Below are 54,401 nucleotides of genomic sequence, written 5' to 3'. Positions count from 1 at the left end.
GCGATGCATGCGCACCCGCTGCGCAGCAAGGGCGTCGTCGTGGGGATCCCCGTCGCAGCAGCCGTGGCGTTCGGGGCGCACACCGTCCTCGGCGTCACCCCGCTCTCGGACCAGCACGGCACGCAGACGTCCTCGGCGACGCCGCAGGTCGGCACGTCGACGGCGAGCGGAGGTGCCCCGGTGCAGTCCTACGGCCTTGCCACGGCCCCGCCGCCCACGACGCTGGGCCTGCTGTCCGCGCCAGCCACCGCGCACGGGTCGGCCCCGGCCTCGTCGGGGTCGTCCACGTCCTCCCCGGTCACCGGGCACCACGCGGAGGCGGCGACGCAGACCGTGCCCGTCCCCCAGCCCGCTCCCGCTCCGTCGATCATGTCCTTCACCCCCGCCGCCCCGCCGGGGGCCGCCCCCGCGGCCGCGGCCCCGGTGCGGGAGGTCGCCGCGCCGGCGTCGCACACCGAGACGCCGGGGGCGGCGGCGGAGGCCGGCCCGGCCCCGGCCGCGGCGCACGACGACGCGCAGTCCTCGGACAGCGGGTCGACGGGCGGCTCCCTCCTCGGGCTGGACCTGGCCGGCACGAAGGTCTCGGTGCTCTCGTTCGGCGAGTGATCACGCCCTGATCGACAGGGCGGGCGCCGGACGAGAAGATGCCGCGCCATGAGCAAGGCGCTCGACGAGCTGGTCGACGACGTGCTGGACCTCGAGGACATCGAGCGCGACATCTTCCGGGGGCGCAGCCCCCAGGAGTCGCTGCTGCGGGTCTTCGGCGGGCAGGTCGCGGCCCAGGCGATGGTGGCCGCGGGCCGGACGGTCGCTGACGACCGCGCGGTGCACTCCCTGCACGGCTACTTCCTGCGCCCGGGGGACCCGCACCGGCCGATCGTCTACGAGGTCGACCGGACCCGGGACGGCCGCTCATTCACCACGCGGCGCGTCACGGCGGTGCAGCGCGGCGAGGCGATCTTCACGATGTCCGCCTCGTTCCAGGTGCTCGAGGAGGGCGTCACCCACCAGGCGGAGATGCCCGAGACGCCCGGCCCCGACGGCCTCGATCGGCGCGACCGCCCGCCGGTGCCGTCGCCCGAGCCGGCGTACACGACCACCGGGCGGGCGCTCACCTGGCCGCTGGACGTGCGCTACGTCGACCACGCCCCCTGGGACTTCGCCACCGCCCCGGTCGCCCGCAACCGGGTGTGGCTGCGGGCCGACGGCGAGCTACCGCCCCCCTCCGACCCCCGGGGACGGCTGCTGCACGCCTGCGTGCTCACCTACGCCAGCGACCTGACGCTGCTCGAGGCGGCGCTGCTCCCGCACGTCGAGGGCGGGGTCGCCTCGCGGCAGGTCGACGTCGCGAGCCTGGACCACGCGGTGTGGTTCCACCGCCCGTTCCGCGCCGACCACTGGCTGCTCTACGTGCAGGAATCCCCGAACGCGGGCGGCGGGCGCGGGCTCGCGACCGGCCGGCTCTACGCCTCGGACGGGACACTCGTGGCCTCGGTGGTGCAGGAGGGCCTGATCCGGCGGCGGCGCAACCGGTAGGTGCGCTCCGGGCCCCGTCCCCCGCCCCGGGTTCCGCCCCCGTGGCAGCAACGGCACGTTCCTGGCATCTGACGTCAGGACGGCGCCGGTCACTCACCCGGCCTGACCGGCCAGCGCACCCACGGCCGCCGTCACCAGCTCCCGGTCGTCCCCGCGACGCCAGGCGACGGCGAGCTCGCACGGCGCGAGGTCGGGTACCGGCCGGCACACCACGTCCGGCCGGGCGAGCAGGCGCGCGTTCCCCTCGGCGAGCAACGCCACCCCGACCCCGGAGGCCACCGCCTCGATCGCGCCCTCCGCGGTGTCGGCCTCCACCGCCACCCTCGCCGGCGCCGACCGCTCCGCCGAGGCCAGCCAGAACTCCCGCAGCGCCCCCGCCGCCCGCGGCAGCGCGACGAACGGCTCGTCGGCCAGCTCGGCCATCGTCACCTCGGCCCGGGCCGCCAGCGGGTGGTCCGCGGCCAGCGCGACCCACCGCGGCTCCCGAAGCAGCACCCGGGCCTCGACGTCGGGGGCGACCAGCGGCAACCACACGAACGCCACGTCGACGCTGCCGTCGGCGAGTCCGGTGCTCGCGTCCGACCAGCTGATCAACCGCACCTGCATGCTCGCGCCGCGCTCCCGGGTGGCCTCGAGCAGTCGCCGGGTGAGGTCACGCCCGACGGCGGTCTGCAGCCCGACGAGCAGGGTCGGCGCCGCCCCGGCGCGGCGCACCTCGGCCCGCACGGCCGCCCAGTCCTCGACCATCCGCCGCGCATGCGGCAGCAGCGCCTCGCCCTCCGGGGTCAGGGCGAGCCCGGTCGACCCCCGCTCGAGCAGCCGGACCCCGAGCCGCGTCTCCAGCGCGCGGACCTGCTTGGAGAGCGCCGGTTGGGAGACGAAGAGGGCCTCGGCGGCGCGGGTGAAGCTGGCCGCGTCGGCCACCGCGACGAAGTAGCGCAGGTCGCGCAGGTGCACGTCCCCCGAGGGCGACGACGGCGTGCTCATGACCGATGGTTATCACGGCCGGTCTTGGACGTGCGACGGCCGCGGCCCGAGGCTGGGACGCCATGAGCGCACTGCCCAGCCGCACCCTCGGCGATCTGTCCGTCTCGGCCCTCGGCGTCGGGGCGATGGTGCTCTCGCCCGGGATGTACGGCGAGATCGACGACCAGACCGGCGAGGCCGCCCTGCGCGCGGCCGTCGACGCCGGCGCCACCCTCGTCGACACCTCCGACGGCTACGGCGCCGACGGCCACAACGAGCGCCTCGTCGGGCGCGCCCTCGCGCCGGTCCGCGACGAGGTCGTCATCGCCACGAAGTTCGGGATGCGGATTCCCGACGGCGAGCCCGGCCACCGGTTCCGCGTCGGGCTGGAGTTCGGCGAGCTCGCCGTCAACGCCGACCCGCGCCTGGTCCGGGGCTACGCCGAGCAGTCGCTGCGGGCGCTGGGCACCGACCGCATCGACCTCTACTACCCGCACTTCCCCGACCCCGAGATCACCATCGAGGACACCGTCGGCGCCGTCGCCGAACTGATCGAGGACGGCACAGTGCGCCACCTCGGCCTGTCCAACGTCGACGCCGCCACGCTGCGCCGCGCCCACGCCGTGCACCCGGTGAGCGCCGTGCAGACCCAGTGGGCCATGTGGCACCGCCCCGACCCGGCCCTGCTCGAGACCGCCGACGAGCTCGGCGTCGGGATCGTCGCCTGGAGCCCGTTGGGCAGCGGGTTCCTGACGGGGGCGGTGTCCGCTCTGGCCGAGGGCGACTTCCGCAACAACATCGACCGCTTCGCGCACCTGGCCGCCAACAACGACCGCTACGCCCCGGTGCGCTCCATCGCCGAGGAGCTCGGCATCAGCCCGGCCCAGCTCGCGCTCGCCTGGCTGCTCCACCAGCACCAGCACGTCGTCCCGATCCCCGGCAGCCGCACCCCGGCCCACATCGTCGAGAACCTCGACGCCGCCCGCGTCCGCCTCGGCGACGACGAGCTCGCCCGGGTCGACCGCGCGCTGGCGGAGTTCAGCCCGAAGGGCGGGGTCGACGTCTTCGGCGGTTCCTCGTGGTCCCGAAAGCACGAACGGCCGGTTCGTGACCTTCTTCGGTGACGAACCGGCCGTTCGTGCGGTCCGGGGCGGTCCGGGGCGGTCCGGGGCGGTCCGGGGCGGTCAGGGTGCGACCGGCAGCGCCTCCCGCGTGCCGTTCGGGGACCGGACGGGCGGCCCCGTCGTCGGGAGCCCGAAGTCCGACGCGCGGCCGAAGAGCTCGTAGTCCTCGGCCCGGAAGCGGCGGGTCTCGGCCCAGTACCGGACGGTGAAGCCCGGCCAGATGGTCCGGTTCACCCCGGCGGCGTCGAGGTACCAGCTCGTGCAGCCGCCCCGGGTCCAGATGCCCTTGCGCAGCCGGTGCTGGACCGCCGCGTTGGACCGGGTCTGCGCCTCCGAACGCACGTCCAGCCCGCTGCACCCGGCGTCATGCACCGCCGCGATCGCCTGCGCCACGTACCGCGTCTGGCATTCGATCATGAACACGACGGAGTTATGGCCCAGCCCGGTGTTCGGCCCGAGCAGGAAGAACAGGTTCGGGAAGTCGGTCACGGTGATGCCGTAGTGGGTCGCCATCCCGTGCTCGGCCCAGGTCCCGCGCAGTGTGCGCCCGCCGCGGCCGGTGATCGCGATCCCGTCGAAGGCGTCGGTGACGTGGAACCCGGTGCCGTAGACGATCACGTCGGCCGGGTGCTCGACCCCGGCGTGGTCGACGATCCCGGTCTCGGTCACCTCCGCGATGCCGGAGGTGACGACGTCGACGGTCGGGCGCGCGAGGGCGGGGTAGTAGTCGTTGGAGACCAGCACCCGCTTGCACCCCAGCGAGTAGCGCGGCGTGAGCTTCTCGACGAGGTCCGGGTCGGAGACCGCGTGCTCGATGTGCTTGCGCGCGAGCCACTCGGCGGGGCGCAGCAGCTCGGGGCGGCTCATGAAGCCGATCGCCCGGGACTCCAGGGCGGCGTAGAGCGCGGCCCGGTAGGCGCGCTGCAGGGCCGGGACCTTGGCGAAGAGCGCGCGACGCGTCCGGCCGATGGGGTGATCACCCTTGGGCAGCACCCAGGCGGGGGTGCGCTGGAAGAGCGTCACCCCGGCCGCGACCGGCGCGATCTGCGGCACGAACTGGACCGCGCTCGCCCCCGTGCCGACCACGGCGATCCGCTTGCCGCGCAGGTCGACGTCGTGGCGCCACTGCGCGGAGTGGAACGCCTCGCCGCGGAAGCGCTCCGCGCCGGGCAGCGAGGGGATCGAGGGCAGGTGCAGGGCGCCGACCCCGGAGATCAGGAACCGGCACCGGTACTCGCCGTTCGTGGTGTGCACCTCCCACGTCCGGGTCTCCTCGTCCCAGGTGGCGCCGGTCATCTCGGTGGCGAACCGAACCCGGCGGCGCAGGTCGTGGTGGTCGGCCACCCGCTCGAGGTAGGCGCGGATCTCCGGCTGGGGGGAGTAGGAGCGCGACCAGTCCGGGTTGGGGTCGGTGGACAGCGAATACATGTGCGACGGGATGTCGCACGCGCAGCCGGGATAGGTGTTGTCCCGCCAGGTGCCGCCGACGCCGGCGGACGCCGGGGCCTTCTCGAGCAGCACGACGTCGCGGACCCCGGACCGCGCCAGCGCCAGCGCCTGGCCGAGCCCGGCGAACCCGGTCCCGACGACGACGACGTCGTGGAATTCAGCCGGCAACGCGCGTCTCCCTCGACGTGTTGTTGGGCGCCGCGACGGTGGCGGCCTCGAGCAGCCCCTGCAGGTGTGCGGCCACCTCCTGGGAGCGCTCGAAGGTGATCATGTGGCCGGCGCCGGGCAGGACGACGATCTCGGCGTCGGGCAGCGACGCGGCGATGGTGCGGGCGTGGTCGGGCGGGCAGAGCCGGTCGCGGGTGCCGACCAGGACCACCGTCGGGAGCCCGCGCAGCGCCGCGAGCGACGACGTCCGCCGGTGCTCCCCGATGGAGGCGCGGAACGCGGCCACCGCGACCGGGTCCGCGGCGAAGGTCTGCTCGGCGACCGAGAGCACGTCGGCGCGCCGCGGGTGGCGGCCGAAGACCAGCCGGCGCACCACCGGGGCCAGCGCCACGGACCGGCTGTGGACGCCGTCGCCCTCGGGGTCGGCTCGGTGCACCGGTGCACGGTCCCCGACGGAGGCCAGGAACGGCATGATCACCCGCTCGCCGCGGGCGACGAACGCGCCGCGGCGGCCGGGGATCCCCAGGCGCATCTCGGCCATGTCGTCGCTCGCCGTCGCGACGAAGCCCGCCGCGCGCACCCGCTCGCGCACGAGGTCGGGGTGGCGCTCGGCGAGGGCCATCAGCGTCATGCCGCCCATCGAGTGCCCCGCCAGCACGATCGGGCCCTCGACGTGGTCGGTGATGATCGCCGCGAGGTCGTCGGCGGCCCGCCCGATCGTCGCGCCCTCGCGGCCCGGGGACTCCGAGCCGCCGTGCCCGCGGTGGTCGTAGCGCAGCACCGGCGCGCTCACCCCCGCGCGGCGCAGGTCGCCCAGCACCCGGTCCCAGGTCCGCAGGTCCTGCGACCAGCCGTGGGCGAGGACGAGGGTCGGCTCGCCGGGGCTCGGGACGCCCGAGCGGGCGACCCGCAGGCTGATGCCCGTGGCGAGCCCCAGCGGGCCGACGTCTTCGCTCGTCGTCATCACGTCTCCAGCAGGAACGACTTCTTCCACAGCGCCCGCCCCGGCCCGGCGAGCATCCCGGCCTCGTCGAGGAAGGCCATGATCTTCTCGCCGCCGAACCGGATCATCTCGCGGTGGTGCGGGTTCGCGAGCGCGGTGCGGTGTCCCTCACGGGGGTCGATCCCGACGGCGGCGTAGACCTTCGGGTTGATCAGGCTGCGCACGACGAAGAACGAGGTGAGCGCGCACGTGAACCGCTGGTAGGCGAGCTCGGCGCGGTTGAGCTCGGCGATCCCGCGGGTCACCTCGTCGCGGGCGAAGGCGACGTGGCGCGCCTCCTCCACGATGTGGATGCGGTTGACCTGGCGCATGAGCGGCTGGATGGCGTCGTCGTGCGCCTGCTCGCGCTGCAGCCGGTCGAGCACCTCCTCGGCCACGAGGATCGACGCGTAGGCCGCCGGACCCCAGTTGAGCACCGAGAACAGCTTGCCGAGCTGGTGGACGGCCGGGACCGCGCCGTAGGGCTCGACCCCGGCCCGGGCCACGAGCCGCGCGAACATCTGCGAGTGCCGGCACTCGTCGGCGACCTCGGTGAGCGCCCACTGGGCGCGCGGGGTGGTGGGGTCGTCGGCGTAGAAGTCCTTGAGCAGCCGCTGCATGAGCAGCGTCTCGAACCACAGCCCGACGCTCGCGACGCTGCACGCCTCGTGCTTGCCGAGCTCGACGCGCTGCTCGGGGGTCATCCGGTCCCACAGCGCGGTGCCGTAGAGCGACACCCGGTGCTCGGGCATCCAGAGCGCGCCGTCCACCAGGGGCGCGTCCCAGTCGATGTCGACCCCGGGGTCGTAGGACTTCTTCGCCGCCGAACGCAGCAACCGGGCGGCCGTGGCAGCCGGGTCCTTCGTGGCGGCGTCCCCCTCCCCGGCTCGGGAGGTCTTCTGGGGCACGGCGGGCGCCGACATGGGCGATCGTCCTTCCCGGTCCTGCGACGGTGACGGATGGGGATCAGGTGCGGCCGACACCGCGTATCCCCAACGTTGTGTACGTCTTACTGCTGGTAACTGTAACCAGTGGTAGCATCCGCACCATGACGGAGGGTGTCAAGCCGAACCGGGGGAGTGAGCCCCCGTCACGTGACGGGCGTCGCACCCGCTGGACGAAGCACCGCCAGGAGCGCCGGGCGGAGTTCGTCGAGGCGGCGATGTGCGTGCTCGCCGAGATCGGGCCCGAGTTCGGGATCGAGCAGGTGGCGGTCGAGGCCGGCGTCACCAAGCCGGTGCTCTACCGGCACTTCTCCGACAAGGCCGACCTCGTCGAGGCGATGGGCGAGCGGGCGACGGAGATCCTGCTGGACCGCCTGATCCCGGCGCTGAACTCCGAGGAGGCCCCGCTCCCTCGGATCCGCAAGTCGATCGACGCGGTGCTGGGGACGCTCGAGGAGTACCCGAACCTCTACTGGGTGCTCGCCCGGCAGGGGCACGGTGGCGACGCGGTCGTCCGGGCCGACAAGGAGATCATCGCGACGGCGCTGTCCGCGCTGCTGGGCGACTACCTGCGCGCCTTCGGGCTGGACTCCGGTGCCGCCGAGCCGTGGGCCTACGGCGTCGTCGGGCTGGTCCAGAACACCGCGGAGTGGTGGCTCGAGCGCCGGTCGATGAGCCGCGACTCCGTCACCGAGTACCTGACGACGCTGGTGTGGGCGGCCATCGACGGCTTCGCCCGCCAGCGCGACGTCGTCATCGACCCGAACGTGCCGCTCGAGATCAACCGGGTGATCCAGCTGTCGCCCGGCTCCACCTCCGGCGCACGATCCGGGACGCCCGACACCGACCCGACGGGAACCGACGCCGAGCCAGGGAGCGGACAGCGATGACGTCACCGACCGACGAGCACCCCCACGAGGAACACCAGGAGGACGAGGACGGCTACCGCGGTCCCGCCTCGGTGCGCCTGGAGAGCGCCGACGCGGAGCCCTTCGAGGTCGAGGTGACCCTGCGCGGGCACTTCGAGCCGCTGGACGGGCGCTACCACTGGTACGGCCGGGTCGCGGTGCACGCCGGGCTCGAGGCCGCCCTCGGCGGCAAGAAGGCGACCGGGCTGCTGACGACGCCGCACGGCGAGGCCGTGGGGGAGCTCTCCGACGTCGACCCGTGGGGCCGCTACCGCATCGTCGGGACGAGCACCCCGCCGTTCGCGGTCGGCGCCCGCGACGAGCTCGCGGCGGGGACCACGTGATGGCCGACCGGGACGCCGTGGTGGCGGCGATCGCGACGCCGGAGCGGGCGGTCCGGGACATCGGCGGTCTGATCGGCGACCGGGTCTCCTTCGGCCCGGTCACCGCGGGGCCGGGCGGCATGGCGACCGCCCACGCGAACGGGGTCGTCGGCCGGCTGCGGGGCCGGCACGGCACCCGGGCCGGGCGCACCGAGGTCCACGTACCCGTCGATCTCGACGTGCGGGTCGAGATCGGTGCGCGCAACGTGCCGGTCGAGGTGGGGATGACGGTCCGGGTCGGGCTGGACGCATGCCTCGCGCAGGGGGGCGAGCACATCGTGGTCGAGGTCGACGAGATCGGGCCCGGCGACATCGCGCTGGAGACGCACGCGCGCGGGGTCGGCGGGGTGTTCGTGCGCCGGCTCGGCAACCTCGACGCCGAGATCCGCCACCACGTGATCGGCTTCGTCAGCGGCCTGCTCGACACCCCCGAGGCCCGCGAGCTCCGCTACATCCCGCTCGAGGAGGAGGGCGAGGAGACGGCGTAGGTGCGCTTCGCGCACGTGAGCACTTTTCGGTGCTATAGCGCCGAAAAGTGCTCACGTGCGCTCGCGCACCAACGACATGAACTCCGACCGGTCGACGACCTTCACCCGCGGCCGGCCGCCGCCCTCCCCGGCGGCGCGCTCGTGGGCGTCGATCGCCTCCCACCCGTCGAGGTCGACCAGCTCCGGGCAGCGCTCCGAGAGCCACTCCTCGACCTCTTCGGCGGAGGCGATCGTGGCGTCCTCGCGGGCGCCGGAGGCGAGGTCGGCGAGCAGCGCGCGCACCGTCTCGTTGGCGTCCTTGCGGTTGGTGCCGATGATCCCGGTGGGGCCGCGCTTGATCCAGCCGACGACGTACTCGCGCTCGCGCCCCTCGATGCGCCCCTCGGTGTGCGGGATCGTCCCGGAGGCCTCGTCGAACGGGACGCCCGGCAGGGCCACCCCGCGGTAGCCGACCGCGCGCAGCACCAGCCCGCACTCGACGGTCTCCCGCTCCCCGGTGTCCACCGGGCGCACTCGGCCGTCGTCGTCGGTCTCCAGCCGGTTGACCGCGAGCTCGACACCGGTGACGGGCCCGTCCTCGCCCTCACCGAGGATCTCCACCGGGGACCGCAGGAACCGGAACTCCATCGCGCGCCCGGCGTCCGGCGCCGGTCCGGCCTCGGCCCACCGGCGGAAGAGCTCGACGTTGCGCCGCGTCGCCTTGGGGAGGTCCTCGTCGCCCGCCGCGTCCGGCAGCTGCGCGGGGTCGACGTTGATCGCCAGCCCCTCGATGTCGTCGAGCTCGCGCAGCTCGGTGGTGGTGAACGCCGCCTGGACCGGCCCCCGGCGGCCGCAGACGACCACCTCCCGCACGCCGGAGCCGGCCAGCGCCTCGATGGCGTGGTCGGCGGTGTCGGTCGGCCGCAGGTCCTCCTCGGGGAGCAGGAGCATGCGGGCGACGTCGAGCGCCACGTTGCCCGCCCCGATCACCACCGCGCGCTCAGCGCCGAGGTCGGGGGCGAGGCCCACGTAGTCGGGGTGGCCGTTGTACCAGCCGACGAAGTCCACCGAGGCGTGGCTGCCCTCGCGGTCCTCGCCGCCGATCCCGAGCCGGCGCTCGGTCTGCGACCCGACGGCGTAGATCACCGCGTCGTACCGCTCGAGCAGCTCGGAGGCGGTGACGTCCTCCCCGAGGCAGACGTGGCCGAAGAAGCGGAACCCGGGCCGCGCCGCGATCTTGTCGTACTGCCCGCTCACCGACTTGATCTTGGGATGGTCCGGCGCCACCCCGGCGCGCACGAGACCCCACGGCGTTGCGAGCCGGTCGAACATGTCCACGCGGACCGGCGGGTCGGTGGAATCCAGCAGCGACCCGGCGGCGTAGAAGCCGGACGGCCCGGAACCGACGATCGCCACCGCGTGCGTGCGCATGTCCCCGATCCTGTCGGACGACGTGACCCGTCGCACCCCGCGCCGGGCGCCGGGCCCTCCGCGGCGCGCCACGCCGACGATCGGTGGAGCCCTCGAGGACGGCGCGTCGGAAAAGGGTCCTCCATCGAGTCATCACTCCATGCGGCGACCGGGCTGTGGAGCCCGTCCACCTGCGCCGACGATGTCCTTGATGATCGAGATGGGACGCCTCGCCCGTGACGGCGACGACTGCTGGGGCCCGGCCTCGTGGCGTGATGACGCCTGGCGCCGCGGGAGGGACGTCCTCGACGCCTACGACGAGGACCGCGTCCTCTCCGAGGAGCTCGCCGACGACCTCGTCAACGAGCTCGCCGGACGGGCCGTGGGCTCCCGCCGTCGTCCGGACGCCGACCGGGCCTGGCGCCCCGGCATGCTCGCCGGGGCCGGCGTCGAGGGGCGGGGCGGACGTCGTCGCCGGCCGCACCTCACGCTCGTCGCGGGTGGGCGCGACGGCTGAGCGTCACCGCTTCACGGCGGCGAGCACCACGTAGTACAGCTCGGTGCCGGCCATCGAGAGCCGGTGCCGGAAGCGGCGCCGGAGGACGACGCTCGTGTCCTCGAACCCGGCGAGCATGCCCTCGACGTCGGGCACGTCGTGGTCCCCGGTCTCCGGTCCGCCGTCCTTGAGCGTCAGCGCGATCACCGAGTCGGCGGGGAACGCCGACCACAGCTCCGCCAGCGCGTCGACCGGCACGTGCCCCTCGCCGACCGCGCCGGCGGCGACGAGCGCGTTGAGCCGCTCCTCGCGCACCAGCCGGGCCACCTGCTCGCCCTCGAGCCGCTCGCCGACGAGGTAGTGCGCGTAGAGCCCCGGGCGGTCGCGGTGGGCGGCGTCGCGCGCCTCGTCGATGCCGTCCGCGCCCACGACGACGGTGACCCCGCGGGCGGCCAGCTCCTGGCCGACGACGCCGTTGCCGGCTCCGAGGTCGAAGGCGCGCAGGTCCGCCGGGGGCACCCCGATCGACGACCCCGCCTCGACCAGCGCGTCGGCGACGGTGGCGGGCGAGGCGCACTGCAGCCGGTGCTGCACGACCTCCTCGTAGAGCCCGGGCACCGAGTACACCGTGGCGTAGTCGTGCAGGACGACCTCGCGGGTCTGGTCGCCGTGGTGCAGCACGAAGCGTTCCTCGCCCTGGCGGCGGCCGGGGGTGGGGTCGAGGTCGACGGTGAACGGGGCGGTCATCGGGCTCCTCGGTGAGCGGGTGTCTGGGCGCGGCGCGGCCGGAGACTCCCGTCACGGCCGGACCGGTGGCCATCGTCGCGGGCACAACCTCCGAACGGACAGGTGATGTGTCGTTGCTCCCGCGGTCGTTTCCTCCTGGCTCCCGGGCGGTCACCCTGAGTACGTGCGCCAGGGCGTCGCCGAGGCCGCCGCGCATGCAGCTCGGCCGACGGCCACGTGGCGCCCTCATCGGGGCCCGCGGGCCCGACTCCAGGAGGCGCCATGAGTGCTCCCCCGTCCGGTGCCACCACCGACGCTCCCGACCGGCCCGCCGACGACCTCGCGGCGCGCCGTCCCACCGAGGCGGTCGCGGCGCTCATGCGGCCGGCCGCCTCGCCCCGGGCCGCCCAGGTCTCGACCGAGGACCGGGAGCACGCGGCCACCGTCGTCGCCCACCTGCTGCACCGCGAGTGCGCGGAGTGGAGCTGGACGTCCCACCGGTCGGACGCGCACCGCGCGGACGCCCGCCGGATCGTCGGGGCGCTGTGCCGCGAGGGCTGGTCGCCGGCGGCGTAGCCGGGGCGGTGTCGCCAGGCCCGGTGGCAAATGCTGCTGGTTGTCTCGTCCCGAGACGGAACCCGTTAGTCTGATGCGCCGATCGGCGCAAGCTCGGACGTGTTCCGGTGGTGTGCACGGCACCGACCGGCGGAGAGGATTCGTCGTGGGGACGTGGGACGTCGACGGTCGGCAGGTCCGGGAGGTCAGCCGACGGTCGGGCGCGGTGTGGACGTGGCAGTCGGACGCCCCGCAGCCGATCGAGTACGAGATCGAGTGGGTCGAGGAGAAGGACATCTTCCTCTACGGCAGCCGCGTCAAGCCCGGCGGCTGGAGCGTCAGTCGGCTCGACCCCGCCGTCTGGACGAACGACGGGACGCTGGAAGGCGCCCGCGAGGTCGTGGAGCAACGACTCCCGACGATGCCGCGCTGAGGGTCGGCGCCGAGGACCGGCGCTGAGGCCGGCGGCGCGGCCCGGGCCGTGTCGGCCCGGACCGCGGACCACCTCAGGAACCGCCGAGCGCGCCCGCCTGGCTCAACTTCTCCATGACGGCGTTCGGGCCGTCGAACTGATCCTTGTCGAGGCCGCGGAGGGTGTCGACGAGCTGGTCGTCGGCCCCCTTGTCCTTGGCGTGGTCGGCGAGCTGCTCCGGGCTGCCCGGGTACTGGAATCCCCCGAGGGACTTCTGGACCTGCGTGACGTCGTAACCCATGGGCGCGGATTGCCCCCGTCGGCCGCGTGCAACCGCCCCGGCGCGGGTGACGGGATGGGATCCTCGTGACCGTGGACTCGCCCTGGGCGTGTGTGGTGTGGGACCTCGAGGGCACGCTGCTCGAGCGCGGCGGGCTGCGTCCGGTGGCCGGGGTGGCGGCGGTCCTCGCGCGGTGGGCCGGGGCGGGCGTCGAGATGGCCGTGGCGACGTCGGCGTCGACGCCGAGCGCGCGGCGGGTCGTCGACCGGCTCGGGTGGGCCCGGTACTTCGGGCACGTCGCGGGGAGCGCACCCGGCGTCGTCGGGAAGGACGCCGTCCTCACCGAGGCGCTCCTCGGCCTCGGCCGGCTGCTGCCCGACGGCGTCAGCAACGCCGCGATGGTCGGCGACTCGGCGGAGGACGTGTGGGCCGCCCACCGGGCGGGGCTCACCGCCGTCGGGGTCACCTGGAGCGGCACGCCCGCCGCGGTGCTGGCCGAGGCCGACCTGCTCTGGGCCCGGCCCGACGCGACGTGGCACCCGCCGTCGTGAGCGGTGGCGGGGTGGGCCGGGGGCGGTGGGTGGTCCACCTCGACCTCGACTCCTTCTTCGCCTCCGCCGAGCAGCTCACCCGCCCGACGCTGCGGGGGCGCCCGGTCCTCGTCGGCGGGCTGGGGCCGCGCGGGATCGTCGCGGGCGCGTCGGGAGAGGCGAAGGCCCACGGTGCCCGGTCGGCGATGCCCATGGCGCAGGCGCGGCGCCTGGTCCCGCACGCGGTCGCGCTGCCGCCCCGCACGGCGGTGTACCGCACGCTCTCCGAGGCCTTCTTCGGCGTGGTCCGGGCCGCGGCTCCGGTGCTCGAGCAGGTCGCCTACGACGAGACCTTCGCCGAGCCGGAGGCGCTGGCGGGCGCGCCCGAGGAGGAGGTGCGCGCCTGGGCGGAGACGGTGCGGGCGGACGTCCGGGCGGCGACGGGGCTCGCGGTGTCGGTCGGGGCGGGATCCGGCAAGCAGGTCGCGAAGATCGCGTCGGGGCTCGCGAAGCCGGACGGGGTGCACGTCGTCGCGCACGGCGGCGAACGGGGCCTGCTCGACCCGCTACCGGTGCGCGCGCTGTGGGGGATCGGGCCGGTGGCCGAGACGACGCTGGCCCGCGCGGGCGTCACCACGGTGGCCGCGCTGGCCGCGCTCGAGCTCTCGGAGGTGACGGCGCTGCTGGGCTCGGCGGTCGGGACCGGGCTGCACCGGCTCGCGCGCGGGATCGACGACCGCGCGGTCACCGAGCGCGGCGAGGCCAAGCAGGTCAGCGCGGAGACGACGTTCGACACCGACCTCTCCGACGTCGCCGTGGTCCGGCGGGCCGTCGCCGAGCTCGCCGGGTCGGCCCACCGCCGCCTGGTGGCCTCGGGACGGGCGGCGCGGACGGTGACGGTGAAGGTCCGCGGCGGCGACTTCGCGACCCACACCCGCTCCGAGACCACCGCGGTGGCCTCGACCGACCTGCCCGTTCTGGCCGAGACCGCCCAGCGGCTCGCGGTGGCCGCGCTGCCGGACGCGGGGGTGCGGCTGGTCGGGGTGTCCTACGCGGGCCTCACGACGGCGGTGCAGGGCTCGCTGTTCGAGGATGCACCGGGCCGCGTCGCGGGGCCCGGTCCCGTCGAGGACCCGGAGACGGGCGGGACGCGCCGGGCCGCCGTCGTCGGGACGCCTCCCGAGGACCGCCTGGCCGACGACGACCGCCTGCCCGACGACGAGCCCGCGCCCGATCCCGCGCGGGAGTGGCGCACCGGGGACGACGTCACCCACCCCGAGCACGGCCACGGGTGGGTGCAGGGTGCCGGGCACCGGCGTGTGACGGTGCGGTTCGAGACCCGCTCGACCGGACCCGGACGGGCGGTGACGTTCGCGGGCGACGACCCGGAGCTGGCGCGGGCGGACCCGCTGGGATCCCTGACCTGAGCAACGAGACCGAGGAGGAGTCCGATGACGGAGGTGTCGCGGCGTGTCGCGGCGTTCTGCGAGCGGTACGGCCTGGACGTCCCGATCGTCCAGGCGCCGATGGCGGGTGCCTGCCCGCCGGACCTGGCCGTGGCGGTCGCCGAGGCGGGGGGGATGGGCGCCGACGGCGCGGTCCTCGACTCCCCGGAGGCGATCGGGGACTGGGCGCGGCGGTTCCGCGAGGGCTCGTCGCGGGCGTTCCAGATGAACCTCTGGATCCCGGACGAGACCTCGTCCGCGGACTCCGGGGAGGAGCCCGCCCGACGGTTCCTCGAGCGGTTCGGCAGCCCGGGCGAGGTGGGGGGAGCGGCACCCGTGTTCACCGAGCAGTGCGACGCGCTCCTGGCGGCCCGTCCCACGGTCATCTCGTCGATCATGGGCCTGTTCGAGCCGGCGATGGTCGAGCGCATCCACGCCGCGGGAATCGCGTGGTTCGCGTGCGCGACCACGCTCGAGGAGGCCCTCGCCGCCGAGCGGACCGGCGCCGACGTGGTGGTCGCGCAGGGCGTCGAGGCCGGCGGGCACCGCGGCACGTTCGACCCGGACGCGGCCGGGCGGACCGGGGTCGGGCTGCTCGCGCTCGTCCCCCAACTCGTGGACGCGCTGCGCGTGCCGGTGGTGGCGACGGGTGGGATCGCGGACGCACGGGGGGTCGCGGCCGCGCTGATCCTCGGCGCGAGCGCCGTGCAGGTGGGAACGGCGTTCCTCCGGTCACCGGAGGCCGGGATCGCGGCGGCCTGGTCGGAGCAGCTCGCCGCGGCCGCGCCGGAGACCTCGGTCATCACGCGGGCCTACTCGGGGCGCCCGGGGCGGGCCCTGCCGACGCACTACGTCCGGGCGTGGGCGGCCGACGGCGCGCCTCCTCCGGCGGGCTACCCGGTGCAGCGGGCGCTGGTCGGGCAGTGGCGGCGCGGTCAGCCGACGGGGGAGGGCATCGACCGGACCAACCACTGGGCGGGTCAGGCCGCCCGGCTCGCGGCCACCGAGTCCGCCTCGGTGATCACCCGCGAGCTGTGGAGCGGAGCACGTGAGTACTTGTGGTCGTCATAGCCACCAGAACTACTCACGAGCCGAAGGCACCTCTGAGTTCGGCGACGAACAGCTCCGGCTCCTCCAGCGAGGCGAAGTGCCCGCCGCGGTCGAGGACGTTCCAGTGACGCAGGTCGGTGTAGCGCGCCTCGACCCAGGAGCGCGGCATCTTCGCCATCTCCGCCTGGAAGATCGACACGGCCGAGGGCACGGTGACCGGCGCCGACCGGTCCACGCCCCCGAAGCTCTCCCAGTAGATCCGCGCCGACGACGCTCCCGACCCGCCGAACCAGTACACCGCCACATTGTCGAGCAGACGTTTCCGTGGCACCGAGGGGTCCAGCGTCGCGCCGCCGAACGTCCACACCCCGAACTTCTCGGCGATCCACGCGAGCTGGCCGGCCGGCGAGTCGACCAGCCCGTACCCGAGGGTCTGCGGGCGGGTGCGCTGCTGGGCGGAGTAGCCGCTGCCGACCTCGCGGAACTCCCGCGCCTGCGCCAGCCACTGCTGCTCGAGCTCGGGCAGGTCCTCGGTGCGTGCGCCCTCCGGGCGGTCGGCGAGCGGCATCGTCGTGTGGATCGCGGCGACGCGGTCGGGGTGACGGACGCCGAGCGCGGTCGTCACCATCGCGCCCCAGTCGCCCCCCTGGGCGAGGAAGCGGGGGTAGCCCACACGGTCCATCAGCTCGACCCAGGCGTCGGCGATGTGGTCGACGCCCCAGCCCGTCGTGGTCGGCTTGTCCGAGAACCCGAAGCCCGGCAGGGACGGCGCGACCACGTGGAACGCCGGATCCGACGGGTCGGCCGGGGTGGTCAATGCGTCCAGGACGTCGAGGAACTCGACCACCGAGCCCGGCCACCCATGGGTGAGCAGCAGCGGCTGCGCGTCGCTCCGTGGTGACTCTGCGTGCAGGAAGTGGATCCCGAGGCCGTCGATGACGGTGCGGTACTGCCCCCGGGAGTTGAGCTCGTCGGCCAGGGCGTGGACGTCGTGCTCCTCGAGCCAGGCACGACACAGTTCCGCCACGGTGGCCGTCGGGATGCCCTGCGACCAGTCGTCGACCGGCTCGGGCTCCGGCAGCCGGACCCGGCGCAGCCGTTCGTGCAGGTCAGCGACCTGGTCAGCCGGGATGTCGAGCACGAAGGGCACGACATCGCGGGTCGCGCCGAGGGGCGTGGTGGCGGAGGGGGCGTCACGGGACACGGCAGCGTCGCGGGACATGGCGGGCACGCTAGACGGCTGCCGGTCACGCTGCCGTACCGGCCACCGGATGGGGTGTCACCCCCGCACGCCGTCGTCGGAACCCGATCCCCCGAAGGTGGCAACTTCTGCCCGCGACGTCACACGGCCCGTCATCGTGGCGATGAACGGAGCGGAGGTGATCATCGTGCTGAACGAACGGCCCGCGACGCTGCTGGCGGCAGTCGCGGATCTCGACGAATGCGACGGCTACGTGGTGCTGGTCTTCGACCCGGAGACCGGCGAGATGGACGCACACGGTCCCTACGAGGGGGTCGCGGCCACGCTCCGGGCGGAGGAACTGCGCCGCGCCTTCGACGGCGACGACCTGTCCGACGTCGTCGTGCGCGTGAGCAGGCTGCACCTGCCCGCACAGGTGCCCCACCAGGTCTGGTGATCCGCTGGTGATCGCGCGCCCCAGGGGGTAGACCCTCGGGCGTGACGACCGACGCGCAGCGCAGCGGAGCCGGACCCACGTGCACGGTGCGCGAGGCGGCGCTCGAGCTGTTCAGGGCCCACGGGATGACCACGGTCTTCGGCAATCCCGGCTCGACCGAGCTCCCGATGCTCCAGCAGTTCCCCGACGACTTCACCTACGTGCTGGGGCTCCAGGAGGCGGCCGTCGTCGGGATGGCCGACGGGTACGCCCAGGCCACCGGCCGTCCGACCCTGGTCAACCTGCACACCGCGCCCGGCGTCGGGAACGCGGTCGGCGCGCTGGTCAACGCGGCCGCCAACAAGACCCCGCTCGTGGTCACCGCGGGCCAGCAGGTCCGCCCGATGATGACCCTCGAGGCGCTGCTGACCAACCCGCGCGCCACCGAGCTCCCGGCGCCGACCGTCAAGTTCGGCGCCGAGCCCCCGCGCCCACAGGACGTGCCCGCGACGCTCGCCCGGGCCATCCACCTGGCGACCACCCCGCCGATGGGACCGGTCTTCGTCTCGATCCCGATGGACGACTGGAACGTCGAGCTCACCGGCCCCGACCTCGAGGTCGCCCGGCGCGCCGCCGCACGGACCGTGCGCACCGCCCTGCTGCCGGACCCCGCCGACGTCGACCGGATCGCCGCGGCCCTCGACGGCGCGTCGGCGCCCGCCCTGGTGTTCGGCGGCGACGTCGACGCGGGCGGCGGCTTCGACGACGCGGTGGCGCTCGCCGAGCGCTGCTCGGCCGCGGTCTACGGCCCGCCCGCCGACGGCCGCGTCGCCTTCCCCGAGGACCACCCGCTCTTCCGCGGCAGCCTGCCGATGGCGATCGCGCCACTGGCGGACACGCTCGAGCCCCACGACGTCGTCGTCGTGCTCGGCACCGCCGTCTTCCGCTACTACCCCTACGTCCCCGGCCGGCTCCTGGCCGAGGGGACGTCGCTGCACCACGTCACCGCCGACCCCGACCAGGCCGCCCGTGCCCCGATGGGTGACGCGCTCGTGGCGGACCCGACGGCGGTGGTGCGGGCGCTGGTCGAGCGGGTCGCGGCGTCGTCGCGCGCGGTGCCGGGGGAGGCACCCGCCGTCGGGAAGGCCCAGACCTCGGCCACGCCCGGGACGCTGAGCGCCGAGGAGGTCTTCGACGCCGTCGACGCGGTATGGCCGGTCGACGGGGTGGTCGTCGACGAGTCGCCGTCCAACCGGGCCGCGCTGCACGCGCGCCGCCCGGTGCGCCGCCCCGGCAGCTCGTTCTTCACGACGTCGGGCGGGCTCGGGTTCGGGCTGCCGGCGGCGGTGGGGGTGGCGCTGGCGAACCGCGAGCGGCCGGTGCTGGCGGCGATCGGGGACGGCTCGATGCAGTACTCGATCCAGGCGCTCGCGACGGCGTCGGCGCTCTCGGTGCCGGTGACGGTGCTGGTCCTGGAGAACCGCGAGTACGCGATCCTCAAGTGGTTCGCCTCCCGGGAGAACACCCCGAAGGCGCCCGGGCTGGACCTGCCCGCGGTCGACTTCAGCGCGCTGGCCGCCGGGTACGGGGTGTCGGCCGAGGCCGTGACCACGATCGACGAGCTGCGCGCCGCCCTCGAGCGCGGCCGGGACTCCGACGGCCCGCGGCTCGTGTCGGTGCCGATCGGGCGTGCTTCGGGCTGACGCCCTCGTGCGTGCGTTTCCGTCTCCCGGCACGGAAACGCACGCACACGCCGGAGGCGAACCCCTCCATCGATAACGACAATCGTTGTCGTCTAGGGTCTCGCCCCGTCAAGATCGCCTTCGTCGGCAAGGGCGGCAGCGGGAAGACCGCGCTCGCCTCGCTGTTCGCCCTCCGCGCGGCCGGGACCGGGGCCCGGTGCTCGCGCTCGACGCCGACATCAACCAGAACCTCGCCGGCGCGCTCGGCGCCCCGCCCGACGTCGCGGCGCGCCTGCCCACGCTCTCCGGCCACGTCGACGTCCTCAAGGAGTGGTTGCGCGGCACCAACCCGCGTGTGCCGGCCGCGGACCAGATGATCAAGACAACCCCGCCGGGCCGCGGCTCGCGGCTGCTGCGGGTCGTCGAGCGCAACCCGGTCTACGACGCGGCCGTGCGGGAGGTCGTCCCTGGGGTCCGGCTGGGGCTCGCGGGTGCGTTCGACGACGCCGACCTCGGGGTCGCGTGCTTCCACGCCAAGACCGGCGCCATCGAGCTGCTGCTCGGCCACCTCGTCGACGGCCCCGACGAGTACGTCGTGGTCGACATGACCGCGGGCGCCGACGCGTTCGCCTCCGGGCTGTTCACCCGCTTCGACCTCACCGTGCTGGTGTGCGAGCCGACCGCGCGCGCGGTCGGTGTCGTGCGCCAGTACGCCGGCCACGCCCGGGAGTTCGGGGTGCGCCTCGGCGTCGTCGGGAACAAGATCGCCGAGCCCGACGACGAGGCGTTCCTGCGGGACGCGCTGGCCGACGTCGACGTCCAGCTGCTCACGTGCGTCGGCGCCTCGCGCCATGTGCGGGCCGGCGACCGCGGCGGCGACCGCGCGATCGCGGGCCTCGAGCCGGACAACGCGGCCGCCGTCGACGCCGTGCGTGCCGCCCTCGACGCCGTCCCCCAGGACCGGGCGCGGTTCCACGCCGACACCGTCGCCCTGCACCGCCGCAACGCCCGCGCCTGGGGCGGCACCCACCTGCTCGACCAGATCGACCCCGAGTTCGTCCTCTCCCCCGTCCAGTCCTGATCACCGGAGGGCCCCGTGTCCCTCGAGGTCTCCCCCGACCTGCTCGCCGCGGCCCATCGCGGTGAGGTCGACGACGACGCCCTCGTCGGCTGCATCCGCGAGTCCCTGCCCTACGCCTGGGAGGTGGTGTCCTCGGCCGCCGGCGCGGGCCCGGTGCCCGGCTCGCCGACCGTGCACGAGGTCCCGCCGCCCTCGGAGGCGGCGCGGGGCGAGCTGCTGCGCGCGCTGGCCTCGGACGCGATCCGCGGCGGGCTCGAGCGGCACTTCGGGGTGGTGCTCGCCTTCCAGAACTGCCACCGGGTCGCGGCGTTCTCCCCGGAGGGGGTCGAGGGCGCCGACGCGGACACCTTCGACGCGTTCGTCTCCCCGTGCGGTCAGCTGCTCAACCAGAGTCCGGAGCTGCGCGACTGCTGACCCCGGCCTGGTCTCGACCGAAGGGCACCCTCGCTCGGATAGATCGTCGAGGGGCGCCCTCGGCCGCAATCGGGGTCGCTGAGCCGGCTTGACCTCAACGGTGCTTCACGTTCGAGGCTGGGCTGCATGACCGCCCCGACGAGGAATCGACATGCCCCGCCCCCGGACCCGCCGGTAGCGTCGCGGCACGTGTCCACCGAGACCCGGGTCGCGCGCCCGGACAGCTCCGCGCCCGAGGCCGCCCCGCCGGCCGTCGAGGTGGCCGACCTCGTCAAGCGCTACCCCAAGGCCCGCAGCAACGCCGTCGACGGCATCTCGTTCGCCGTCGCGCCCGGCGAGGTGTTCGGGCTGCTCGGCCCCAACGGCGCGGGCAAGACCACCACGATCGGCGTCCTCACCACCCGCGTGCGCAAGACCGCGGGACGGGCCACCGTCGCCGGCATCGACGTCGCGGCCGACCCGGTCGCCGCGCGGGCGGTGCTCGGCGTCGAGCCGCAGCGCCCGAACCTCGACCGCTCCCTCGACGCCCGCGCCAACCTCGTCTGGCATGCCGCCTACCACGGGGTGCCGCGGGCGCAGCGCGGTCCGCTCGCCGACGAGCTGCTGGAGCGTATGGGGCTGGCCGACAAGGCCACGACCAACCCCGACGAGCTCTCCGGCGGCCAGGCCCAGCGACTGATCATCGCGCGGGGCCTCATGCACGACCCACAGGTGCTCTTCCTCGACGAGCCCTCCACCGGGCTCGACCCGCAGGCGCGGTTGTTCGTCCACGACCGCGTCGCCGAGCTCGCCGCGAGCGGCGTGACGATCGTGCTGACCACCCACGACATGGACGAGGCCGCGAAGCTCTCCGACCGGGTCGGCATCGTCGACCACGGGCGGCTGCTCGCGCTCGACACGCCGGCCGCGCTCGTCGCGGGGCTGTCGGGCTCGGCGACGGTGGACCTCGACGTCGTCGGGCCCGAGCCCGCGGCCCTGCGCGAGCGGCTCGGCGCCGTCCGCGGCACCGCCGGCGTGGAGATCCTCGACCCCGGCTCCGGCCCCGGCGGTGCGGTGCGCCTGCGCGCCCGCGTGGACGGCGAGGCGGGCGCCGCGCTGCCGGGCCTGCTCGACGAGGTCGCGGCCACGGGCGGCCGGGTCCTCGACGTCGGGCTGGGGGAGCCGACCCTCGAGGACGTCTTCATCGACCTCACCGGACGGGGACTGCGATGACCACGCTGACGACGACGCCGGTCGCCCGCCGCGTCTCCACCGGGCGGGCCTTCCTGGGGGTGCTCGGCCGCGACGTCGCGGTGACCGGCCGGGAGTTCGGGAGCTTCCTGTCCCAGGTGCTCGTGCAGCCGTTCTTCCTGCTGTTCGTGTTCGGCAAGGTGCTGAGCCAGCTCGGCTACATCGCCCCGGGCTACGCCCAGCTGCTGCTGCCGGGCCTGCTCGCGCTCAACGCGTTCCTCGTCGCGGTGCAGGCCGTGGCGCTGCCGCTGGTGATCGACTTCAGCTATACCAAGGAGATCGAGGACCGGCTGCTCGCGCCGCTGTCGACGCGGATGGTCGCCGTCGAGAAGATCGTGTTCGGGGCGATCCGGGGGCTCATCGGCTCCCTGGTGATGATCCCGGTCGGCTACCTGGTGCTCGACCGGGTCACGTGGCAGACCGGCGGGCTCCCGGAGTCCGCGCTGCTGCTCGTGCTCGGGGCGCTCGCCGGGGGCGCGGCGGGGCTGGTCATCGGCACCGCGGTCTCCCCGCGGCGGATCAACATCGTGTTCGCCGTCGTGATCACGCCGTTGCTGTTCACCGGCTCCACCCAGTTCCCGTTCCTGCAGATCTCCTCGCTGCGGTGGTTCCAGGTGATCTGCGCGCTCAACCCGATCACCTACGTCGCGGAGGGCCTGCGCGGGGCGCTCACCCCGCAGATCCCCCACCTCCCGGGCTGGCTGTGCTTCGCGGCGCTGGTGGTGGCGTGCCTGCTGTTCGGGGCGATCGGGATCCAGGGCTTCGTCCGGCGGGCGCTGGACTGACCCCACCCACCACGCGCAGTCAGACCGCCGGGAGCGACGGAGCCGCCACGTCCGGGTGGGAAGTCTCCGATGATCACCGCGCTCGGAGCGCCGCCGTGGCGCGCGGTGCCGGACCTCCGGGCCGTGCCCCGTAGCCCCTGACGAACCCGGTCGCAGCGGGGCGTCGTTGCTCGGGTGCTCGGCGGCGCCCTTCTCCGAGGCCGCTCCACCGTCACGCATCGACCATCCGCTCGGAGGGTCGTGGTGGATCAGTAATCAGCGAGGTCGGCGGTGGCGTAGGGCGTACCGGTCGGATCGGTGAGCTGCGCCCGAGTGAGGTCGTAGGGGTCCTCGGACACGGGGCCGGCCCAGGCGCCGTAGCCGTCGGTGACGGTGAGCGTCGCGACCCCGCGGGTGGTCCCCTGGGCGTCGAGGAGCTGGACGCTCAGGACGACGGCCCCCGGAGGCGTGCTGTCCCGGTCGTGGTCGAGGACCACGTAGATCCAGGTGGGGTCGCCGGGGAGTTGGCCGGGGTGGGCATAGATTTGTCCCACCGCCTCCGGGCCCCGCGTCAGGGGGGCGTGCAGGACGGAGCCCACTGCGGGCGGCGTCGTGCTCCCCGGGAGGGGCGCGGACGAGACGGCAGGGGGTGAGACATCGACGAACCCGATGGTCCCCCCGACCACGCCGAGCACGACGACGATCGCGATCAGCGCGGTGCGGCCGATGTAGCGATGCCAGTGGGGGACGGGGCGGTGGCGTCGGGCACCCCCAGGCGGGGGAGGGAGCGTGCCGTCCGGGTCGGGGAGCCGCCACCGGAGCGCCGTCCGCCGGCCGCCGATGCCCGACCGACGTCGTCCGGCGACCTCGTCGCCGTGAGAGGTGTCCTCGCGGTCTGCGCTGTTCACCACCACGGTCAGGCCGTCCGACGGGTGCGGCCCTCGGGGTGGCGGAACGGCATCGACCATCCAGAGCGTGTCCGCATCGAGGTCGTCGTCACGACGGTGGCGCTCGAGGCCGGCCAGGACGCGGTCGTCGAACCCGGCGGGCGGCTCGATCGCGGGAAGTCCCACGACCAGAGCGTCGGCGACCTCGGTGTAGTCCCGCAGCACCCGGCGACATCCCTGGCAGTGCTGCAGGTGATCGATGAGCTGCACGCGCTCGCGGCCGTCGAGGTCGGTCACCGCGTACTCGGCGGCCAGACCCCGGTAGCGCAGACAACCCTGGTCGGTCACGGTCGGTGAGCTTCCGGAGTCGGCTCGCCGGAGGGCTCCGCCAAGCGCTCGCGCAGCCTGCCCATCGCGGTCCGCAGCCGGGTCTTCGCGGTCCCGACCGGGACGCGCTCGTGATCGGCGATCTCGCGAGCGGTGTAGCCGTGGACCCCCGCGAGCACGACGGCCCGGGCCTGCTCGACGGGCAGGGTGCGGAGCGCGGAGCGCAGCGGCGCTGCCGCGGCGATCCAACGCGGGTCGCCGGCAGCCGCGCCGCCGCGCTCATCGCCGAGGAGGTCGGCCAGGACGAGCGGGTCGGTGGGGGTGGGCGACGAGCGGCGGGCGGTGTCGATGGCCTCGTGGCGGGCGATGCCGGCCAGCCAGACGTGCACGCTCCCGCGGCGGCTGTCGAAGGTGGCGGCGTGCCGCCAGGCTTGCTCGAAGGTGCGCTGGGCGACGTCTTCGGCCACCGTCCGGTCGCCGAGCACGCTCAGGGCGACGCCGAAGATCACCGACTGGAACCGGCGCACGAACCGCACGCTGAGCGTCGGATCTCCGGCACCGAATCCGGCAAGCAGCATCTCGTCGCTCATCTCCGTCGAATCGCTCTTTTCATGCGATCTCGATTTCCCCCGCCCCCACCTGTCCATGACCTGGGTGATAGGGGAGGACGGTGATCGAAGGATTGCTTTCCGTGTCACGATGGGGACACGATTCCCGCGCCACCGGTCGCTTTCGCCCGGAAGACTGTTCGGGTTCGTCTGGCCGGTCCAGAGCGAGATCCGGTTAAGAATCGGGTGAGGAGGCGCGTGCGGGTCGGCCGGACAGGGCCTCCTCCTGATTCTCGTCGTGCTGATCCGTCCGAGTGAATATGGGGAAGCGGGCAATCCCCACGGCGAGATCGACTCCTATTGAGGGTGAGGCGGTGAACGGAGATCGTCGCCCAGATGAACACGGAGGGGAGTCACTCATGATTCTCGGCAAGTTCGACCCGTTCGAGCGGGCACAGACCGGCTGGGGCCGCGGCGGCACCAACCGAGGCCACGGCACGAACCGAGGCCACGGCACCAACAACCGACGCCACGGCACGCGCCGGTGAGCTGATCCGGGCTCTGTGGTGGTCCCCGGGCCCGGGGCCATCGCACTGCGCGGGGGCCTCATGCAGGCGGTGAGGTCCCCGCTGCCGCGGCGACGCAGACAGCGAGGGCCATGAGGGCGGGAGGTCGGCGAGCGGACCGACCAGTTGAGGGTGAGCGTGGGTGGGGGTTGTGTGACGACCGAGGGTCAAGGCGTGGTGTCGAACCCGTCGACGGCGCCATCCACGGAGACGATCGGCGCGTCGGCCGCGACAGCCCCCAGTCAGGTCTCGGCTGAGGCGACCGCGAGTTCGGAGGCGTCCGCCGTTCCCGATCCGCCGCGGGCGCGGCAGATGAGTATCCCGGCGATCTTCCGGTTCTTCTGGCCCGCGACCCGCGCTTACCGGGGCCGTCTCGCGGCCGGCCTCGTGCTGGTGATGATCGGGCCGCTGCTGGACACCGCCCAGATCTGGATGCTCAAGCTGTTCATCGACGACGTGCTGGTCCCGCGCAGCTTCACGCTGTTCCCGGTGATCGCCGCGGCGTACCTGGCACTCGGTCTCGGTCAGGGAATCGGTGCCTACGCCGACGAGTGGCTGACCAACTGGTTGGGCGAAAGATTCGTCCTCGATCTGCGCACCCGGTTGTTCCACCACCTGCACGGCCTGTCGGTGGACTTCTTCGACCGTCGCCACCTCGGGGACACGCTCTCCCGGTTGACCAGCGACATCGACCAGATCGAGCAGCTGGTGCTGTCGGGCCCCACCGACACCCTCGCCTACGGATTCCAGATCCTCTTCTTCGCCGGGGCGCTGTTCTACCTGAATTGGCAGCTCGCGCTCGCCACGCTGCTCGCCGCGCCTCTGTTCGGGCTCGCCGCGCGCTACTTCAACGCCCGCATCAAGGAGGCCTCGCGCGAACAGCGGCGCCGATCGGCGACGATCACGGCCGCCGCCGAGGAGAGCCTCGCCAACGTCGCCCTGGTGCAGGCGTACCACCGCCGCGCGGCCGAGACCGCCCGCTTCCACCGGGAGAACCTCGCCCGCTTCGCCGCCGAGATGGTCGCCACCCGGCTGCGGGCGATCTTCCAGCCGTTGATCGACTTCCTCGAGGTCATCGGCGTGGTGCTCGTCATGGCCCTCGGGCTGTGGGAGCTCCAGCAGGGTCGGATCACCCTCGGCGGGCTCCTGGTCTTCATCACCTATCTCAGCCAGCTCTACAGCCCGGTCAAGGGCGTCGGGAAGCTCTCCGGGCGGGTCTATGCCGCGAGCGCCAGCGCCGAGCGCATCGTGGAGGTCCTCGAGACCCGACCCGAGATCACCGAACCGGCCCGGCCACGGACGCTGCCCGCCCCCCGGGGCGAGATCAGCTTCGACGACGTGTGCTTCACCTACCACCAGTCGCTCCGGCCGGCCCTCACCCAGGTCACCCTGTCCGCCCGGCCCGGTCAGACCCTCGCCGTCGTCGGCGCGAGCGGAGCCGGGAAGTCCACGATCGGGAAACTCCTGCTCCGCCTGTACGATCCCGACAGCGGCCACGTCCGGTTGGACGGGGTCGATCTGCGCGAGCTCAGCCTCACGACCCTGCGCGACACCGTCGCCGCGGTCCTGCAGGAGACGCTCGTGTTCGACGGCACCGTCCGCGAGAACCTGCTCTGGAGCCGCCCCGACGCGTCCGAGCACGAGATGATCGAGGCTGCCCGCGCCGCCGACCTCCACGAGTTCGTCACCGAGCTGGCCGAGGGCTACGACACCCGGGTCGGTCAACGGGGCCGGTTGCTCTCCGGCGGCCAACGCCAACGCCTCACGATCGCCCGGGCCATGATCCGCAACCCGCGGGTGCTGCTGCTCGACGAGCCCACCACCGGCCTCGACGCCGCCACCCGCGCACGCATCCTCGGGCCGCTGCGACGCCTCATGGCCGGGCGGACCACAGTGGTCATCTCGCACGACCTGCTCACGGTCGCCGACGCGGACCAGATCGTCGTGCTCGACGGCGGGCGGGTCACCGGGCGCGGTACCCACGCCGAACTGCTGGCCGGCGACCCCGGGTACGCCGAGCTCTACCGCCTGCACGATCCCGACCACCGCGTCGGCCCGGCCGAAGTCCCCCTCGCTCCGCCGCTCGATCTCGACCGAGCCCGACCCGGCGGGTGGCACCCCCGTCCCAGCACCGTGGAGTCGACATGAGCCCCGTCGCCCTCCGGGCGCCCGAGCGCCGCGACGCTCCCGCCACGCCCGCCTCCGGTCGCCCGGAGGCGTCGCCCCCGAGCCGCCCGGACGCGACGGGCGGCTCGGAAGTGACACCCGAGGACGACGGCCCCCCGCCCCGCGCACCGGGGTGCGAGATGGCCCCGGGATACGTGGTCGTCGAGCACGTGCAGCGCGGCCGGGAGCTCGACTGCTACGAGATCTGGAGCACCGACCGACGCTGCCGGTGCTTCGCGAAGGCGCTGCGCTCCGACCGGCTGACCGACCTCGGTGCGCGGGGCGACCTGGACACCGAAGCGCAGGTGCTCCTGGCCCTGACACACCCGCACATCGTGCGTGCCTACGCCTACCTCGAGCCCGGCCTCAGCGAGCGGCACCCACCGGTGCTCGTCCTCGAGAACCTGCCCGGCGCAACCCTCGCGGCCCTGCTCGCGTCCCCGGCGAGCACGGTGGAACGCGACGACGACGGCTCCCGACGACGTGGAGGGCGACTCGGTGCCGTCGATCTGGGCCACCTGGGCCAGCACCTGTGCTCCGCGCTGGGCTACCTGCACGCACAGGGCTACCTGCACCTCGACGTCAAACCCAGCAACGTCATCGCCAGCCAGGGGATCGCCCGCCTCATCGACCTCGGCCTGGCCCGATCTCCCGGTCTCGGGACACCCGGAGCCGGCACCCCCGGCTACATGGCCCCGGAACAGCTCGCCGGCGAGCCCCTCACCGCTGCCACCGACGTCTGGGGCCTCGGCCTGGTGCTCTACGAGGCCGCCACCGGCTTCGCGCCCTTCGAGGTCCCCGACCCCCACCTGTCCGGCCGCTGCCCCGACACCCTCACCCGCTACGAGTCCCGGCTCGACCGTCCCGCGCCGGCACTGCGCGCTCGTCGACGGCTGCCGCGCCGGTCCGCCACCACCATCGACGCCTGCCTCGCCCGCGACCCGGGGCGGCGGCCCACGCTCGACCAGCTCGCGGACGCGCTCAACGAGCTCACCGGCCGCCCGGACCTCATCCGCCACCCGACCCCAGCCGGCCAGCCGTGCACCGCGAGGGAGTAGCCATGACCGGGACCACCACCACCGCACCGCAACGCACCACCGCCGGCACGGCGACATTGCACACCCTGCAGGTCCTGGGCGTCCTCTCGGTGCTCTCCCTGGTGTGCCAGGCCGTCACCGCCGGCCAGCTCTTCCCCCGGGGTGGCCCTGTCGAGCTCCACGCGGACGGCGCCGTCGTGTTCCACGTGCTCACCGGGCTGACGGCCGTCGCCGCCGGACTGCACCGGCGCGCCACCCGCGGCCCCAGGTGGCCCACCGTGCTCGCCGCGCTGGTGTTCGTGCTGTCGTTCGTGCAGGCCTGGTTCGGCGACCGCGGCACCCTCTTCGTGCACGTCCCCGGCGCGATCGTGCTGACCATCGGGACCGTGTGGGTCGCCGCCTGGACCTTCACCTCCGGGGCCTGTCGCCCAGGTCATCCCTGATCGACGGCAAGCTTGGCAGCCACCTGCGCGAGGCGCGCCCCCTGCACCCGGGCCGCCCCCAGCGCGTCCTCGTCCGGCGCCGCCGACTTCCGCGACACCCACGACGCGCCGTAGGGGTTCCCCGACTCCATGAGCGACGGGTCCGCGGCGTAGCCGAGCGGCATGATGATCGTGCCCCAGTGGTAGAAGACCATGTTCATCGCGACGATGGTCGCCTCCAGCCCGCCGTGCCCGGTCGAGGCCGACGTGAACGACGTCCCGACCTTCGACGCGAGCTTGCCCTGCGCCCACAGGCCGCCGGTGGTGTCGAGGAACGCCTTGAGCTGCTCGGCCGCGGCGCCGAACCGGGTCGGGCTGCCGAGCGCGATCCCGTCGGCCCACTCGAGGTCGTCGAGGGAGGCCACGGTGTCGTAGGGGTTGTCGTCCACCCACGCCTTCCAGCGACGGTTGGCCTCGATCGCCTCCCGCGGCGCCCGCTCGGCCACCGGACGCACCCGGACCTCGGCGCCGGCGCCGCGGGCCCCGTCGGCGAGTGCCTCGGCGAGGGCGGCGACGTTGCCGGTGGCGGAGTAGAAGACGACGGCGATCCGGGCCAACGGGAACCTCCGGGGAGGGGGAGCGACGGTGTCGGCCTCACCCTCTCGCGGTCATCTCCCGCGCGCGTGCGCAGGACCCGGCGGGTGCGGTTCGGCACACTGGTCGGGTGGCGACGACGGGTCGGTTCCCCCCGGGGCGGCCGGCCGGTCCCGTCCGGGCAGTCCCGACGACGCCGAGGCCCGCGTCGCCGGGCGCCGGGACCGGAGGCACCGAGGCGCTGCGCGGCCTCGTCGTGCTCCACCGGCGGCTGTCCGCCCTCGCGACCGCCCATGACGCCGGGCCCGCCGCCGTCGTCGCGCTGCTCGCCGCCGAGCTCGGTGCGGTCGCCGGCGTCGCCGGGCCGGCGCCCGAGCACGCCGTGCTCGCCGCGTGCGCCCCGGGCGTCGACGAGGGTCGCGCGGCGGCGGTGCTGCGCGCCGAGGTGGCCGGTGCTCGGGGTGGCCGGGTCCTGGCGGCCGCGGCCCGGGGTGGCCGTGCGCTGCGGGTGCCGGGCAGCGGCACCTGGGTGCGCGTGGTGGTGCCGGTGGTGGTGGGCGGCGAGACGGCCGCGTTCCTGCTGGCCGAGGAGGACCCGGCCCGCCGCGAGCGTCCCGCCGCCCTCGACGGCGACGACGTCCTGCTCCTGGCCGCGGAGCACGCCGCCACGATCGTCGGGGTGCTCCTGGGGCGGGAGCGGGTGCTCGCGGCCGCCGCCGGCCACGTCCGCGACGACCTGCTCTCCGGTCTGCTGCTGGGCCGGACGCGCTCGGCGGCCGAGGCGACGCAGTGGGCCGAGCACGTCGGTTTCACCGCCGGGGTCGCGCACCGCGTGCTCGTCGTCGTGCCCAGGGCGGGCGAGCCGGCGGTCGTCGACCCGGCGGACCCGGGCCGGCCGTCGCTGCTCGCCGAGGCCCGCGACCGGCTGGCGCGCCTCGTCCCCGGCGTCCTGGCCGTCGTCCGCGACCGCGAGGTCGTCGCGCTCGTCCCGGCCTCCGCCGACCCCGTCGCCGTCGGGACCGCCACGGCCACCGCGCTCGCGCGCGGCACGGGCGGGGAGTGGCCGGTGACGGTCACGCTGGGACGGGAGGTCGACGACGTCGCCGGGCTGCCCCGCTCCTACGAGCAGGCCCGCCGCACCGTGGAGGCCGCCCGGCGGCTCGGCCGGGAGGGCCGGCTGCTGCGCTTCGACGACCTCGGGGTGCACCGGCTGCTCCTGCAGGTCCCCGACCCCGAGGACGCCCGCGCGTTCGCCCGCGAGGTCCTCGGGCGCCTGGCCGACGACTCCTCGGAACGCACCGTCGAGCTCGTCCGCACCCTCGCCCGGTACTTCCGCGAGGACGGCAGCCCGCAGCGCACCGCCAAGGCGCTCTCGGTGCACCCCAACACCGTGGGGTACCGGCTGCGGCGCGCCGAGGAGCTCTCCGGGCTCGCCCTCGAGCACTACCAGGACCGTCTCGCCGCGCAGGTCGCCCTGGAGATCCTGGGGTGGATGGAGTGAGCGGGATCGCCGAGGAGCTCGCCGCCCGCCCGCTGCTGGGCGACGGCGCGATGGGCACCCTCGCCCAGGCCACCGGCGCGCGGCTCGAGGGCGCCGGCAGCGAGCTCGCGCTCGTCGCCCCCGAGCTGGTCGGGGCCCTGCACCGTCGCTACCTCGACGCCGGCGCCGAGGTGCTGCAGACCCACACCTACGGGGCGAGCCGGCTGCGCCTGGCCCGCCACGGGCTCGGCGGCCGCGTCCGGGACGTCAACCTCGCCGCGGCCCGGTTGGCCGTGCAGGTCGTCGAGGATGCCGCCCCTGGGCGGCCGGTGTTCGTCGCCGGGTCGGTGTCCCCGGCGACCTCGCCGCGGACGCCGGGGCCCGTCGACCCCGCCGGGGTCCGGGCGGCCGTGCGCGAGCAGGTCGCCGCCCTGGTCGCGGGCGGGGTCGACCTGCTCGTGCTCGAGACCTTCGCGCACGCCGACGAGCTCGCCGAGGCCGTCGAGCTGGCCCGCGAGGAGAGCGACCTGCCCGTGATCGCCCAGGCCACGTTCGTCGACGAGGACGGCGCCCCGGTGACCACCCACGGGGAGACCCCCGAGCAGGTCGCCCACGTGGTGGGGGCGTTGCGGCCCCTCGCCGTCGGGTCGAACTGCACGCTCGGACCGCAGGGCCTGCTCGCGGTGGTGCGGCGGATGGCGGCGTCCGTCCCCGAGGGGGTGCTGGTGAGCGGGCTGCCCAACGCCGGCCTGCCGCACGTCGTCTCGGACCGCTCGGTGCGCTTCGCCTCCGACACCGCGCATTTCGGGCGCTACGCCGCGCACTACGTCGCCGCCGGCGCCCGGCTCGTCGGGGGCTGCTGCGGCACCACCCCGGCGCACGTGGCGGCCGCCGCGGCCGCGCTCGCCGAGACCCCGGAGCCGCTGGTGCGCGAGCCGGTGGCGGCGCCGGCCCGGCCCGTCGTCACCGTCGGCCTCGGGGCGGTGCCCGGCCCCCTCCCCGACCTCGACGCCGACCGCCCGTCGCCCGCCGCCGGGAACGGCTCGGCGCCCGAGCCGCGACGGGGCGTCCTGGGACGCTGGCTGGACGGGTCGCGCCGGCCGCCGCTGCTGGTCGCCGAGGTGGGCGGGACCGGGGCGGACGACCTCGAGGCCGGCCTCGCGCGCGGCCGGGGGGCGCTCGGCGCGGGCGCCCAGGTGCTCTGGGCCGGGCGCGAGCGATCCCGGCGGCCGCGCACCACGGCCGCCGCCGTCGCCGCCGGCCTGCACGAGACCGCCGCGGCCGACGTGATGCTCACCGTGACCAGCTGGAACACCAGCCGGATGGCGTTGCAGGCCGACCTGCTCGGGCTCGACGCCCTGGGGATCCACGCGCTCGTGTGCGAGACCGGGAACCCGCCGGTGCACGCCGACCGCCCGGTGCGCGACGGGGTGTGGGAGGTGGACGGGCTCGGCCTGGTCGAGCTCGCGACCTCGCTCGCCCGGGGCGTCGACCCCGACGGTTCCGCGTTGCCGGTGGCGTGCCCGTTCCGGGTCGGGGTGCGGGTCGCGCCCGGCGCCGACGACCTCGACCGCGAGCTCGACCGGGTCCGCGCGAAGATTCGGGCGGGTGCGGAGTACCTGGTCACCCGCCCGGTCTACGAGCTCGATCGGCTGCGGCGGGTCCGGGCCGGTCTCGCCGGCGAGCGGGTGCCGCTGCTCGTGACGGCGGCCCCGCTGTCCGGCTTCGCGGAGGCCGAGCAGCTGCGCCACGAGGTGCCCGATGTCGTGCTGCCCGAGGCCGTGCTCGCGCGCGCCCGCCGGACGGGCGAGGACCCGGCCGTCGGCCTGGACCTCGCCGCGGACCTCGTGGCGGAGGCGGTCGCCGACGGGCTCGTGGACGGCGTCGTCGTCCGCCGCCCCGGCGCGCCCGAGCGGCTCGCCGAGGCGGTGGCGCGGCTCGGCGCGGCCCTGCCGGCGCGGTCCTGACGGGTCACACGACCCGGCTCAGACGGCGACCGGCTCGATCGCCACCGGGCGCGGGACGCCGGTCGCCCGGACCGCGGCGCGCAGGTGCGCGACGGTCTCGCGGAGGTAGGTGACCTCGCGGGTCAGGGACGCCACGGTCTCCCCGGCGAAGTCGTAGGACAGCTCCTCGGGCATGACCACGACCCCACAGCAGGGGCAGGTCGCGGGCGTCGTCATCGGGTCCACCTTCTCGGATCGGCGGGGCGTCGTCCCCGGGCACCGGGGAGATCACCTCCCAGTCTCCCGACGGGCCCGCGACGCGGCACTGTCCCGCGCGACAGCGTTGGTGGCCCGCGCCTTGTGGTCCGGCACAGCCGCCCGGCGACGCTAGGCCGGTTGGGTCACGAGCACCTTCCGCCACTGCTCCACCCGCTCGTCCGCCACGCCCGCGGCGGCCGCGACCCGCTCCGCGCCGTCGCCGTCGAGCCGGTCGAGGACCCCGAGGATCTCCTCGCGCCGCACCCCGACCTCACCGGCCGGGACCGCCCCGGGTCGCAGCGCCCCGCGCCGTTCCAGACGCCGCTGCAGCCCGACGCGCCGGGCGTTGGTGCGCGAGAAGTCGGCGTCGACGGCCGCCCGCGTCACCCCGGCGAGCCGGAGCAGGAGCGCGACCGCGACGCCGGTGCGGTCCTTGCCCGCGGCGCAGTGCACGAGGACCGGGTGGGGTCCGTCGACGACGGCGTCGAGCACCGTCGGCAGCCAGCTGTGCGCCGCGTCGAGGAGGCCGAGGTAGAGCTCGCCCGGGGAGAGGCGGTCCTTGCGCCCGCGGCTGAGCAGGTCGGGGGCCAGCGCGTCGACCATCGGGAGGTTCACCCATCGGGTCGTCGCCGCCGGGAGCGGGTAGGGGTGGTCGAGCTCGCGGTCGCTGCGCAGGTCGATCGCCACCCCGGGGGGCCACGCGAGCCCCGCCGGCCAGCCCGGCGCCGTCGGGCCGTCGTCGGCGAACGGGGCGTCGCCGCGCAGCAGGATCCCGGGCCGGGTGCGCCGGCCGTCGATGGTCGGCAGGCCCGCGAGGTCGCGGATGTTCGTCCACGGCGGGCCCGGCGGCACGTGGGTCTCGAGGTCGCGGACGTTGCGGGCCTCACGGCGCAGCCGGCGCAGGCGCCGCAGCGGGTTCCTCACGGCTCCCGATCCTCGCACCGCGCGCGCTCAGACCGGCTGCTCGGAGCGTGGCGTCCGACTCAGCAGCGTGTGCACCGCCCGCACGAAGCCCGCGACGTCGTCGAGCCCGAAGGCCTGGCGCTGCAGGATGAAGCCGGGCAGCAGGGCCATGACCACTCGGGCACCGTCGTCGGGGTCGAGGTCGGCGGGCACGGCCCCGCCCTCGCGGCCGCGGCGGAGCACCTCGGCCATGCGGGAGCGGACGGCGTCGAACCCGGCCGCCGCCCGCTCGCGGAGGGACTCGTGGCGCAGCAGCTCGCTCCAGGCCTGCACCCCGCAGCGGGCCAGCTCGTCGGTCGGGACGACCTCGCCGGACGGGAGGGTGATCGTGTCGCCGCCCAACGGCCCGACCACGGCGGCGACGATGTCGCCCACGCTCGGCGGCCCCGTCCCGCCCCCGCTCGCCTCGATCCGGCCCGCCATCACGCCGAACGCCTGGCCCGCGATCTCCAGGATCACGTCGTCCTTGCTCGGGAAGTACCGGTAGAAGGCCCCGGCGGACATCCCGGCCTCGCGGGCGATGTCGGGCATCGAGGTCTGGTGGAAGCCGTCCCGGGCGAAGCAGCGTCGGGCAGCGGCGACGATCTCGCGTCGTCGGGCCTCCCGGCGCTCCTCGGTGATGCGTGGCACGGCGTCCTCCCTTCCGTGAACGAACATTCGCCTTGACGTGCGGCGAGCTCGGCTCCACCATAGTGAAAGAGCGTTCACGGAACGAGGAGGCGGTCACCATGACCCGGGAGACGACGTCGAGGACGACCTGCTGCGTCGTCGGGGGCGGGCCGGCCGGGATGATCCTCGGTCTGCTGCTGGCGCGGGCCGGGGTCGAGGTCACCGTGGTGGAGAAGCACGGCGACTTCCTGCGCGACTTCCGCGGCGACACCGTGCACACCTCGACGCTGACGCTGCTCGACGAGCTGGGCCTCTGGCCGCGGTTCGCGCAGCTGCCCTACCGCGGGCTGACCAAGGCCACGATCCGGCTCGACTCGGGCGACGTGGACTTCGCCGACATGGGCCGGCTGAACGCGCCGCACCCCATGGTCGCGATGGTCCCGCAGTGGCACCTGCTCGACATGCTCGCGACCGCGGCGGAGGAGGAGCCGACCTTCACGCTGCGGATGCGCACCGAGGTCACCGGGGCCGTGCGCGACGACGCCGGGCGCGTGACCGGGGTCCGGCTGGCCGACCGCGCCGAGGACGGCTCGCTCGGACCGGAGTCCCTGCTCGCCGCCGACCTCGTCGTGGCGTGCGACGGGCGCGACTCCCGCCTCCGGGCCGAGTCCGGCCTGCCGCTGCGCCGGTACCAGGTGCCCCTCGACGTCGAGTGGTTCCGCGTCCCGCGGCGGGACGGGGACCCCGAGGGCGGACTGGGACGGGTCGGGCGCGGGCGGTTCATGGTGTTCCTCGACCGCGGCGAGTACTACCAGTGCGCGCTGATCATCGGGAAGGGCACCGACGCCCGGCTGCGCTCGGGGACGGTCCAGGGGCTGCGCGATCTCGTCGCCGGCATGAACCCGTGGATGGCGGGCCGGCTCGACGCGATCGGTTCCTGGGACGACGTGAAGCTGCTCTCGGTCACGCTGGACCGGCTCGAGCGGTGGTCGGCGCCGGGGCTGCTCTGCATCGGGGACGCGGCGCACGCGATGTCCCCGGTCGGCGGGGTCGGCATCAACCTCGCCATCCAGGACGCGGTGGCCGCCGGCCGCGCGCTGGCCGGTCCGCTGCGGACCGGGGATGCGGAGTCGGTGGCGCGCGCGGCCAGGTCGGTGCAGCGTCGTCGCACCTTCCCGACGCTGGTCACCCAGACGCTGCAGGACCTCGCGCACCGGCGGGTCGTCGCGCCGCTGCTCGAGTCGGAGGCCGTTCCCGACCAGGCGGACACCGAGGTCCCGTTCCCGATCCGGCTCATCGAGCGCTTCCCGGTCCTGCAGTGGATCCCGGCCCGGCTCGTCGGGGTCGGAGCACTGCCGGAGCACGCGCCGGACTTCGCGCGCCGGGCGCCCATGCCGGTGCGGGGCGCGGAGCCGGTGGTCAGCCCGCGAGCATGAAGAACTCCAGCGCGTTGCCGTCCGGGTCCTTCACCGAGAGCGCCAGGCCGTAGTCCGCCTCGACGATGCCGCTGTGCTCGATGCCGACCGCGTCGAGGTGGTCGCGCCAGGCGGCGACCGCGTCCGGGTCGGCGCAGCCGAAGCCGACGTGGTCGAGCCCGACGCGGGCCGGGTCGAACCGGTCGCCGTCGGGGGCGCCCTCGTGCTGGGTGAGCCCGAACAGCTGCCCGTCGGCGAGGGCGAACACCCGGCGCTGGAAGGGCCCGTCGGCGAGCGTCATCGCGGGCCCGGTGCCGAACAGCAACGTGTAGAAGGGCTCGCTCACGGCGAGGTCACTCACGGACATCGCGATGTGGTGGATCGCGGGGATGGCAGGCATGCGGTCACCGTGGCCCTTCGGCCCCGACAGCGACACCCCCGTCCCGGTCGTTCGGTCAGGCCGCCACCGGGAACGTCCGCGGGCCGCGCAGGATCGTCGCCGTCTTCGGGACCGCCCGTCCGGTTGGACGCAGGCCCGGCATCCGCTCGGCGAGCATCCGCAGCGCCACCTCGCCCTCGAGCCGGGCGAGCGCCGCGCCGAGGCAGTAGTGCGCCCCGCCCGAGAACGCCAGGTGCGGCGTCGTCTGCTCGCGGCGCAGGTCGAAGCGGTCCGGGTCGGGGTGGGCCTGTGGGTCACGGCCGGCGGCCGCGATGAGCACGAGGACGCCCCAGTTCCGGCGGAACGTCACCCCGGCGAGCTCGGTCTCCTCGTGCGCGATCCGGGCGGTCAGCTGCACCGGCGGGTCGTAACGGAGCGTCTCCTCGACCGCGCCCGCCGCGAGCGTCGGGTCCTCGACGAGTGCCTCCCACTGGCCCGGCGTGGCCTGCATCGCACGAACGGCGTTCCCGACGAGGTTGGTGGTCGTCTCGAAGCCCGCGACCAGTAGCAGCTGGGCCAGCGACACCAGCTCGTCGAGCGACATCTGCCCGGCGTCGAGGGCCTCGACCAGCCCCGACACGACGTCGTCGCCGGGGTCCGCGCGCCGCCGGTCGACGAGGTCGGTGAACAGCTCCCGGGCCTCGGCGGTGGTGCGGGCGAGCTCGTGGGCGTGCGACACCGAGCGGACCCCGTCCAGCGCCGTCGCGAGGGCCCGCCCCCAGCGTGCGAACCGGTCGGCGTCCACCGAGGGGATCGCGAGCAGCCGGGCGATCACCGTGATCGGCAGCGGCGCGGCGAGGTCGCGGACCAGGTCGAACCGGCCGCGCACGGCGGCGTCGTCGAGCAGCCCGGCCGTCACCTCCTCCGCGATCGCGCGGTACTGCTGCAGCCGGCGGGGCGCGAACGTCGGTGCGGCGAGCCGGCGCAGCCGGGTGTGGTCGGGTGGGTCCATCCCGAGCAGGGACAGGTCGACCGGCTCGAGCAGCGACGCCTCGGCGTCGTCCGACGGTCGAGCTCCCCTATCGGCGTGCTCCCCTGTCTGCTTCGTCTCCGCCTCCGGCGCGAAGGGCGGGCGGCCGTCGGCGAGGCGCACCCCGAAGCGCCGGTCGCGCAGGACCTGCTCGCACAGCGCGTGCGTGCCGACCGCCGAGAGCCCGACCCGGCTCCGCGCGAGCCCCTCGCCGCGGATCGCCGCGTAGGTCGGGTACGGGTCCAGCCGCCACGGCTTGTGCATGAGCCGCGCCACCGGGTCGCCCCGCACGGCAAGCGCCAGGCCCGCGAGCCGCATCGCGGTGATGCGCCCGCCGAGCGCGAGGTCGTCCCGGAGAGAACTCGCGGAAGGCAGGGCCATGGAGGGCGACACCTCTCGGGGATGCGGTACGGCTCACGTGGCCGGTCCGGGCAGACCGGGCGACAGTGGTCATGTAGTCGTCGTCCACGATGCCACCGTGGGAAGGGCCGGGAGGGAGTCGACAGGGTGACCAGCGAGGGCGCGGTCGATCTGCTGGGCGAGGCCACCGCGGATGGCGGGCCGTCCGGTGACCCCGCGGCGCTCCTCGCCCGGTGGCGCCCCGGCCGCGGGACCTGGTTCTCCGGCCCCCGCGGCGGGCTCCTGGCGCGCGGCGCATCGCGGCGCCTCGAGCACCCCGACGACGTCGGCGACGTGCTCGCCGAGGCGTCGGCCCTGGGCCGGGAACCGGCCCTCGTCGTCGGGGCCCTGCCCTTCGACCCGGCCGAGGACGCCGCGCTCGTCGTGCCACGCGCGGTGACCTGGTGCCCCGCCCTCGGCCGCGCCGTCCCGGTGCGGCCGACCGGCGGTCCCGGACCGGGCTGGGGCGCGCGGGCCGTGCCGGAACCGGGCGGCTACGAGGCGATGGTCGCCGACGCGCTGCGGCGGATGGCCGACGGCGACCTGGAGAAGGTCGTCCTCGCCCGCGTCCTCGACCTCGACGCGGACACCGCCATCGACCAGGCCGCCATGCTCACCGGCCTCGCCGCCCGCGACCCGTCCGGCTACGTCTTCGCCGTCGACCTGCCCGCCGACGGTCCGCCCCGCACCCTCCTCGGCGCGAGTCCCGAGCTGCTGATCTCCCGCCGCGACGGCGAGGTCGTGGCGAACCCCCTCGCGGGCTCCGCGCCGCGGCGCAGCGCCCCGGCCGACGACGAGGCCACCGGCGCCGCGCTGCTCGCGTCGGCCAAGGACCGCCACGAGCACGCGCTCGTCGTCACCGACGTCGCGGGCGCCCTCGGCGGCGTGTGCGACGACCTCGACGTCCCCGACGAGCCCTCACTGGTCCGCACCGACGCGATGTGGCACCTGTCCACCACGATCCGCGGGCGGTCCCCGCGCTCGGCCCTCGACCTGGCCCGGGCGCTGCACCCCACGCCCGCCGTGGGCGGGGTGCCCCGGGCCGCGGCGGCGCGGGCCATCACCGAGCTCGAGCCGTTCGACCGCGACTTCTACACCGGCATGGTCGGCTGGACCGACGCCTCCGGCGACGGCGAGTGGGTCGTCGCGCTGCGCTGCGGCGAGGTCTGCGGGCGGTCCGCGCGGCTCTACGCCGGCGCCGGGCTGGTGCCTGCCTCGGTGCCCGCGGCCGAGCTGGCCGAGACGACGGCGAAGCTGGAGACGATGCTCGCCTCGATGTGAGCGTCGCAGCGTGCCCGTCACACTGGGTGCCGTGGACTGGGCGGAGCTGCGGGCGGGCCGGGCACGGTACGAGGACGACGCGCTCCTCGTGCTCGACAAGCCCGCCGGCTGGTCGGTGATGGGGGAGCGGCACGACACCGACCTCGTCCGCCTCGCCGCCGACGACGGCGAGAAGCTCTGGCCCGCGCACCGCATCGACAAGGTGACCAGCGGGGTCGTCCTCTTCGCGAAGGACCTCGCCCACCACGGCGACCTCACCCGCCAGTTCAACCGGCGCACCGTCGAGAAGACCTACCTCGCCATCACCGCGACGACGGGCCTGCCCGAGCGCGGCCGCATCGAACTGCCGCTCTCGGTCGGGCGGAAGAACCGGGTGCGGATCGCCGCGCCGCGGGAGGCGATCGAGCGCCGTGACGACGTCTGGACCGTCCCCGACGACGCCGTCGGGGAGGGCAGCGCCTACCCGAGCACGACGACGTTCGAGCGCCTCGAGGAGACCGACGGCGCGACGCTGCTCGCGGTGCACCCGCTGACCGGCCGGCGCCACCAGATCCGGGTCCACCTGGCCTGGATCGGGCACGCCCTCGTCGGCGACCCGCTCTTCGACAAGCACGCCACGACCCGGACCGGCCTGCACGCGCACTCGCTGACCTTCGACGCGCCCGACGGGCAGCGGCTCACCGTCACCGCAGAGCCGGACGCGGAGTTCCTTTCCCTGAGGGCGCTTCGCGCTCGTGAGCACTGATCCGCCCTCTAGCGCGGATTACTGCGCACGAGGCCGAAGGCCACCTATGCCAGCGCCTCCGCCAGCAGGTCCAGCGAGGCCGCGAGCCCGTCCGCGTCGATCACCGGGAAGTACTTCAGCATCTCCGGGTCGGTGACCCCGGACCAGTCGTAGGTCAGCGTCACCCGGGTGCCGTCCCCGACGGGCTCGAGCCGGTAGACCCAGGTGTGGCCCGCCATGGGCTCGCCCGGCGAGGCGGGTCCCCACCCGAGGGCGGTGTCGGGCTCGTAGACGATGACGTGGTTGTCCATCGTGTAGTCGCCGAAGAGCTCGTTGTGCATGTCCATCGTGAACACGTCCCCGAGCTCCTCGATCACGAGGTGGGTCCGCGAGGCCCGGACCATGCCCGAGGCATCGAGGTCGGGGTGTCGGTCGGGGTCGGCGAGCAGCGCGAACGTGCGCTCGGGCGGCGCGTCGATCGTCCGTGACACCTGGATGCTGCGGTCGGTCGTCTGCGCGGACGTCATGGCTCGCATCGTGGCACGAGCCCCGGCGCATGCCACGCCACGGCCGGGGGTAGACGTGCCGCCGTGGGAGCACGCATCACGCTCGTCCGGGGCGACATCACCACCCAGGAGGTCGACGCGATCGTCAACGCCGCGAACTCCACGTTGCTCGGCGGCGGCGGGGTCGACGGGGCGATCCACCGTGCGGGCGGTCCGGCGATCCTCGAGGCCTGCAGGGAACTGCGAGCGACGATGCTGCCGGACGGCCTGCCGACCGGGCAGGCGGTCGCGACGACCGCTGGGAGGCTCCGCGCGACCCACGTCATCCACACCGTCGGGCCGGTGTTCGCCAAGCGGGAGGACCGGTCCGGGCTGCTCGCCTCGGCCTACCGCGAGTCGTTGCGGGTGGCCGACGAGGTCGGGGCGCGCACGGTCGCCTTCCCCGCCGTCTCGGCCGGGATCTACGGCTGGCCGATGGACGACGCGGCGCGCATCGCGGTGCGGACCGTGACCGTCACCTCGACCGACATCGAGGAGGCCCGCTTCGCGCTGTTCGGCGACGAGGCCTACGAGGCCTTCTCCCGGGCGGTCCAGGCGTTGGACTGAACGATCCAACCTGTCCGGCATCCTGCCTCGTCGTCGCAACCGTCCCGATTCCCCGTCGTTGTCCGGTTCGTGCGCGCCCCGCGGGCAGCGGTGGTGCGCACGCCGGCGTGGCTGCTCGACGGGCAGGGGCGGGTCGTCCACGGCCCAGTCGCCGACTCGCACGGCGGGAAGGGCCACGAGACGCCGGTCGGTGACTTCGTGGTGCAGCGCAAGGACCGCTACCACGTCAGCCGGGAGTTCGAGGGCGCGAAGATGCCCTACGCGGTCTTCTTCGACGGCAACGGCCGGGCGTTCCACCAGGGCACGCTCGACCGGCAGTCCGCCGGGTGCGTGCGGCTGGAGGAGGCGGCCGCGAAGCGGTTCTTCGAGTTCCTCAACCCGAACGACCGGGTGCAGATCGTTCCCTGACGGCGGGCGCGGCGGGCGCGGCGGCCGCGGCGGGCGCCGCCTCGGCCCCGATCTCGGCGCGCACCGTGTCAGCGACCTCCCAGGCCGCCTGGTGGGCGACGGCGGGCAGCAGGCGCGGCATCGAGATGTAGCCGTGCGGCGCACCCTGGTACTCGGTGTGCCGCACGGCGACGCCGGCGCGGCGCAGCGCATCGACGTAGAAGGTGCCGTGGTCGCGCAGTGGGTCGTGCTCGGCGGTCTGGACGACGGCGGGCGGGAGGTCCGTGAGGTCCGCGCGCAGCGGGGAGGCGTACGGCACCGTCCCGTCGGCCCCGGCGAGGTAGAGGCGGACGAAGCCGCGGATGTCCGAGGCGTCCAGGATCGGCGCGAACGGGATGGCGCGCTCGGAGGGGAGCACGTCGATCATCTCCGTGCCGGGGTAGACCAGCGCCTGGACGCCGACGGCCGGGGCGTCCTCGCCGCGGCGGCGCGCATCACGGGCCATGAGGCAGACGACGGTGGCGAGGTTTCCGCCGGCGCTGTCGCCTATGACGCCGATCCGCGTCGCATCGATGCCCCAGCGGCCCGGCTCGGCGGCCAGCGCGGCGGTCGCGGCGTACGCGTCCTGGGCCGGGACCGGGAACGGGTGCTCCGGTGCCAACCGGTAGTCGACCGACACCACGACCGCCCCGGAGAGCAGCGCCACCTGCCCGCAGAACCAGTCAGACTGGTCGAGGTCGCCCTGCACGTAGCCGCCACCGTGGAAGTTCACGACGAGCGGGGCGGGCACGGTCGCCGTCTGCGGCGGCCGGTAGACGCGGACGGGCAGCACCGCCTCCGGCGTCGTGACGACGGTGTCCTCGACGACCACGCGCCGGTCGTGGCTCCCGACGATCGCCCGCCCCGCCGGGCCCGCCTGGATGCGTCCGGAGCGCTGGCGGGCGGCGGGCACCTCCTCGGGCGGCAGGTCGGCGACGGAGCCGCCGAGGCGGGCGCGGAGGAAGCCGAGGGCCCGGGCGCGGAGGGGGAGACGCACGGTCCGGAGCCTAGGTGAGCTCCGCGCACGTGAGCACGGATCCGTCGTACAGCGCGGATTACTGCTCACGTGGTCGAAGGCCACCTGGCCGGCCGCTTCCCGACGAACGCCGCCACGCCCTCCCGGCCCTCGGCCGAGAGTCCCCGGTCGCCGATCGACTTCGCCTCGACCTCGAGGTGGGCGTCGGTGAGTACCCCGTTCGCGCTGCGCACCAGCTTCTTCGTCGCCGCGAGGGCCTGGGACGGGCCGGCCGCGATGGTGGCCGCGATCGCGGCCGTCTCGTCGTGCAGGTCCGCGTCGGGCACCACCCGGCTCGCGAGACCGCACGTGAGCGCCTCCTCGGCGCCCATCGGCCGGTTCGTCAGGAACATGTCCATCGCCTTCGCGCGCCCGACCGCCGCGGGCAGCGTCGCCGTCATGCCGCCGTCAGGGGTCAGCCCGATCGCGGTGTAGGCCGGACGCAGCCGCGCGCCCGCGGCCAGCACGATGACGTCCCCGGTCAGCGCGAACGAGAGCCCGATGCCCGCGGCCCACCCTTGCACCCCGACGACGACGGGCTGGGCCAGCCCGAGCAGGAGCCGCTGGCAGGAGTGGAAGTCGTCGGCGAGCGCGGTGAGGCTGGCGTCGGGGTCCGCCGCGAAGCCGCGCACGTCGCCCCCGACGCAGAAGTCGGGGCCCTCGGCGAGGATCTCCACGACGCGGGCCGACTGCGCCGGCCCGGCGAGGGCCTCGCGGAGCTGGCGGCCGAGCTCGAAGTCGACGACGTTGTGCCCCGGCCCGTTGGTCAGCGCCACGCGCACCACGCCCGGGGTCTCCTCGGACACCCGCACCCGCTCCTCGGCCACTCCGGCCCTCCTCGCCCGTCCCGTCCGACACCCGCGGCGATCGTGCGCGGGGCCCGGCGAGCCTGCCACGCTGTGCCTGCCACCGCGCAGTGCTGCCCCACCGAGGAAGGAGCACGAGGTGCCCGATCTGCACATCCCGGCCGGCGCCGGCTCGCACCAGCAGGCCTACCTCGCGACGCCGCCCGTCGGCAACGGGCCGTGGCCCGGCGTCGTCGTCCTCCAGGACGCCTTCGGCATGACCGACGACCTCCGGGAGCACACCGACCGGTTGGCGACGGCGGGCTACGTCGCCGTGGCGCCGCGGCTCTACAGCCCGCGCGGCGGCGGGCCGCGGTGCATCGCTGCGGTGTTCCGCGCGATGACCAGCGGAACCGGGCCGGTGTTCGACGACATCGACGCCGCCCGCGGCTGGCTCGCCGGCCGCGAGGACTGCACCGGCCGGATCGGGGTCATCGGGTTCTGCCAGGGCGGTGGGTTCGCGCTCATCGCCGCCGCGCGCCACGACTTCGCCGCGGCCGCCCCGAACTACGGCCACGTCCCCACCGAGGCCGAGCGCGAGCTCGAGGGCATCTGCCCGGTGGTGGCGAGCTTCGGCGCCCGGGACGTCTCGCTGAAAGGACACCCCGAGCGGCTCGAGGCGGCCCTGGACGCGCTCGGCGTCGAGAAGGACGTCAAGACCTACCCGACGGCGGGCCACTCGTTCTTCGAGCGCTTCCCGGCCCAGGCCGTGGTCCGCCGACTCGGCGCCGGGCACGACCACGACGCCGCGGAGGACGCCTGGGGCCGCATCCTGCGGTTCTTCGACACCCACCTGGCCGCGGCATGACTGCCCCGGAGGAGGCTCCCGAGCTCGAGCACTACCTCATCGACATGGACGGCGTGCTCGTCCACGAGGAGAACGCGCTGCCCGGGGCGGACGAGTTCATCCGCCGGCTCGGCGAGGCCGGCAAGCAGTTCCTCGTGCTCACCAACAACTCCATCTACACCCCGCGTGACCTGCGGGCCCGACTGCGCGCCAGCGGGATCGACATCCCCGTCGAGAACCTGTGGACCTCGGCGCTGGCCACCGCGCAGTTCCTCACCGACCAGCGTCCCGGCGGCACCGCGTTCGTCGTCGGCGAGGCAGGTCTCACCACGGCACTGCACGAGGTGGGCTACGTGCTCACCGAGCGGGACCCCGACTACGTCGTCATCGGCGAGACCCGCACCTACTCGTTCGAGGGCATCACCCGTGCGATCCGGCTCATCGAGCACGGCGCGCGCTACATCTGCACCAACCCCGACGCCACCGGACCGTCGCCGGAGGGCCCGGTGCCCGCGACCGGGTCGGTGGCCGCGCTCATCACGCACGCCACGCGCAAGCAGCCCTACTTCGTCGGGAAGCCGAACCCGCTGATGATCCGCGCGGGCCTCAACACCATCGGGGCGCACTCCGAGACCACCGCGATGATCGGCGACCGGATGGACACCGACATGGTCGCCGGGATGGAGGCGGGCCTGCACACGATCCTGGTGCTCTCCGGCGTGACCGACGTGGCCGAGCTCGACCGCTATCCCTACCGGCCCAACCAGGTGGTCGAGAGCGTGGCGCACCTGTCGGTGGGCTCCCGGGGATAGCGGGTAACCACCGCTCATGCCTGAGGACTTCGACGACCTGCCGTCGACGCTGCAGCGCTCCGAGAAGGGCGCCCGCGACACCTACGCCAAGGCGAAGGAGTCGGCCGAGGACACCTACGGCAAGGGTGAGCGGGCCAGCCGCACCGCGTATTCGGCGCTGAAGCACAGCTACGAGAAGGTGGGCGACCACTGGGAGCCCAAGGAGGAGAAGGGCCCCTCCGACTCCCGCGCCGAGAGCGGCGGCCGCGACCCGGGCGGTCAGCCGGCCGGCGGGGTCGACGCCAACGCCAGCAAGGAGCACCTCTACGAGCGGGCCCAGCAGCTCGGCGTCGAGGGGCGCTCGAAGATGGACAAGGACGAGCTCGTCGAGGCCATCGAGAAGGCCAACGACCGCGCGACCCGCAAGGCCCGGGGAGATTCGTGACCGGTCCCGGGGACGGCGGGGAACCCGCCCCCGCGGACGGGGAGCCGGCCGTGGCCGGCACCACGCCCGACGGCCCGACGGGACCTCACGCACCCGACGGACCCCACGGCCCGGCCGGGCTCGGCGGCGCCGAACTGCCGGAGCGGCCCCCGATCGGGGTCGGCCGGGACGGACGCCGGCTCGGGTGGGCCGAGTTCGTCACCGGCGCGGTCGTCTACGTCCTGGTCCAGGTCGGCCTCGGGATCGCTGTCATCACGGCGTTCGGGCGCCTGCCCGCGTCGCCGATCCTGCTCGGGGTCTCGGCGGTGTCGGCGTTCGCCGCGGTGGGCGCGGCCGTCGCGCTCCGGGTCCGGCGTCCGGTCGCCGTCGGGTTCCGACGGGTCCCGCCGCGTGCGCTCGCCGTCGCGGTCGGGCTGGGCATCGGGGTGTGGCTGCTCTCCCGGATCCTGATCGTCGTCTACGTCTCGCTCACCGGGGACCACAGCGACCCGCAGCAGGACCTCACACAGTTCTCCGGGGTCGCCGCGGCGTTCTGGGTGGTGCTGCTCGGCGGACTGGTCGTCCCGCTGGGCGAGGAGCTGCTGTTCCGCGGCGTCGGCTACGGGTCGATGCGCCGGTACGGGCCGGTGGTCGCGACGATCGTGTCGAGCCTCGTGTTCGCGATCGCGCACGGGTTCAACGTGGTGTTCCTGGCCGTCCTGGTGCTCGCCGTGCTCAACGCGGTGCTCTACGAGCGCACCCGGTCGATCTGGCCGTGCTTCGTCACGCACGCCTCGTTCAACCTGTGCTCCTTCGCCGTCCTGCTCACGCTGACCGGAGGCTCACGCTGACCTGGAGCCCGCTCAGCGGGTCTGCTCGGTCGGCCGCACGAGCATCTCGTTGACGGCGGTGCGCCGGGGCCGGGTGACCATGTAGACGATCGCGTCGGCGATGTCCTCGGCCTCCATGAGCCCCAGCTCCATCTCGGACTCGGCCCGCTGCGCGGCGCCCTGGCCCTCGGTGAGCTCGCTGCGCACCAGGCCGGGCTCGACCAGTCCGACGCGCACGTGGGCCGACCCCAGCTCCTGGCGCAGCGCCTCGGAGAACGCCCCGACGGCATGCTTGGTGGCCGCGTAGACGTTGACCGCGGGCCCCGCGACCTTGCGGCCGGCCACCGAGGAGACCGTGACGACGTCGGCGATGCCGCGCTCGCCCCTGGCGGCCTCGGTGAGGTGGGCCAGCGCGGCGTGCGTGGTGGCCAGGACGCCGTTGACGTTGACGTCGACCATCGTCCGCCACTCGGCCAGGTCGGACTCCGCGGCGGGCGTCATCGACCCGTAGCCGGCGTTGTTGACCAGCACGTCGAGCCGGCCGTGGCGCGCGACGACGTCCTCGACGGCCCTCCGGACCGCGTCGGGGTCGCTGACGTCGACCTCGTGGACGCTGGTGTCCCCGCCGCGTTCGCCGGCCAACGACTCCAGGCGGTCGCGCCGCCGCGCCAGCAGGGCCACCGTGGCTCCCGCGTCGGCGAGGGCCCGCGCCGTCGCCTCCCCGATGCCGCTCGAGGCACCCGTGACCACCGCGACGTTCCCGCTCAGCGCTCCGCTCATGGTCATCGGCTACCCGCGTCGCGACGCACGGCACGCGTGACCGCCCGTGGTGGAGGGCACCTCCTCCTGAGCAGGGATGCCGTCAACGAGGAGGAGCAGGGTGACCACAGCGGCCGCCGACATCGAGATCCACGACCCGGCGACCGACGAGGTCGTCGGGCGGGTGGCCCCCGCCGGGCCGGAGGAGGTCGACGACGCCGTCGGCCGGGCCGCCGGAGCGGCGCCGGCCTGGGCGCGGACCGACGCCGCCGAGCGCGCCGGACGGGTCCGCGAGGCCGCCTCCGCGCTGCGCGCCGAGGCCGAGGATCTCGCCCGCCTCAACGAGACCGAGACCGGCCGGCCCTACGACGACGGGCTGGGCGGCGTGCTGGCCGCCGCCGGGACTCTCGAGCAGTACGCCGAGCTGGGCCCGGTGCACCGCGGGAGGTCGTTGCAGGGCTCCTGGTCGGCCACCGACCTCATGGTCCCCGAGCCGCGCGGCGTGGTCGCGGCGATCACGCCCTGGAACGACCCGGTCGCCGTCGCCGCCGGGCTGATCGGGGCGGCGCTGGTGACCGGCAACACCGTCGTCCACAAGCCCAGCGAGCGCTGCCCGCACCTGGGGCGCCGCGTCGCCGACCTGCTCGCGTCCTTCCTGCCCGACGGCGTGCTCACCGTCGTCGACGGCGCCGGGCCCACCGGCGCGCTGCTCTGCGCCCACGAGGCCGTCGACCTCATCGCCCACGTCGGCTCGGTCGCCGCGGGCCGCGCGATCGCCGAGGCCGCGGTCGGCACGGGCGCGAAGGTGCTGCTGGAGAACGGCGGCAACGACCCGCTGATCGTCGACGACGGCGTGGACCCGCGGTGGGCGGCCGAGCAGGCGGCGCTGGGGTCGTACGCGAACGGCGGCCAGGTCTGCGTGTCCGTGGAGCGGATCTACTGCCACCGCGGCGTCGCCGACGAGTTCCTCGCCGCGCTCGCCCACGAGGCCGGCCGCTGGGTGTACCGGCCCTCGACGCCGGGGGAGAAGGCGCTCGGCCCGCTGGTGGACCGTCGCCAGCGCGAGCACGTGCACTCCCACGTCGCGGAGGCGCTCGCCGCCGGTGCCACCGCGCACGCGGGCGGGGAGCTGCCCACCGGGACCGGGGCGTTCTACCCCGCCACGGTGCTGTCCGGGTGCACCCCGGACATGCGCATCCTGCGGGAGGAGACGTTCGGGCCGGTGGCGCCGGTCCGCGTCGTCGACTCCTTCGAGCAGGCCCTCACCGAGGCGGTCGACGACCCCCACGGGCTCGCGGCCACCGTCCTCACCCCGGACATGGCGCACGCCCAGGAGGCGTGGAAGACCCTGCCGGTCGGGACGGTGAAGGTGAACGCGGTGTTCGGCGGCGCGCCCGGCGGTGCGGCGCAGCCCCGCGGCCTCTCCGGCGCCGGCTACGGGTACGGCCCCGAACTGCTCGACGAGATGACCACGACGAAGGTCGTCCACCTGGAGGCCGCCCCGCCGCGCCGGTGAGATCACTCCGAGCGACATCGGGGTCGGCGATGGTCACCCGACGTGGTTGATCGCACGGATGCGTCACCCCTGATGGGTGACGTCGTTACGTCCCATGTGATGTCCCAGCCGCCCCCTCCGGAGCCGCAGGTGTCCGAGCCGGAGACCTCGCTGATCGACCCCGAGGTCCGCTCCGGAGGGCGCCGGCCGGGTCTGCCCGGGGCCGCGCACTCGCTGCTCGGGTTCGTGGTCGCCGCGACGGCGGCGCTGGGACTGGTGGTGGCCACCGGCGTCGCGCCGGTCACGAGCCTCGCGGCGATGGCCGGCGTGGCCACCGTCCCGACGGGGGCCGCCGCCGTGCCGGCCGAGCCGGTCCTGCCGGCGCTGGGGCCCGCCCCGAGCACCGACGAGGCCACGGGCGACGCCGTGCCGACCACCACGGCGAGCACGGACGAGACCACCGACCCGGCCCCGCTCGTCCGGGCGCCACGCACCCGCGATGCCGCCGTGGTGCCGCCCGTCGTGATGCCGCCGCCCGCCGCCCCGCCCGTCGTCGTCCCCCCGGCGGCGCCGCCGAAGCAGGACCCGCCGCCGGTCAACGAGCCGACGCCGGCCGAGCCGTCGCAGCCCGCCCAGGCGTCGGAGCCGACGAAGCCCACCCGGCCGACGAAGACGCAGGACCCGACCCCGCCGCCACGCGACCCGGGCCCGATCCAGCAGCCGGACCCCACGAACCCGCGGCGCTGACCGCGAGGGCCGCAGGGCATCGTCGACCACCGGGGGTGGCCGACGGTGCCCCGCGGCCGAGGACGGCGCGGTCGGTCAGCGCATCAGTTCGGCGAGCCCGCCGGGCAGCTGCTCGAGCGTGCGGTCGACCTGGTCCTCGGGCAGCCACTCCCGCAGCAGGCGGAGCACCTGCTCGACCTGGCGCTCGACCTCGTCGGCGTCCACGGAGTGCACCGCGCCGCTCACGGCGTCGACGAAGGCCGCCTTGTCGACCGACCGGGCCTGGTCGTCGGACTGGTGCTGGGTCCGCAGCTCGGCGGAGAGCTCGGGCGGCAGGCTGACCGTGAGGTCCTGCGCGATGCCGGAGCTGACGGCCTTGCCGAGCTCGTTGAGCGTCGCCCGGGTGAGGAGCTCGGCCTCGCTCTCGGTCTCCAGGCCGAGCCGGCGCTGCACCTGGCCGGTGAAGGCCGACAGCGTCGCGCTGGAGCGCGCGGGGTTCGGGTCGTTGGGGTTGCGCTCGGTGTTCGGGGTGGTCACGGTGTTCTCCTGCTGTTCGGGGACGTCCACGGACCGAGGGCTCAGTAGCCCTCGGCGCCGGCCTGCTCCAGCCCGTGCGACCAGCGCCCGCGGCGCTCGTCGTCGGACTGCTCCCACCACCGCGGCCCGCGCTCGCCCAGTGCGGTCTTCGCCGCGTGGACGCGTGCGCGGGCCCGCCGCTCGGCGTCCCGGTCGCCGGCCCGGGTGGCCGTCCCGACGTCGCGTCGGGCGGCCATCAGCCAGCGCCGCAGCCGGGACGCGTCGCTCTCCGGGATCGCCGGATCGGTCGCGCGCCACCGGCGGCCGTCGACGACGATCCAGCGACCGTCGGCGGTGGTCTCGGGCACGGCCGGGGGTGCCCAGATGATCATGGCGGAACACCTGGGTGGCCTGCGGCCCCGTGAGCACTTTCCGGGGCTATGACCCCAGAAAGTGCTCACGTGCGCGGAGCGCACCTCGCGACGGCGTCCACGACCTCCGCCGGCGGGACGTCCAGGCACTCCTGCCCGAACGGGCATGTCAGCTGCCGGCACGGGGTGCACGACGTCGGGCGGGTCAGCACCGTGGCCGGCGCGGTGCGCGGGGCGTACTGCCCGACCTCCTCGGTCCCGGCGAAGAGCTCCACCACCGGCGTCCCGACGGCGTCGGCGAGGTGCGCCCCGCCGGAGTTGTTGACGACGACGGCGTCCGCGCCGGCCACCAGCGCGGCCAGCCCGGCGAGGTCGAGGGCCCCGACGAGGCGGTGCGCGCCCGGCACGTCGGCCGCGGCCCGCTCGACCAGCTCGGCCTCCTTCGCCGTCCCGGTGACGACCACCGTCCACCCGAGCTCCGCGAGCCCCCGGCCGACCGCCGCGAACCGCTCGGGCGGCCAGCGCCGCGAGGGGCAGCTCGCCCCGGGCGCGACGACGACGTAGCGCCCGGCCGGCGCCTGCGGGTCGGCCCCGTCCGGGACGCGCACCGCGAGGTCGGTGCCGCGGGCGGGGACCCCGACGGCGCCGAGCACCTCGAGGGCCCGGACCACCTGGTGCCCGCCGTCGGGCGGCGCCGGCACCCAGTGGGTCAGGGCGTCGCCCCCGAACTCCTTGCTCGTCCCGACGCGCACCGGAATGCCCGCGCGGCGGCAGATCGCGGCCGCCGGCCACGGCGACTGGGAGAACGAGGTGAGCACGACGGCGGCGTCGTAGCCGCGGGCGGCGAGCTCGGCGACCAGCTCGCCGTCGGGGTCGCCGCGATCCTGTCCGGGCGCCGCGCCCCCGGGCAGCCGCTGCCAGGACACCGACGCCACGACGACGTCGTCGATCTCGCCGATCAGGGGCGCGGTCGCCGCGCCCGCCGGCGACGCGAGCAGCTCGATCCGGGCCCCGGGCGCCGCCGCGCGCAGGGCCCGCAGCGCGGGCACCGTCATGAGCACGTCCCCGACGTTGTCCGGGCGCACGACGAGGATGCGGGTCATCGCCGCCCAGTCCGGGTCCCCGAGGCCGGGCCGGTGGGCCGCGGGGTGGACGGGGAGGCCGGGCAGGTCGGTGGCGGCGAGGGCGGTCACGGCGAGCAGGTACCCGCCGGGGCCCGGTCACACCGGGGCGGGTGGGTCGACCGACACGCCGAGGGCCCGGTCACCGGTGACCTGGGAGCACCGGTGACCGGGCCCTCGGACCCGGACCGCCGCCCGTGACCGGGGCGGCGAGATCGATCTGCTGCTGGCTCGTGGGGTCACCGGGCTCCGCGGCCGGGCGACACGAGGACAAACTGCCCGGTCCCTGACATCGTCACGAAACTCGTCCCCCGTTCAGCGGAACGAGTGACCCGGGCGTCCTCCCGGGCGTCGAGGTGTGGGGAGATGCCCCTCCGGGGTAGCGCCGGTCTCGTGCCCGCTCCCGGACCCCGTGTCGCGATGCTGCACGGACGCGCCGACCCCGCCCACGACGGCGTCGCGGACTACACCCGCCGGCTGGTCGAGGCGCTGCGCGGGGCGGGCACCGAGGTCGTCGACGTACCCCTCGACCCGGGGGCGGCCGGGGCGCTCCGGGCGGCGCGGACGGTGCGGGGGGCGGGCGTCGACGTCGTCCACCTGCAGTTCGCGCCGTCGGCGTTCGGGTTCTCCGGCTGGCCGGGGCTGCTCCTCGGTGACCTGATCGGCACCCGGCCGCTGGTGACGACGGTGCACGAGTACGGCTGGTGGTCGTGGGCGCCGCGGGTCCCGGCGGCGCTGTGGTCGCCGTGCGAACGCCGCCGCCTGCTCGACCGGGAGACCGGGCGCCTCGTCCCGCGCAGCGCCGCCGTGATCACCACCAACGCCGAGCACGAGGGCGCGCTGCGCGACCGCTTCCCCGCCGCACGCCTGCACCGCCTCCCGATCCCGCCCAACGTCACGGTCGTCCCGGACCCCGACGGCGCGGGCCGGGCGGCGGCCCGGGCCCGCTGGTCGCTGCCCGACGACGCCGAGGTGGTCGCCTTCTTCGGGTTCGTGCACCCGGTCAAGGGAGTGCGCTACCTGGTCGACGCGCTGGCGGAGCTCGCCGAGGAGAGACCGGGGCTGCGCCTGCTGGCGGTGGGCGGCTTCACCTCGCTCGCGCTGCCCGCCGACGAGGCCGCCGCGTTCCGCGAGGAGCTCACCGCCCACGTCGCGGCCGCCGGGGTGACCGACCGCGTGGTGATCACCGGCCACCTCCCGGCCGCCGAGGTCTCCGCGGCGCTCGCGGCCGCCGACCTCGCGGCCCTCCCGTTCACCGCCGGGGCGACCACCAAGTCCGGGGCGCTGCTCGCCACCCTCGACCACGGCCTGCCCACGATCGTCACCCGCCGGCCCGACCAGGAGCCCGACGGCGAGCTCGTCGACGGGAAGACAGTCGTCGTCGCCCCCGCGGTCCGCGATGCCGGGATCCTCGCCACCGCGCTGCGTCGGCTCCTCGAGGACCCGGGACTCGCCGCGCGGGTCGGCGCCGGGGGCCGCGAGCTGCTCGCCGGGCGGGACTGGACGACGCTCGCGGGCCGCCACCGCGACGTCTACGCCGAGGTGTGCCGGTGAGGACGCTCGTCGTCGACCTGCTCGGGGGACTCGGGGACCTCGTCATGGTGCTGCCCTCGCTGCACGCCCTGCGCGACGCCGACCCCGACGGCGAGCTCGTCGTCCTCACCCACGCCCCCGGCGCGGTGCTGCTCGAGCGGGACCCCGCGGTATCCGCGGTGCGGCTCGCACAGCCGCACGCCGAGCGGGCCGCCGTCGAGGCCGCGCTCGCCGAGCTCGCGCCCGACCTCGTCGTCACCACCACGCGCTTCGACGGGATCGGTGACGTCGTCGACGACGATGCGGCCGCGCGCGGCACCCGCGCGGTGTCCAACCTGTGGCGCTCCCCGCCGCCCGACGAGCTCGTCGGCGAGCGCTACCAGCGGATCCTCGCGACCGAGGGCGTGATTTCGCTGCCGGTCCGTCCGCCGCGGGTGGTCCTCGGCGACGACGAGCGCGCGGCCGGCCGGGCGGCCACCGCGTCGCTGCCCGGGGGCACCGTCCTCCTCGTCCCCGGGGCGGGCATGGCGGTCAAACGGTGGCCCGTGTCGCGGTGGTCGGCGCTGGCGCGGGCGCTCGCGGCGGAGGGCCGCGGGGTGGCCGTGGTGGGGGACGAGCCGATCGACGGGGTGATGACCCTCCCGCCGACCGACCTGCGGGGGCTGGCCGCCCGCTTCGCGGCGCTCGGCGAGCGCGGCGGGGTCGTCGTCGGGGGCGACACCGGGCCGGTCCGCGTCGCGGCGGCCGTCGGCGCGCCCACCGCCGCGCTCTTCGGGCCCACGCTCGCCGTCCGCTACGGCCTCGAGGACGGCCGCAACCTGCAGGGCTACCCGGCCTGCCCGCACCGGCGCCCGACGGCGATCACCGAGCAGGTCTGCTGGTGGGACGCCGGCTGCCCGCTCTCGGCCACCGGCCCGGCCTGCCTCGAGGACCTCCCCGTCGCCGACGTGGCCGCCGCCGTGCGGGCCGCGACCCCGACGGCCCGCGTCGAGATCGGGTAGCAAGGACGTATGCGCTATCTGGAGCTGCCGACGGCGAAGCGGTGGTCGGCGATCGGACTGGGGACCTGGCAGTTCGGGTCGGCCGAGTGGGGCTACGGCGGCGACTACGCCTCGGGCCCGGACTCCGAGGCCGCGCAGATCGTCCGGCGGGCGCTCGAGCTGGGCATCACGGTGTTCGACACCGCCGAGGTCTACGGCTTCGGGCGCAGCGAGCGCATTCTCGGCGACGCGCTCGACGCGGCCGACGCGGACCCCTCGACGACCGTCGTGGCCTCGAAGCTGCTGCCGGTGCTGCCGGTCGGTCCGATCGTCGAGCAGCGCGGGGTCGCCAGCTCGGCGCGGCTGCGCCGCCCGCTGGACCTCTACCAGGTCCACCAGCCCAACCCCGTCGTCGGCGACCGCCGCACGATGCCGGGCATGCGGACGCTGCAGGCCGCGGGCGTCGTCGACGAGGTCGGCGTGTCGAACTACTCGCTGGACCGCTGGCAGGACGCCGAGGCCGCGCTCGGCTCGCGGGTGATCTCCAACCAGGTGCAGTACAGCCTGGTCGCCCGCGACCCCGAGCGCGAACTGCTCCCGTACGCGGCCGAGGCCGGCCGGGCGGTCATCGCGTACAGCCCGCTCGCGCAGGGGCTGCTCTCGGGCAAGTTCGACGCCGAGCACCGGCCGTCGAACCGGGTGCGCCAGCTCAACCCGCTCTTCCTGCCCGAGTCGCTGCGCCGCGCGCAGCCGCTGATCTCGACGCTGCGCGAGGTCGCGGACGCCCACGACGCGACGCCCTCGCAGGTCGCGCTCGCTTGGACGATCCACCGCCCCGAGGTCATCGCGATCCCGGGCGCGTCGAGCGTGGCGCAGCTGGAGAGCAACTGCGCGGCCGCTGAGATCGTGCTGAGCCCCGACGAGTGGAGCGCGCTGGGCGAGGCCTCCGAGCGCTTCACGCCGGTGCGGGGGCTGTCCGCGGCGGTCGGCGTCGCGAGGGCGCTCGCGCCCCTGTGAACGA

At 75.1% G+C, this 54,401-nt stretch carries 59 protein-coding genes and 1 pseudogene (1 of these 60 running past the window's edge); 37 read left to right on the top strand and 23 right to left on the bottom strand.

What is annotated here, in order from left to right; translation table 11 throughout:
- Both VGH76_RS04060 and VGH76_RS04055 read left to right on the top strand, forming a co-directional pair.
- A protein-coding gene (locus VGH76_RS04060; protein ID WP_331555330.1) for a hypothetical protein crosses the window boundary here: on the top strand, positions 1-606 show its 3' portion. 18 nt of this gene lie to the left of the window's left edge; 606 of the gene's 624 nt are visible here — the last part of the coding sequence; its start codon lies off the left edge, out of view; the stop codon is at positions 604-606.
- A 48-nt stretch (positions 607-654) separates the two neighbouring features.
- Positions 655-1,536, top strand: a complete 882-nt coding sequence (locus tag VGH76_RS04055; protein ID WP_331555329.1) for an acyl-CoA thioesterase II — start codon at positions 655-657, stop codon at positions 1,534-1,536.
- Positions 1,537-1,629: 93 nt separating this feature from the next.
- On the opposite strand, the gene VGH76_RS04050 is transcribed toward VGH76_RS04055, so the two are convergent.
- Positions 1,630-2,523, bottom strand: coding sequence for a LysR family transcriptional regulator (locus tag VGH76_RS04050; protein ID WP_331555328.1), 894 nt, complete (start codon positions 2,521-2,523; stop codon positions 1,630-1,632).
- A 62-nt stretch (positions 2,524-2,585) separates the two neighbouring features.
- On the opposite strand from VGH76_RS04050, the gene VGH76_RS04045 reads away from it, so the two are divergent.
- Positions 2,586-3,626, top strand: coding sequence for an aldo/keto reductase (locus tag VGH76_RS04045; RefSeq protein WP_331555327.1), 1,041 nt, complete (start codon positions 2,586-2,588; stop codon positions 3,624-3,626).
- Positions 3,627-3,686: 60 nt separating this feature from the next.
- Here the strand turns inward: VGH76_RS04045 and VGH76_RS04040 are convergent, their stop codons facing one another.
- The 3 genes from VGH76_RS04040 to VGH76_RS04030 are packed head-to-tail and all read right to left on the bottom strand — an operon-like array spanning position 3,687 to position 7,148.
- Positions 3,687-5,243, bottom strand: a complete 1,557-nt coding sequence (locus VGH76_RS04040; RefSeq protein ID WP_331555326.1) for an NAD(P)/FAD-dependent oxidoreductase — start codon at positions 5,241-5,243, stop codon at positions 3,687-3,689.
- A complete protein-coding gene (locus VGH76_RS04035) occupies positions 5,233-6,207 on the bottom strand; it encodes an alpha/beta hydrolase (protein ID WP_331555325.1) in 975 nt (324 codons plus the stop codon). Before VGH76_RS04035 ends, VGH76_RS04040 begins: the two co-directional genes overlap by 11 nt.
- Positions 6,207-7,148, bottom strand: a complete 942-nt coding sequence (locus VGH76_RS04030) for a diiron oxygenase (RefSeq protein ID WP_331555324.1) — start codon at positions 7,146-7,148, stop codon at positions 6,207-6,209. The genes VGH76_RS04035 and VGH76_RS04030 overlap by 1 nt, the downstream gene beginning before the upstream one ends.
- Positions 7,149-7,273: 125 nt before the next feature.
- Here VGH76_RS04030 and VGH76_RS04025 point away from each other — a divergent pair, with 125 nt between their 5' ends.
- From VGH76_RS04025 to VGH76_RS04015, 3 genes are read left to right on the top strand one after another with little or no spacing between them, the layout of a single operon-like run.
- Positions 7,274-8,059 (top strand): TetR/AcrR family transcriptional regulator, encoded by a 786-nt coding sequence (locus VGH76_RS04025; RefSeq protein ID WP_331555323.1) that lies wholly within the window; start codon positions 7,274-7,276, stop codon positions 8,057-8,059.
- Positions 8,056-8,421 (top strand): DUF4873 domain-containing protein, encoded by a 366-nt coding sequence (locus tag VGH76_RS04020; protein ID WP_331555322.1) that lies wholly within the window; start codon positions 8,056-8,058, stop codon positions 8,419-8,421. The genes VGH76_RS04025 and VGH76_RS04020 overlap by 4 nt, the downstream gene beginning before the upstream one ends.
- Complete coding sequence (locus VGH76_RS04015; protein WP_331555321.1) at positions 8,421-8,948, top strand: hypothetical protein; 528 nt, start codon at positions 8,421-8,423, stop codon at positions 8,946-8,948. The genes VGH76_RS04020 and VGH76_RS04015 overlap by 1 nt, the downstream gene beginning before the upstream one ends.
- Before the next feature lie 51 nt (positions 8,949-8,999).
- Here the strand turns inward: VGH76_RS04015 and VGH76_RS04010 are convergent, their stop codons facing one another.
- Positions 9,000-10,358 (bottom strand): FAD-dependent oxidoreductase, encoded by a 1,359-nt coding sequence (locus VGH76_RS04010; protein WP_331555320.1) that lies wholly within the window; start codon positions 10,356-10,358, stop codon positions 9,000-9,002.
- A 190-nt stretch (positions 10,359-10,548) separates the two neighbouring features.
- On the opposite strand from VGH76_RS04010, the gene VGH76_RS04005 reads away from it, so the two are divergent.
- Entirely contained in the window at positions 10,549-10,854 is a 306-nt protein-coding gene (locus VGH76_RS04005) for a hypothetical protein (RefSeq protein WP_331555319.1), read from the top strand.
- A 3-nt stretch (positions 10,855-10,857) separates the two neighbouring features.
- On the opposite strand, the gene VGH76_RS04000 is transcribed toward VGH76_RS04005, so the two are convergent.
- Complete coding sequence (locus VGH76_RS04000) at positions 10,858-11,580, bottom strand: hypothetical protein (RefSeq protein ID WP_331555318.1); 723 nt, start codon at positions 11,578-11,580, stop codon at positions 10,858-10,860.
- Between the two features lie 261 nt (positions 11,581-11,841).
- Here VGH76_RS04000 and VGH76_RS03995 point away from each other — a divergent pair, with 261 nt between their 5' ends.
- Positions 11,842-12,135: a hypothetical protein gene (locus VGH76_RS03995; protein WP_331555317.1), complete on the top strand. Its 294-nt coding sequence runs from the start codon at positions 11,842-11,844 to the stop codon at positions 12,133-12,135.
- A 145-nt stretch (positions 12,136-12,280) separates the two neighbouring features.
- A complete protein-coding gene (locus tag VGH76_RS03990; protein WP_331555316.1) occupies positions 12,281-12,547 on the top strand; it encodes a hypothetical protein in 267 nt (88 codons plus the stop codon).
- A gap of 73 nt (positions 12,548-12,620) precedes the next feature.
- Here VGH76_RS03990 and VGH76_RS03985 read toward each other — a convergent pair whose 3' ends face one another.
- Positions 12,621-12,827: a DUF2795 domain-containing protein gene (locus VGH76_RS03985; RefSeq protein ID WP_331555315.1), complete on the bottom strand. Its 207-nt coding sequence runs from the start codon at positions 12,825-12,827 to the stop codon at positions 12,621-12,623.
- A 71-nt stretch (positions 12,828-12,898) separates the two neighbouring features.
- On the opposite strand from VGH76_RS03985, the gene VGH76_RS03980 reads away from it, so the two are divergent.
- From VGH76_RS03980 to VGH76_RS03970, 3 genes are read left to right on the top strand one after another with little or no spacing between them, the layout of a single operon-like run.
- The gene (locus VGH76_RS03980; protein ID WP_331555314.1) at positions 12,899-13,357 is read left to right on the top strand and encodes an HAD family hydrolase; all 459 of its coding nucleotides are present in this window, start codon (positions 12,899-12,901) and stop codon (positions 13,355-13,357) included.
- Positions 13,354-14,763 carry a DNA polymerase IV gene (locus tag VGH76_RS03975; RefSeq protein WP_331555313.1) on the top strand — a complete coding sequence of 470 codons (1,410 nt, stop codon included), beginning with the start codon at positions 13,354-13,356 and terminating at the stop codon, positions 14,761-14,763. Before VGH76_RS03980 ends, VGH76_RS03975 begins: the two co-directional genes overlap by 4 nt.
- 24 nt (positions 14,764-14,787) lie before the next feature.
- The gene (locus VGH76_RS03970) at positions 14,788-15,852 is read left to right on the top strand and encodes a nitronate monooxygenase (RefSeq protein WP_331555312.1); all 1,065 of its coding nucleotides are present in this window, start codon (positions 14,788-14,790) and stop codon (positions 15,850-15,852) included.
- A gap of 13 nt (positions 15,853-15,865) precedes the next feature.
- Here the strand turns inward: VGH76_RS03970 and VGH76_RS03965 are convergent, their stop codons facing one another.
- Positions 15,866-17,053, bottom strand: a complete 1,188-nt coding sequence (locus tag VGH76_RS03965) for an epoxide hydrolase family protein (RefSeq protein WP_331555311.1) — start codon at positions 17,051-17,053, stop codon at positions 15,866-15,868.
- A 142-nt stretch (positions 17,054-17,195) separates the two neighbouring features.
- Here VGH76_RS03965 and VGH76_RS03960 point away from each other — a divergent pair, with 142 nt between their 5' ends.
- From VGH76_RS03960 to VGH76_RS03935, 6 genes and pseudogenes are all read left to right on the top strand, one after another.
- A complete protein-coding gene (locus tag VGH76_RS03960; protein WP_331555310.1) occupies positions 17,196-17,468 on the top strand; it encodes a hypothetical protein in 273 nt (90 codons plus the stop codon).
- A gap of 41 nt (positions 17,469-17,509) precedes the next feature.
- A complete protein-coding gene (gene mdlC, locus VGH76_RS03955) occupies positions 17,510-19,150 on the top strand; it encodes a benzoylformate decarboxylase (protein ID WP_331555309.1) in 1,641 nt (546 codons plus the stop codon).
- Between the two features lie 68 nt (positions 19,151-19,218).
- Positions 19,219-20,210, top strand: a pseudogene (locus VGH76_RS03950) (ATP-binding protein).
- A gap of 15 nt (positions 20,211-20,225) precedes the next feature.
- Positions 20,226-20,624, top strand: a complete 399-nt coding sequence (locus VGH76_RS03945) for an SCO5389 family protein (RefSeq protein WP_331555308.1) — start codon at positions 20,226-20,228, stop codon at positions 20,622-20,624.
- Between the two features lie 189 nt (positions 20,625-20,813).
- Positions 20,814-21,836: an ABC transporter ATP-binding protein gene (locus VGH76_RS03940; RefSeq protein ID WP_331555307.1), complete on the top strand. Its 1,023-nt coding sequence runs from the start codon at positions 20,814-20,816 to the stop codon at positions 21,834-21,836.
- Positions 21,833-22,639, top strand: coding sequence for an ABC transporter permease (locus tag VGH76_RS03935; RefSeq protein ID WP_331555306.1), 807 nt, complete (start codon positions 21,833-21,835; stop codon positions 22,637-22,639). The genes VGH76_RS03940 and VGH76_RS03935 overlap by 4 nt, the downstream gene beginning before the upstream one ends.
- Before the next feature lie 248 nt (positions 22,640-22,887).
- Here the strand turns inward: VGH76_RS03935 and VGH76_RS03930 are convergent, their stop codons facing one another.
- Both VGH76_RS03930 and VGH76_RS03925 read right to left on the bottom strand, forming a co-directional pair.
- Positions 22,888-23,853 carry a hypothetical protein gene (locus VGH76_RS03930; protein ID WP_331555305.1) on the bottom strand — a complete coding sequence of 322 codons (966 nt, stop codon included), beginning with the start codon at positions 23,851-23,853 and terminating at the stop codon, positions 22,888-22,890.
- The gene (locus VGH76_RS03925; RefSeq protein ID WP_331555304.1) at positions 23,850-24,422 is read right to left on the bottom strand and encodes a sigma-70 family RNA polymerase sigma factor; all 573 of its coding nucleotides are present in this window, start codon (positions 24,420-24,422) and stop codon (positions 23,850-23,852) included. Before VGH76_RS03925 ends, VGH76_RS03930 begins: the two co-directional genes overlap by 4 nt.
- 836 nt (positions 24,423-25,258) lie before the next feature.
- Between VGH76_RS03925 and VGH76_RS03920 the strand changes: the two genes are divergently transcribed.
- The 3 genes from VGH76_RS03920 (at position 25,259) to VGH76_RS03910 (ending at position 28,592) form a co-directional block, all read left to right on the top strand.
- Positions 25,259-27,094, top strand: a complete 1,836-nt coding sequence (locus tag VGH76_RS03920; protein WP_331555303.1) for an ABC transporter ATP-binding protein — start codon at positions 25,259-25,261, stop codon at positions 27,092-27,094.
- Positions 27,095-27,252: 158 nt separating this feature from the next.
- The gene (locus VGH76_RS03915; protein ID WP_331555302.1) at positions 27,253-28,170 is read left to right on the top strand and encodes a serine/threonine-protein kinase; all 918 of its coding nucleotides are present in this window, start codon (positions 27,253-27,255) and stop codon (positions 28,168-28,170) included.
- A 2-nt stretch (positions 28,171-28,172) separates the two neighbouring features.
- The gene (locus VGH76_RS03910; RefSeq protein ID WP_331555301.1) at positions 28,173-28,592 is read left to right on the top strand and encodes a hypothetical protein; all 420 of its coding nucleotides are present in this window, start codon (positions 28,173-28,175) and stop codon (positions 28,590-28,592) included.
- On the opposite strand, the gene wrbA is transcribed toward VGH76_RS03910, so the two are convergent.
- Positions 28,583-29,188 (bottom strand): NAD(P)H:quinone oxidoreductase, encoded by a 606-nt coding sequence (gene wrbA / locus VGH76_RS03905; RefSeq protein ID WP_331555300.1) that lies wholly within the window; start codon positions 29,186-29,188, stop codon positions 28,583-28,585. The genes VGH76_RS03910 and wrbA overlap by 10 nt on opposite strands.
- A 107-nt stretch (positions 29,189-29,295) precedes the next feature.
- On the opposite strand from wrbA, the gene VGH76_RS03900 reads away from it, so the two are divergent.
- Both VGH76_RS03900 and VGH76_RS03895 read left to right on the top strand, forming a co-directional pair.
- Entirely contained in the window at positions 29,296-30,666 is a 1,371-nt protein-coding gene (locus VGH76_RS03900; RefSeq protein WP_331555299.1) for a PucR family transcriptional regulator, read from the top strand.
- Entirely contained in the window at positions 30,663-32,612 is a 1,950-nt protein-coding gene (locus VGH76_RS03895; RefSeq protein WP_331555298.1) for a homocysteine S-methyltransferase family protein, read from the top strand. The genes VGH76_RS03900 and VGH76_RS03895 overlap by 4 nt, the downstream gene beginning before the upstream one ends.
- Positions 32,613-32,630: 18 nt before the next feature.
- Here the strand turns inward: VGH76_RS03895 and VGH76_RS03890 are convergent, their stop codons facing one another.
- From VGH76_RS03890 to VGH76_RS03880, 3 genes are all read right to left on the bottom strand, one after another.
- Positions 32,631-32,828 (bottom strand): hypothetical protein, encoded by a 198-nt coding sequence (locus VGH76_RS03890; RefSeq protein WP_331555297.1) that lies wholly within the window; start codon positions 32,826-32,828, stop codon positions 32,631-32,633.
- Positions 32,829-32,978: 150 nt separating this feature from the next.
- Positions 32,979-33,773, bottom strand: coding sequence for a tyrosine-protein phosphatase (locus tag VGH76_RS03885; RefSeq protein WP_331555296.1), 795 nt, complete (start codon positions 33,771-33,773; stop codon positions 32,979-32,981).
- Between the two features lie 27 nt (positions 33,774-33,800).
- Positions 33,801-34,442, bottom strand: coding sequence for a TetR/AcrR family transcriptional regulator (locus tag VGH76_RS03880; protein WP_331555295.1), 642 nt, complete (start codon positions 34,440-34,442; stop codon positions 33,801-33,803).
- 98 nt (positions 34,443-34,540) lie between these two features.
- Here VGH76_RS03880 and VGH76_RS03875 point away from each other — a divergent pair, with 98 nt between their 5' ends.
- Complete coding sequence (locus tag VGH76_RS03875; protein WP_331555294.1) at positions 34,541-35,857, top strand: FAD-dependent oxidoreductase; 1,317 nt, start codon at positions 34,541-34,543, stop codon at positions 35,855-35,857.
- On the opposite strand, the gene VGH76_RS03870 is transcribed toward VGH76_RS03875, so the two are convergent.
- A complete protein-coding gene (locus VGH76_RS03870; RefSeq protein WP_331555293.1) occupies positions 35,841-36,236 on the bottom strand; it encodes a VOC family protein in 396 nt (131 codons plus the stop codon). The two genes, VGH76_RS03875 and VGH76_RS03870, sit on opposite strands and share 17 nt — an antisense overlap.
- Positions 36,237-36,291: 55 nt before the next feature.
- A complete protein-coding gene (locus tag VGH76_RS03865) occupies positions 36,292-37,626 on the bottom strand; it encodes a cytochrome P450 (RefSeq protein ID WP_331555292.1) in 1,335 nt (444 codons plus the stop codon).
- A 126-nt stretch (positions 37,627-37,752) separates the two neighbouring features.
- Between VGH76_RS03865 and VGH76_RS03860 the strand changes: the two genes are divergently transcribed.
- Both VGH76_RS03860 and VGH76_RS03855 read left to right on the top strand, forming a co-directional pair.
- A complete protein-coding gene (locus VGH76_RS03860; RefSeq protein WP_331555291.1) occupies positions 37,753-38,925 on the top strand; it encodes an isochorismate synthase in 1,173 nt (390 codons plus the stop codon).
- 31 nt (positions 38,926-38,956) lie between these two features.
- Positions 38,957-39,670, top strand: a complete 714-nt coding sequence (locus VGH76_RS03855; protein WP_331555290.1) for an RluA family pseudouridine synthase — start codon at positions 38,957-38,959, stop codon at positions 39,668-39,670.
- A gap of 44 nt (positions 39,671-39,714) precedes the next feature.
- Here the strand turns inward: VGH76_RS03855 and VGH76_RS03850 are convergent, their stop codons facing one another.
- On the bottom strand, positions 39,715-40,176 hold the full coding sequence (locus tag VGH76_RS03850; protein WP_331555289.1) for an SRPBCC family protein: 462 nt from the start codon (positions 40,174-40,176) through the stop codon (positions 39,715-39,717).
- 63 nt (positions 40,177-40,239) lie between these two features.
- On the opposite strand from VGH76_RS03850, the gene VGH76_RS03845 reads away from it, so the two are divergent.
- Positions 40,240-40,761, top strand: coding sequence for an O-acetyl-ADP-ribose deacetylase (locus tag VGH76_RS03845; RefSeq protein ID WP_331555288.1), 522 nt, complete (start codon positions 40,240-40,242; stop codon positions 40,759-40,761).
- Between the two features lie 69 nt (positions 40,762-40,830).
- The gene (locus VGH76_RS03840) at positions 40,831-41,169 is read left to right on the top strand and encodes a L,D-transpeptidase (RefSeq protein WP_331555287.1); all 339 of its coding nucleotides are present in this window, start codon (positions 40,831-40,833) and stop codon (positions 41,167-41,169) included.
- Here VGH76_RS03840 and VGH76_RS03835 read toward each other — a convergent pair.
- Both VGH76_RS03835 and VGH76_RS03830 read right to left on the bottom strand, forming a co-directional pair.
- Positions 41,135-42,184, bottom strand: coding sequence for an alpha/beta hydrolase (locus tag VGH76_RS03835; RefSeq protein ID WP_331555286.1), 1,050 nt, complete (start codon positions 42,182-42,184; stop codon positions 41,135-41,137). The two genes, VGH76_RS03840 and VGH76_RS03835, sit on opposite strands and share 35 nt — an antisense overlap.
- A gap of 65 nt (positions 42,185-42,249) precedes the next feature.
- A complete protein-coding gene (locus VGH76_RS03830) occupies positions 42,250-43,029 on the bottom strand; it encodes an enoyl-CoA hydratase/isomerase family protein (RefSeq protein ID WP_331555285.1) in 780 nt (259 codons plus the stop codon).
- A gap of 118 nt (positions 43,030-43,147) precedes the next feature.
- Here VGH76_RS03830 and VGH76_RS03825 point away from each other — a divergent pair, with 118 nt between their 5' ends.
- The 4 genes from VGH76_RS03825 to VGH76_RS03810 are packed head-to-tail and all read left to right on the top strand — an operon-like array spanning position 43,148 to position 45,900.
- Positions 43,148-43,855 (top strand): dienelactone hydrolase family protein, encoded by a 708-nt coding sequence (locus VGH76_RS03825; protein WP_331555284.1) that lies wholly within the window; start codon positions 43,148-43,150, stop codon positions 43,853-43,855.
- Entirely contained in the window at positions 43,852-44,646 is a 795-nt protein-coding gene (locus tag VGH76_RS03820) for an HAD-IIA family hydrolase (protein WP_331555283.1), read from the top strand. The genes VGH76_RS03825 and VGH76_RS03820 overlap by 4 nt, the downstream gene beginning before the upstream one ends.
- Before the next feature lie 16 nt (positions 44,647-44,662).
- Positions 44,663-45,070: a ChaB family protein gene (locus VGH76_RS03815; protein ID WP_331555282.1), complete on the top strand. Its 408-nt coding sequence runs from the start codon at positions 44,663-44,665 to the stop codon at positions 45,068-45,070.
- Positions 45,067-45,900 (top strand): CPBP family intramembrane glutamic endopeptidase, encoded by an 834-nt coding sequence (locus VGH76_RS03810; protein ID WP_331555281.1) that lies wholly within the window; start codon positions 45,067-45,069, stop codon positions 45,898-45,900. The genes VGH76_RS03815 and VGH76_RS03810 overlap by 4 nt, the downstream gene beginning before the upstream one ends.
- Positions 45,901-45,912: 12 nt before the next feature.
- On the opposite strand, the gene VGH76_RS03805 is transcribed toward VGH76_RS03810, so the two are convergent.
- The gene (locus tag VGH76_RS03805) at positions 45,913-46,659 is read right to left on the bottom strand and encodes an SDR family oxidoreductase (protein ID WP_331555280.1); all 747 of its coding nucleotides are present in this window, start codon (positions 46,657-46,659) and stop codon (positions 45,913-45,915) included.
- 76 nt (positions 46,660-46,735) lie between these two features.
- Here VGH76_RS03805 and VGH76_RS03800 point away from each other — a divergent pair, with 76 nt between their 5' ends.
- Both VGH76_RS03800 and VGH76_RS03795 read left to right on the top strand, forming a co-directional pair.
- Complete coding sequence (locus VGH76_RS03800; RefSeq protein ID WP_331555279.1) at positions 46,736-48,154, top strand: aldehyde dehydrogenase family protein; 1,419 nt, start codon at positions 46,736-46,738, stop codon at positions 48,152-48,154.
- A 129-nt stretch (positions 48,155-48,283) separates the two neighbouring features.
- The gene (locus tag VGH76_RS03795; RefSeq protein WP_331555278.1) at positions 48,284-48,880 is read left to right on the top strand and encodes a DoxX family protein; all 597 of its coding nucleotides are present in this window, start codon (positions 48,284-48,286) and stop codon (positions 48,878-48,880) included.
- A gap of 75 nt (positions 48,881-48,955) precedes the next feature.
- On the opposite strand, the gene VGH76_RS03790 is transcribed toward VGH76_RS03795, so the two are convergent.
- The 3 genes from VGH76_RS03790 to VGH76_RS03780 all read right to left on the bottom strand — a co-directional run bounded on the left by VGH76_RS03790 (position 48,956) and on the right by VGH76_RS03780 (position 50,939).
- Positions 48,956-49,396, bottom strand: a complete 441-nt coding sequence (locus tag VGH76_RS03790) for a DUF2267 domain-containing protein (RefSeq protein WP_331555277.1) — start codon at positions 49,394-49,396, stop codon at positions 48,956-48,958.
- 41 nt (positions 49,397-49,437) lie between these two features.
- The gene (locus tag VGH76_RS03785; protein WP_331555276.1) at positions 49,438-49,767 is read right to left on the bottom strand and encodes a hypothetical protein; all 330 of its coding nucleotides are present in this window, start codon (positions 49,765-49,767) and stop codon (positions 49,438-49,440) included.
- A gap of 65 nt (positions 49,768-49,832) precedes the next feature.
- Positions 49,833-50,939 carry a glycosyltransferase family 9 protein gene (locus tag VGH76_RS03780; RefSeq protein WP_331555275.1) on the bottom strand — a complete coding sequence of 369 codons (1,107 nt, stop codon included), beginning with the start codon at positions 50,937-50,939 and terminating at the stop codon, positions 49,833-49,835.
- Between the two features lie 294 nt (positions 50,940-51,233).
- On the opposite strand from VGH76_RS03780, the gene VGH76_RS03775 reads away from it, so the two are divergent.
- From VGH76_RS03775 to VGH76_RS03765, 3 genes are read left to right on the top strand one after another with little or no spacing between them, the layout of a single operon-like run.
- Positions 51,234-52,421, top strand: a complete 1,188-nt coding sequence (locus VGH76_RS03775; RefSeq protein WP_331555274.1) for a glycosyltransferase family 4 protein — start codon at positions 51,234-51,236, stop codon at positions 52,419-52,421.
- The gene (locus VGH76_RS03770) at positions 52,418-53,401 is read left to right on the top strand and encodes a glycosyltransferase family 9 protein (protein ID WP_331555273.1); all 984 of its coding nucleotides are present in this window, start codon (positions 52,418-52,420) and stop codon (positions 53,399-53,401) included. Before VGH76_RS03775 ends, VGH76_RS03770 begins: the two co-directional genes overlap by 4 nt.
- Before the next feature lie 9 nt (positions 53,402-53,410).
- A complete protein-coding gene (locus tag VGH76_RS03765; protein WP_331555272.1) occupies positions 53,411-54,397 on the top strand; it encodes an aldo/keto reductase in 987 nt (328 codons plus the stop codon).
- The last annotated feature ends 4 nt before the right edge of the window (positions 54,398-54,401 follow it).

Origin of the sequence: Actinomycetospora sp. (genome assembly GCF_036497585.1) — a bacterium.
In the GTDB taxonomy this organism is placed as follows: domain Bacteria; phylum Actinomycetota; class Actinomycetes; order Mycobacteriales; family Pseudonocardiaceae; genus Actinomycetospora.
This window is presented reverse-complemented; position numbering and strand designations above follow the sequence as displayed.

What these genes read in the sequence shown, in the direction of transcription:
- VGH76_RS03890 (WP_331555297.1), bottom strand. Translation starts at nt 32,828, where the DNA reads ATGACGACGCCCGCGACCTGCCCCTGCTGTGGGGTCGTGGTCATGCCC.
- VGH76_RS04000 (WP_331555318.1), bottom strand. Translation starts at nt 11,580, where the DNA reads ATGACCGCCCCGTTCACCGTCGACCTCGACCCCACCCCCGGCCGCCGC.
- VGH76_RS03820 (WP_331555283.1), top strand. Translation starts at nt 43,852, where the DNA reads ATGACTGCCCCGGAGGAGGCTCCCGAGCTCGAGCACTACCTCATCGAC.
- VGH76_RS03915 (WP_331555302.1), top strand. Translation starts at nt 27,253, where the DNA reads ATGGCCCCGGGATACGTGGTCGTCGAGCACGTGCAGCGCGGCCGGGAG.
- VGH76_RS03865 (WP_331555292.1), bottom strand. Translation starts at nt 37,626, where the DNA reads ATGGCCCTGCCTTCCGCGAGTTCTCTCCGGGACGACCTCGCGCTCGGC.
- VGH76_RS04050 (WP_331555328.1), bottom strand. Translation starts at nt 2,523, where the DNA reads ATGAGCACGCCGTCGTCGCCCTCGGGGGACGTGCACCTGCGCGACCTG.
- VGH76_RS03910 (WP_331555301.1), top strand. Translation starts at nt 28,173, where the DNA reads ATGACCGGGACCACCACCACCGCACCGCAACGCACCACCGCCGGCACG.
- VGH76_RS04010 (WP_331555320.1), bottom strand. Translation starts at nt 10,358, where the DNA reads ATGCGCACGCACGCGGTGGCGATCGTCGGTTCCGGGCCGTCCGGCTTC.
- VGH76_RS04055 (WP_331555329.1), top strand. Translation starts at nt 655, where the DNA reads ATGAGCAAGGCGCTCGACGAGCTGGTCGACGACGTGCTGGACCTCGAG.
- VGH76_RS04025 (WP_331555323.1), top strand. Translation starts at nt 7,274, where the DNA reads ATGACGGAGGGTGTCAAGCCGAACCGGGGGAGTGAGCCCCCGTCACGT.
- VGH76_RS03785 (WP_331555276.1), bottom strand. Translation starts at nt 49,767, where the DNA reads ATGATCATCTGGGCACCCCCGGCCGTGCCCGAGACCACCGCCGACGGT.
- VGH76_RS03765 (WP_331555272.1), top strand. Translation starts at nt 53,411, where the DNA reads ATGCGCTATCTGGAGCTGCCGACGGCGAAGCGGTGGTCGGCGATCGGA.
- VGH76_RS03815 (WP_331555282.1), top strand. Translation starts at nt 44,663, where the DNA reads ATGCCTGAGGACTTCGACGACCTGCCGTCGACGCTGCAGCGCTCCGAG.
- VGH76_RS04020 (WP_331555322.1), top strand. Translation starts at nt 8,056, where the DNA reads ATGACGTCACCGACCGACGAGCACCCCCACGAGGAACACCAGGAGGAC.
- VGH76_RS03920 (WP_331555303.1), top strand. Translation starts at nt 25,259, where the DNA reads ATGAGTATCCCGGCGATCTTCCGGTTCTTCTGGCCCGCGACCCGCGCT.
- VGH76_RS04005 (WP_331555319.1), top strand. Translation starts at nt 10,549, where the DNA reads ATGATCGAGATGGGACGCCTCGCCCGTGACGGCGACGACTGCTGGGGC.
- VGH76_RS03805 (WP_331555280.1), bottom strand. Translation starts at nt 46,659, where the DNA reads ATGAGCGGAGCGCTGAGCGGGAACGTCGCGGTGGTCACGGGTGCCTCG.
- VGH76_RS03960 (WP_331555310.1), top strand. Translation starts at nt 17,196, where the DNA reads ATGAACGGAGCGGAGGTGATCATCGTGCTGAACGAACGGCCCGCGACG.
- VGH76_RS04045 (WP_331555327.1), top strand. Translation starts at nt 2,586, where the DNA reads ATGAGCGCACTGCCCAGCCGCACCCTCGGCGATCTGTCCGTCTCGGCC.
- VGH76_RS03850 (WP_331555289.1), bottom strand. Translation starts at nt 40,176, where the DNA reads ATGACGTCCGCGCAGACGACCGACCGCAGCATCCAGGTGTCACGGACG.
- VGH76_RS04035 (WP_331555325.1), bottom strand. Translation starts at nt 6,207, where the DNA reads ATGACGACGAGCGAAGACGTCGGCCCGCTGGGGCTCGCCACGGGCATC.
- VGH76_RS04015 (WP_331555321.1), top strand. Translation starts at nt 8,421, where the DNA reads ATGGCCGACCGGGACGCCGTGGTGGCGGCGATCGCGACGCCGGAGCGG.
- VGH76_RS03875 (WP_331555294.1), top strand. Translation starts at nt 34,541, where the DNA reads ATGACCCGGGAGACGACGTCGAGGACGACCTGCTGCGTCGTCGGGGGC.
- VGH76_RS03995 (WP_331555317.1), top strand. Translation starts at nt 11,842, where the DNA reads ATGAGTGCTCCCCCGTCCGGTGCCACCACCGACGCTCCCGACCGGCCC.
- VGH76_RS03925 (WP_331555304.1), bottom strand. Translation starts at nt 24,422, where the DNA reads ATGAGCGACGAGATGCTGCTTGCCGGATTCGGTGCCGGAGATCCGACG.
- VGH76_RS03870 (WP_331555293.1), bottom strand. Translation starts at nt 36,236, where the DNA reads ATGCCTGCCATCCCCGCGATCCACCACATCGCGATGTCCGTGAGTGAC.
- VGH76_RS03985 (WP_331555315.1), bottom strand. Translation starts at nt 12,827, where the DNA reads ATGGGTTACGACGTCACGCAGGTCCAGAAGTCCCTCGGGGGATTCCAG.
- VGH76_RS03800 (WP_331555279.1), top strand. Translation starts at nt 46,736, where the DNA reads ATGCCGTCAACGAGGAGGAGCAGGGTGACCACAGCGGCCGCCGACATC.
- VGH76_RS04030 (WP_331555324.1), bottom strand. Translation starts at nt 7,148, where the DNA reads ATGTCGGCGCCCGCCGTGCCCCAGAAGACCTCCCGAGCCGGGGAGGGG.
- VGH76_RS03775 (WP_331555274.1), top strand. Translation starts at nt 51,234, where the DNA reads ATGCCCCTCCGGGGTAGCGCCGGTCTCGTGCCCGCTCCCGGACCCCGT.
- VGH76_RS03970 (WP_331555312.1), top strand. Translation starts at nt 14,788, where the DNA reads ATGACGGAGGTGTCGCGGCGTGTCGCGGCGTTCTGCGAGCGGTACGGC.
- VGH76_RS03965 (WP_331555311.1), bottom strand. Translation starts at nt 17,053, where the DNA reads ATGTCCCGCGACGCTGCCGTGTCCCGTGACGCCCCCTCCGCCACCACG.
- VGH76_RS03935 (WP_331555306.1), top strand. Translation starts at nt 21,833, where the DNA reads ATGACCACGCTGACGACGACGCCGGTCGCCCGCCGCGTCTCCACCGGG.